Source organism: uncultured Faecalibaculum sp., from assembly GCF_910588395.1.
Classification (GTDB): Bacteria; Bacillota_I; Bacilli_A; order Erysipelotrichales; family Erysipelotrichaceae; genus Faecalibaculum.
On the sequence record NZ_CAJUPA010000014.1, the window covers coordinates 1 to 56,724 of the forward strand.

A 56,724-nucleotide genomic window follows, 5' to 3' on the forward strand; every position below is an offset into this window, starting at 1 on the left:
GAAACGGGAAGAGATATCGTGTATGGTTTTCAGAGACTGGTGGAGATATGAATCCGGAAAAGAAAGCGACAGCCTTTGGTGTGAATCTGCCAGGGGCTGTTTTTCATTGTCAGTCTTCAACCATATGCGTCAAACCGCAAATGTGGTAGAATAACATTGCACGAAAATTGCGATATTTATCTTATGCCAATATAAATCAGCGAAAGGGGGAAACAGAACATATGGAAAATACCATCAAAATCCGCGGTGCCAGAGAGAACAATCTGAAAAACATCAACCTGGATATTCCCAGGGACAAACTCGTAATCATGACCGGGGTCTCCGGATCCGGAAAAACCAGCCTGGCCTTTGACACAATCTATGCCGAAGGACAGCGGCGGTACATGGAATCACTCTCAGCCTATGCCCGGCAGTTTCTGGGCAATTCTGAAAAACCCGATGTGGATCAGATAGACGGTCTGTCCCCGGCCATTGCCATTGATCAGAAAACCACATCCAACAATCCCCGTTCCACTGTGGGGACGGTTACGGAGATATACGATTATCTGCGCCTTCTGTATGCCCGGATCGGTATTCCCTACTGTCCGGAACATGGAGAACCCATTCAGGGAATGACCGTATCTGAAATGGTGGATCAGATGATGGCACTGCCCGACGGAACCCGGACCACCATCATGGCTCCCATTGTCCGGGGGAAAAAGGGAACGTTCAAGGAAACCTTCGACAAACTCATCAAAGACGGTTTCATCCGGGCCAGGGTGGATGGTGAAATTGTCTACCTGGAAGAACTGGAACCGCTCAACCGCAATCAGAAGCACAACATTGATGTGGTGGTGGACCGAATCATCAAAAGCGACAACAGATCCCGGTTTTATGACTCCATTGAAACGGCTGTGAATCTGGCAGAGGGCATGGTGGATGTCCTGGCCGGTGAGGAGGAGTTTCTCCTGTCGGCAAACTACGCCTGCAAAATCTGCGGCTTTACTGTCCCGAAACTGGAACCCAAACTCTTTTCCTTCAACGCCCCACTGGGCGCCTGTCCCCACTGCAAGGGACTGGGCATTACGCAGAGTGTGGACATGGAGCTGCTGATTCCGGATCCTTCGCTGACACTGCGGCAGGGCGGTATCCGCTATCTGAAAAACATTGTGGATACGGAGAACCTGGAGTGGCAGAAAATGCACGCACTGATCCGCAAATATGACATTCCCATGGATACTCCGGTCCGGGATATTCCGAAAGAAAAGCTGGACCGGATTCTTTACGGATCGCTGGAACCTGTCAGTTATACCCTGTATTCCAGATCCGGTTCGGTGACGGAAAAAAACGACATGATCGAAGGGGTCATTCCCCTGATTGAGCGCCGGTTCATGGAAACCAATTCCTCCTGGAACCGGGAATGGTATGGATCGTTCATTTCGGACCAGACCTGTGAAGTCTGTCATGGAGCCAGGCTGAATGAAAAGGTGCTTGCAGTCCGCATCGGCGGCAAGAACATCTATGAATGGACGCAGATGCCGGTGGATGAAGCAATCCGCTTCATGCAGGAACTGCAGCTCACCGAGACAGAAAAGAAAGTTTCGGAACTGATCACCAGGGAAATCCGCAGCCGTCTGGAGTTCCTGCACAATGTAGGTCTGACCTATCTGACACTGGACCGGCTGGCTGCCACGCTTTCCGGCGGTGAGGCCCAGCGCATCCGCCTGGCAACCCAGATCGGTTCCCGGCTGACGGGGGTCATGTATGTGCTGGACGAGCCTTCCATCGGCCTGCACCAGCGGGACAATGACAAACTGATCGGCACCATGAAGGAAATGCGGGATCTGGGAAACACGCTGATTGTGGTGGAGCATGATGAAGATACCATGCGGGCTTCCGATTTCATTGTGGACGTGGGTCCGGGAGCCGGAGTGCACGGCGGAGAAATCATCAAAGCCGGAACCCCTGAGGAAATCATGGCCTGTCCCGAATCTCTGACCGGTCAGTATCTTTCCGGAAAACGCAGCATTGCAGTGCCGGCCAGACGGCGGAAAGGCAACGGCTCCACATTGAAAGTGGTGAAGGCTACGCAGAACAACCTGAAAGGGGTCAATGCGACGATCCGTCTGGGTACCCTGACGGTGGTGACCGGTGTGTCCGGTTCGGGAAAATCGTCCCTGGTGACGGAGGTCCTGACAAAGGGCGTGGAACATTCCCTGGGGCGGCTGCGGGTGAAACCCGGTGCCTGCAGGGAAATAAAGGGACTGGAAAACATCGACAAGCTGGTGGTGATTGGGCAGGAACCCATTGGCAGAACTCCCCGGTCCAACCCTGCCACCTACACCGGTGTCTTCGATGATATCCGGGATCTTTTTGCCCAGACGAAGGAAGCCAAGCTGCTGGGATACGACAAAGGAAGGTTCTCCTTCAATGTGAAAGGCGGCCGGTGCGAGTCCTGTCAGGGAGATGGGATCAAGCGCATCTCCATGCACTTTCTGCCGGATGTGTATGTCCCCTGTGATGCCTGCCACGGGAAGCGATACAACGAAGAAACGCTGCAGGTGAAGTACAAGGACAAAACCATTGCGGATGTCCTGGACATGACGGTGGAAGAAGCCGTGGATTTCTTCGACGGCATTGCCCGGATCCGGCACAAGCTCCAGACTCTCAAGGATGTTGGACTGTCCTATATCAAGCTGGGGCAGAGCGCCACAACGCTGTCCGGCGGCGAGGCCCAGCGTGTGAAACTGGCCAGCGAGCTGCAGAAAAAGCCCACAGGAAAAACCCTCTTTGTGCTGGACGAACCCACCACAGGACTGCACTCCGCGGACGTGGAAAAACTCATTGAAGTTTTACAGCGCCTTGTGGATAATGGGGATACGGTGCTCGTCATTGAGCACAATCTGGATGTGATCAAGAATGCGGACCAGATCATCGACATCGGTCCGGAAGGCGGTGACGCCGGCGGGTACATTGTGGCTGCCGGAACGCCGGAACAGGTGGCGCAGGTCCCGGAAAGCTGGACCGGGCAGTACCTGAAACCGCTGCTGGAAAGGAAGTGACGGCATGCCCAGAGCCACTATCAGAGATCTGCTGGACAAATTCGGCTGGGATCTGGTGACCGGCAGTCCCCAGGCTCTGGAAAGACCTGTCACCCTGCCGGATACCAACCGTCCGGGGCTGGAACTTGCCGGATACTTTCCGGACACAGCCAGGCGCCGTCTGGTGATTCTGGGAGCCAAGGAAATGGGCTACATTCATGAGGAAATGGATGAAGTGGCCCAGCGCCGGGCTTTCGAGTTTCTGACCGGTCCCATGACACCGGGCATTGTCATCACCAATGGCAGCCGGTGTCCCCAGATCCTGGAAGAAATTGCCCGCCGCAAGGACTTTCCCGTAGCCAGCACCCTGGAAAAGACCACCTATGTGGTCAACAACATCACCAATTTTCTGGACGAAAAACTGGCCCCCAGTTTCATCATTCATGGAGAACTGGTCCAGATTTTCGGTGTGGGTGTCCTGATCTGCGGCAAGTCCGGTATGGGAAAATCCGAAATCGTGCTGGAGCTGATCAAGCGGGGTCATCAGCTGGTGGCGGATGACCGGGTGGACTGCTACCGCATCCACAACACGCTTATTGGACGCAGCACGCCCATGATCGAAGGATTCATGGAACTGCGGGGCGTGGGAATCATTGACATTCAGAAAATGTACGGCGTGACATCCATTGCCCGTCAGACAGAGATACAGTTCCAGATCACCCTGGGCCGCTTTGACAGTCACAACAGCTACGACCGTGTGGGAATCGAAGAGAAGAAATACACGGAAATTCTTGGCATTCAGCTGATGGATGTGGAAATTCCTGTCAGTGAAGGACGGCCCATGGCCACCATCATTGAAACCACGGTCACCAATTTCCTGCTGCTGAAGGAAGGCATCAATTCAGCGAAGGAGTTCGAAGAGCGGGTCCTGCGGGAAATTGCCAGAAACCGGTGTGCCACCAGTCCAGACGAATGAGTGTGTCCTGCCGGCTGCCGGTCCAGCCTGCCGGAATGATTCGCCGGCAGGCTTTTTGAGAATGACCATCTACGCATTCCGGCGGACAGACCGGTTTGCAGGTCCTATACTGAAACAGAATGGAGGCTGCAAAAATGAAAGATATATATGATGTAGCGATTATCGGCGCTGGCCCGGCGGGGATGACAGCCGCCCTGTATGCCAGCCGTTCGGGGCTGAAAACCTGCATGATTGAAGGGGGCGCACCCGGTGGCAAAATGCTGAAGACCTATCTGGTATCCAACTATCCTGGTGTGGCTGAAATCCCTGGACCGGATCTGGGCATGACCATGTATGAGCAGTCCCTGGCTTTCGGGGCGGCATACATTCCCGGGATGGTCAGCGAGGTTCTGCCAGACCGGACGGTGAAACTCACGGACGGGCAGGAAATCAGGGCCCGGGCTGTGATTGTAGCCACCGGCACGAAGGAACGGCTGCTGGGAATTCCCGGTGAACAGGAGCTGGTCGGCCGCGGTGTATCCTATTGTGCTGTATGTGACGGTGCCTTTTTCAGGAACAAAACCGTAGCCGTGATCGGCGGCGGCAACGCTGCGCTGGAGGAAAGCGGTTTTCTGTCTCAGTTTGTGGACAAGATGTACATCATCATCCGCCGGGATCAGTTCCGGGCGGAGGAAAAACTGCAGAAGGAAGTCATGGCCAATCCCAAAGTGGAGGTCATCAGAGATTCCGTTCCGGTGGAAATTACAGGTGAAGATACAGTGACAGGGCTGCGGATCCGGAATGTAAAAACCGGTGAGGAAACACTGCTGGATGTTGCAGGTGTGTTCCCTTACATTGGCCAGGATCCGGTGTCTTCCATGGTGCAGAATCTCGGTGTATGTGACGAACATGGGGCCATCATCACCAATCAGGAAATGATGACAAAGGTTCCCGGCGTATTTGCGGCGGGAGATGTCCGGGTCACGGAACTTAGGCAGATTGTCACTGCCACCGCAGATGGCGCCAAGGCTGCGGAATCGGCGTTCCTCTGGGTGCGGGAGAACCTGGAACCCACCGATACACTGGTGGAAGAACTGGAAAACTGATCAGTCCGGCGTTCACTGTTTCAATGCTCCGGCTATTCAAAAACCCTGGGATTCACAGTCCCAGGGTTTTTACGTTTTTATAGAAATAGGAACGGGAGCAGTCCAGCCGGTTCAGGGCTTCCTGCAGGGTGATCTCCTGCTTTCTCCAGGCCTGTACCGTTTCGGGAAAATCTGTCGGGAGAGGCTTTCCCGGGTTTCCGAAATGAATGCCCCGGGCTTTGGCCGCGGCGATGCCTTCTGCCTGGCGCTGCCGGATGGAGCGGCGTTCGTTTTCCGCCACATAGCTCATGATCTGCAGGACGAGATCCACGATGAATTCATGGGTCAGATCCGGATGTTCGTGACGGGTGTCCAGCAGCGGCATGTCCAGCACCACCATCTGGACGCCTCTGGATCCCGTCAGCTTTTTCCATTCCCGGACCACTTCCGTGTAGCTGCGCCCCAGGCGGTCCAGCGAATGGACGACAATGGTATCACCTTTTTTGCAGCGCTTTGTCAGCTGCTGCCAGGCGGGACGGGAGAAGTCCTTTCCTGACTGATGATCAACGTAGATGTGGCTTTCTGCCACCGGAAACTCCCGGAGAGTATCCAGCTGGCGGGCAGGATTCTGATCTCTGCTCGAAACGCGTGCATATCCATAAATCGTCATGTTCCTCATGATAATTGAACGTTCCTGCAGAGATGGCTGGCATACTTTGGACGGCTGCCGGGGGAAGCTGTGGCGGATGGAAAAGGAAGGCAGGGGTTTCTGCCTTCCTGACGGGGTGAAAATCAGCCGTTTTCCGGGGCGGCAGTGCCGTGGGCACCGGCAAGCCACTGTTCATGATTCTTTGCAGCCTGTTCCCGGGTTTCGGCAGCCTGCCGGAACTGGCTGGCCAGATCCTGGTAGCCTTCCTCTTCCGCCACAGCTGCCCAGTCCCGGTACAACGTGCTCCATTCTCTGCCGGACTGTGCACCGGCTTCGTGGAGACTTGCCAGGGTTCCGTTCACCGGACCTTCGTTCAGCACTTCAAACCACTGCCGGGCCAGGTCTTTCTCAAGCTGCATGTCCGCTTCAAAGTCCGCAGCCTGTCCCCGGTCCTGAAGCTTCACGTGTTTTTTCATCTGGCGGGAAACTGTTGCGTTCTGGCTTTCGCCGGCCAGTGCCACCTGCAGATTTTCTCTGGTGCGGGATGTTTCAAATTCCATATGCCCGGCTCAGACTTTCAGCACTTCTTCCACATTCAGCACGAATACAGCTCCGCCACTGGCAGCCACGGGGGTGTAGGGCTGTTCCAGGCGGGGGCCTGCAGACTCAAGGGATCCTGCGTGATCCCGGACCAGGGAGATCACATCCTGCACATCGTCGTCTTCACAGACAGATATCAGCGTGGTGTTGCCGCCCCGCAAAAAGCCGCCGGTGGCAGCGAGCCGGAGGCTGGAAAAGCCGTGTTTGCAAAGCGCTTCTTCCAGTTCTCCGGCGTCTTCGCTGGAGATCACCGAAATAATCATTTTCATGTTCATCTCTCCTCATTCTGTATTTTCTCATCACAAGTATAATCCACCTTTTGGCAAAATTTGGACAGATACCCTATAGTAATAAACAGAACACGTTCCATCTCTGCAGCCGGCGGTTCCGGATTCTGCAGCCGGAACTGACTGAGAAAAGAGAGATTTACCAATGGCAGCAAAACGAAAAAGAAGACGGCGCCGGCGCATCAGATGGGGACGGTTTCTGGTGCTGGGACTGGCAGCCGCAGTGGTGCTGGGGCTGTGCACCTGCGTCTGGCTCCTGTTTTCCCCGCTGCATCTGAAAGCGGGAGAAGTGACCACAGAATACAAGCACAAATATGATCCCAGATCCAACATCAGCATTGCCTTTCCCGGATCGAAAGACGAGGTCACCATCAGCGGGACGGTGGATACCAGCAAGGTGGGGGACTATCCGCTGACGTATTCCTTCAAGGGACACGAGGCCAGGGCGGTGGTGCATGTAACGGATACCACGCCGCCTGTTCTGGAGGTGCAGGACATCATGGCGGACATGACCCAGGAGGTGAAGCCGGAGGATATGGTCACCCAGGCCAAGGATGCCTCCGAGGTCACTGTGGCTTTTGCAAAGGACACCGAAGACCTGACGCCCCGGGGCAAGCACCGGGTGACAATCGTGGCCACGGATGCATCGGGCAATACCACTGAACGGCAGGCGACGCTGGACCGGGTGGAGGATACCCGCAAGCCGGAGCTGAAGTCGGAAAACGAAGTGCTGAAGGTGAAGCAGGGCACGGCGTTTGAACTGAGCGGGATCTCTGCCACAGATGACATGGATCCGGAACCCGCCATCACCTGGGATGAGAGCACCATTGACATGACCAAAGCCGGAGACTACGAAGTGACAGTCATGGCTGCCGACCGTTCGGGCAACAAAAGCGAGATGAAGCAGAAGGTGACGGTGGAGAAGAATCCGGAATACGGAAAGAAGGTTGTCTTCCTGACCTTTGACGACGGTCCCAGTGAAAACACCGGAAAGATCCTGGATATCCTGAAGAAAAACGGTGCCAAAGCCACGTTCTTTGTGACGGGCAATGGACAGGCGGACAACAAATACATCAAGCAGGCGTACGATGAGGGAAATGCCATTGGTCTGCATACCTACACCCACGACTATTCCTATGTGTACTCCTCCGTGGACAACTACTTCCAGGATCTGCAGAAGATATCGGATATGGTCAAAGACATCACCGGGGAAGCGCCGAAGATCATCCGGTTTCCCGGCGGCAGCTCCAACACCATTTCTGCCAGCTACACCCAGGGCATCATGAGCCAGCTCGTGGATCTGGTTCATGAAAAGGGCTATGAGTACTTTGACTGGAATGTATCCAGCGGGGATGCCAGCGGCAATGACATGCCGGTGGACACGATTGTGCAGGGAGCGACAGCCTGTGAAGAACAGTACTGCACGATTCTGTTCCATGACACCATGGCCAAGAACACCACAGTGCAGGCCCTTCCGCAGATCATCAAATACTACAAGGACAACGGGTATGTATTCCTGCCGCTGACAGAGGATTCCGTGGCGGCACATCACGGCGTGAACAACTGACCTGGCTGCAGACTCTCCGCAATGTTCCGGAGAGTCTTTTTATGATTCCAATCTTCCAAAATGACCTGTCGGTCCGGTGACAAATCATGTTACCATGGACCATATCGGATGAAAGGAAATGGATATGAAGATTTTGGTCATTGGCAAGGGCGGCCGGGAACACGCCCTGGCTTCCGCCCTGGCGGCTTCACCCCGCTGCACGCAGCTGTTCTGCGCGCCGGGCAACCCGGGCATGGGATGTATCGGCACGAATGTGAACATCAGTGACTCTGACACAGAGGCCATGGTGCAGTTTGCCCGGCAGGAAGGCATCGATCTGGCGGTGATTGGTCCGGAGTCCGCTCTGGCGGCGGGTATGGCAGATGCCCTGGAAGAAGCGGGAATCCGGGTATTCGGTCCTTCCAGAGCCGCGGCGCAGGTGGAATCCTCCAAGGATTTCGCCAAGGAAATCATGAAGAAATACGGCATTCCCACAGCAGCCTGGCACACCTTTGATGACGCAGAAGCTGCCCGGGCCTGGGTACAGGCGCAGGGTGCTCCCATTGTCATCAAGGAAGACGGCCTGAAGGCCGGCAAGGGTGTCACGGTGGCCATGGATCTGGATACAGCTCTGGAGGCTGTGGATGCGGCGTTTGCCCAGGAAGGCGGCCGGGTGGTCATCGAAGAATACCTGGAGGGATTCGAGTACAGTCTCATCGCCCTGGTACACGATGGTCTGGTGATTCCGCTGGAAACGGCGCAGGATCACAAACGTGTGGGCGATGGCGACACAGGCCCGAATACCGGCGGCATGGGTTCCTATTCTCCGGTTCGGAAAATCACGCCGGAGATCCTGGAGGAAACCATGAAAACTGTCATGGAGCCCATGGCGGCTGCGCTGGTCAGCGAAGGGGTTCCCTTCACCGGATTCCTGTACGGCGGGCTCATGCTGACGGAAGACGGCATCAAAGTCATTGAATTCAATGCCCGGTTCGGGGATCCGGAAGCCGAGGTCATCCTTCCCCGGCTGGAGAGCGATTTTGTGGAGGCGATCCTGTCGGTCATGGATGGCAGACCCGTCAGCCTGCAGTGGTCGCCGAAGACCTGCCACGGCGTGGTGCTGGCCAGCACGGGGTACCCTGCAGGCAGCACCAAAGGCGCACCCATTGAAATTGCTGATACAGACGCGCAGATCTTCCACATGGGAACCCGCAACGAAGATGGGCAGCTGCTGACAGACGGCGGACGGGTGCTCATGGCGGTGACCATGGAGGACACCCTGGAAGAAGCCTTTGCGCATACATACCGGGAACTGGACAGCATCCGCTGCCCGGAACTGTTTTACCGCACGGATATCGGAAGAAAGGACATGGACTGATGGCTCTGACAGATCTGGAAATTGCACAGGCTTGTGTGCTGGACCCCATTGACAAAGTGGCTGCCAAAGCGGGCATTCCCGCCGATGCGCTGGAACCCTATGGAAAGACCAAGGCGAAACTCTCCCAAGAGTACCTGGATTCTCTGACAGGTCCGGATGGAAAGCTGATCCTGGTGACCGCCATCAATCCCACCAAAGCCGGCGAAGGCAAGTCCACCACCACTGTGGGCCTGGGAGATGCCCTGAACCGTCTGGGCAAGCGGACGATGATGGCTCTGCGGGAACCGAGTCTGGGACCGGTGTTCGGCCTCAAGGGGGGCGCTGCCGGCGGCGGCTATGCCCAGGTGGTGCCCATGGAAGACATCAATCTGCATTTCACCGGCGACATGCACGCCATCACCACGGCCAACAACCTGCTTTCCGCGGTGATTGACAACCACATCCACCAGGGCAATGAGCTGGGCATTGATCCGGAGAGAATCACGTTCCGGCGCTGTCTGGACATGAATGACCGGGAACTGCGGCAGATCAGCATTGGTCTGGGTCCGAAAGCCAACGGAATCAAGCGGGAAGACGGATTCAACATCACCGTGGCCAGCGAAGTCATGGCAGCACTGTGTCTGGCCCGGGATCTGCAGGATCTGAAAAAGCGGTTCGGCGACATGCTGGTGGGATACAATTTCGACGGCGATCCGGTCTATGCCCGGGATCTGAAAGTGGAAGGGGCCATGGCCATGGTCATGAAAGACGCAGTAAAGCCCAATCTCGTGCAGACACTGGAGCACAACCCGGTGCTGATCCACGGCGGGCCCTTCGCGAACATCGCCCATGGGTGCAACTCGGTGATTGCCACCCGCACGGCGCTGAAGCTGGCGGACTATGTGGTGACGGAAGCCGGGTTCGGTGCGGATCTGGGCGCGGAGAAGTTCCTGGACATCAAGTGCCGGCTGGCGGATCTTCATCCCTCGGCGGTGGTGATCGTGGCCACGATCCGGGCGCTGAAGCAGCACGGGGGTGTGGCGTTTGAGGATCTGGGCACGGAAAATGTGCCGGCTCTGCAAGCGGGAATCGCCAACCTGGAAAAGCACATCGAGACGGTCAAGGCCTTTGGGCTGCCCTATGTGATTGCCATCAATGAGTTTTCCAGCGACACCCCCCGGGAAATCGAAGCGCTCCAGACCTGGTGCGAAGAGAACGGTCATCCGATGTCTCTTTCCCAGGTATGGGCCAAAGGCGGCGAAGGAGCACTGGACCTGGCGGAAAAAGTCGTGGCGCTGACGGAACAGCCCAACGATTTCGCGGTTCTGTATGATGAAACGCTGCCCATTGAAGAGAAAACCGCCATCATTGCCCGGAAGGTATACGGCGCGGACGGGGTGCAGTTCACGGAAGAAGCCAGAGAGCAGCTGGCGGAGTTCCGGAAGCATGGCTGGGACAAACTGCCTGTCTGCATGGCCAAGACCCAGATGTCTCTCTCGGATGACCCCGCGAAAATGGGACGTCCCGAACACTTTGACATCACCGTCCGGGAACTGCGTCCGTCTCTGGGAGCCGGATTTGTGGTGGCTCTTACCGGCAAGGTGCTGACGATGCCCGGACTGCCCAAGCATCCGTCCGCCCTGGATATGGATATTGACGAAGAAGGAAAAATCACCGGTCTGTTCTGATTCTCTGCAGGTCAGTGACAGGATACACAAAAACCGCGGGCATTGAATGATTTTTGATGCCGCGGTTTTTTGTGTCTGAAAATGACCGGGGAAGCAGTCAGTTTTTCTCTGTGCCGGCTTCGATGATCCGGGGGACGCCAGCCACTTTTTTTCGCTGTTCCGGACTCAGCCGCGTGGTGATCAGAGCCGACAGTTCTGAAAAATCCGCGTAACAGAACGTGCCGCTGCTTCCAAACTTGGAGCCGTCTGCCAGCAGGATCCGCTGCCGGGCGCGGCGGAGAACTTCGTGCTTGATGAGCACCTCGTCAAAGGAAAAAGTCGTGGGGCCATCGGTGTGTGCAAATCCATCGGAGCCGAAAAATGCGGCGTCCAGGGAAAACGGACGGAGACTTTCCACGGCGGTGGTCCCGGTGAGGCTCTGTCCCTTGGAATCGAGTCTGCCGCCGGTGAGAATCAGGGTGTGCTTTGTCTGGGAAAGCGCCTGGGCAGCAGAGAGGGAATTGGTGATGATCGTCAGGTCTTTCTTTGCAGCCAGCAGCGGCACCAGCGCCAGTACCGTGGAGCCGGGATCCAGCCAGATGACACTGCCGTCTTTGACGAACTGCAGCGCCCGGCCGGCAATCTGCTGCTTGTCCAGGGCGTGGTCGGTGATTTTCATGTTCACCGGCAGCCAGATGTGTTCCGAGATGATCCGGGCATGACCATGGGTTTTTTCGACCAGACCCCGTTCCTGAAGAACCTGCAGGTCCTTGCGGATGGTTTCGTCGCTGACCTGGAGCTGTGCGGCAAGAGCCGAGATTTTCATGGTGCCGGCTTCACTGAGCAGCTGCCAGAGCTGATCCTGCCGCCGTATGGCTTTGGTTTTCACTGGACTGACCTCCTGTCTGCGGCTTAACTGACATCAGTATAGCGTGCCGGGAAACAGAAGTTGACAAAACGGGTCTGAAAATGGGAATAACCGCAGAAAATTCAGGGAAAACCAGATTATATTTCGGCAGTTCCCAATAATCCAATTTCTGCATGGAGAATCCAACGGCTGCCGGCTATGATGAGATTGTCAAACGAAGAGAGCCGGCCGGGCCGGAAAGAAGGAGGAACCTGATATGAAACTGCAGGCTGCACTGGATACGCTGACACTGGATGAGTGTCTGGATCTGCTCAGGGAAACCCATGGAGCCGTGGATGTGGCAGAAGTGGGAACACCCTTTGTGATCGAAGAAGGGATGGCGCCGGTGAAGGCCATCAAGGCGGCGTTCCCGCAAATCGAAGTGCTGGCAGATGCCAAGATCATGGACGCGGGAGAATTTGAAGCTGACAAATGTTTCGAAGCAGGCGCCGACATTGTCACCGTGCTGGGGGTTTCCTATGACGAAACCATCGAAGGCGTGGTCCGCTCCGCCAGAAAGCACGGCGGACAGGTCATGGTGGACATGATTGCGGTACAGGATCTGGCCGGCCGGGCAAAGGAAATCGATGCCATGGGCGTGGATTACATCTGTGTGCACACGGCTTTCGACATTCAGGGCACCGGGCAGAAAGATCCCCTGGAGGATCTGAAAATCGTCAACAGTGTCATCAGAAACGCGAAGTCGGCGGTGGCCGGCGGCGTCAAGCTGGACACCATTGATGCGATTGCCGCGGAGAATCCCGGCATCATCGTGGTGGGCGGTGCCATCTGCAATGCGAAGGACCGGGCGGCCATGGCAGAGGAAATGAAAGAAAGGATGAACAGAGCATGACCTACGAAAACTACGCGGAAACCGTACTGGATGAACTGGGGCACACACTGCTGTCTGTCAGCGATGAAACCGCTTCGGACTTTGTGAATCTGATTGACGGAGCCAAAGAGATTTTCTGTGCGGGAGCCGGCCGGTCCGGGTTCCAGATCAGAGGATTTGCCATGCGGCTGATGCACATGGGCCGGCAGAGTTACGTGGTGGGGGAAACCTGCACACCGAACATCACCAGTGACGGGGTTCTGGTGATCTGCTCCGGATCCGGTTCCACCAAATCCCTGGTGAACCATGCGCAGAAAGCCCGGGAAGTGGGTGCCCGGATTGCCCTGATCACCATCAATCCGGAGAGCCCCATTGCCGAAATGGCCGACGTGGTGGTGGAAATTTCCGCTCCGAGTCCCAAATCCGCAAAAGAAGGACAGATCCGGTCCATTCAGCCCATGGGGTCTCTCTTTGAGCAGAGCGAAGGGCTGTTTCTGGACTGCGCGATCATGATGCTCATGGAAAAACATCACATGGATTCCGATACCATGTTCGGCCGGCATGCGAACATGGAGTGAGTTCTGCAGTCAGAAGGAGGAGAAACGACATGAAACAGGAAGTCATCAAATACATCGAAAAGCCCTGGGGCTATGAAAAACTGTTCACCTGCAATGACAGCTATGCGCTGAAGGAGATCGGATTCAAAAAAGGCGCCCGCTGCTCCCTGCAGAAACACGTGCAGAAACTGGAACATGCCTACATCCTGTACGGCGAGATCCAGGTGGAGGAAGACAACGAAAACGGAGAAATCGAAGTGCATGTATACCGTCCGGGGGAATGCTATGAGCAGAAACCCGGGGCACGCCACCGGGTGACGGCGCTGGAGGACAGTGCGATCATTGAAGTGAGCACACCGCACCTGGATGATGTGATCCGTCTGGAGGACGACTACGGCCGGCAGGACAGATAAGTCCGCAGGCTGTCAGGAAACGGGAAACCGCCGTCAGCTGTATCGGCGGTTTTTGCTGTCTCTTCCCGGCGTCGGGCGGTTTTGCAGACACCACCTGTCATTCCCGGTAAAATAAATTCATACCTGCTGCCGGATTGCCGGCTGCAACCTGTACGAAATGGAATAACTGAAATGGAATAAAAGGAAGGGAGCTGCCATGAAGAAATACAAAATCCCCTGGAAACTGATCCTGGCGCTGACAGCCGCAGTGCTGTTCATTCTGAATTTTTCCGGTGTGCTGCAGGGGCTGAGTCTGCTCTGGAATGCGGCGCTGCCTCTGATTCTGGGGGGCTGCCTTGCCTTCGTGCTGAATCTGATCATGTATCCCATTGAGAGCTGGTTCAGAAACAAAAGCCCGAAGCTGGAGAAAAAAGCCCGGCCGCTGGCCATCACGCTGTCGCTGCTGATTTTCATTGGCATCATTTCGCTGCTGTGCGTGCTGGTGCTGCCGCAGCTGGTGGAAAGCATTCAGCTGCTGATCCGTACGATTCCCGGCTATGTCCGGGATCTGCAGGAGTTTCTCTCCAAGCTGTTCAAGGACCATCCCCAGATTGCGGATTACATCAACAGTCTGAACATCGACTGGAATTCCATGTTCCAGAAAATCACCGGGTTCCTCTCCAGCGGTGTGCAGGGGGCTCTGAACTCCGCTGTCACCGTGGTGACAAGCATTACCAGCGCAACGGTCAACAGCATCATCATGCTGATTTTCGCCATTTACATCCTGGCGGACAAGGAACGGTTCGTCCGGCTGTACCACCGCCTGTGTGCCCTGTACCTGCCAAAGGAAAAAGAAGCCCGGCTGACTCACATTCTGGTGACCTTCGACAGCTCGTTCCGCTCGTTTGTCATTGGCCAGTGCACCGACGCCCTGATCCTGGGTACCCTGTGCACCCTGGGCATGTGGCTGTTTCAGCTGCCCTATGCACCGATGATCGGCACTCTGGTGGGCGTGACCAACATCATTCCCATGATTGGCGCCTTCATCGGCGGCGGAATCGGCTGCTTCCTGGTGTTCACAGTGTCTCCCATGAAGGCGCTGGTGTTCCTGATTTTCCTGTGTGTGATCCAGCAGTTTGAATCCAATGTGATCTATCCCCGGATCGTGGGCAACTCCGTGGGACTCCCGGGCATTTTTGTCACGGTGGTGATCGTGATCGGCGGAGCCCTGGCGGGTGTGGCCGGCATGGTCATGGGCATTCCCGTGGCGGCAGCCATCTACAAACTGCTGTCGGAATACATTGCGCAGAAAGAAATCCGTGCGGGTCTGCGACCGGATCCGGAACAGCAGCCGGAGAAGGCCGGTCCGGCTTCCTGAGGCACTGTGTGACGATTGACTCCCTGTTGTATAATGAAGCAGCGACAGGGGGTTTTTTATGTTCGATGAACTGCATGAAGAATGCGGGGTGTTCGGCTGCTATCAGATTCCGGATGCCGCCAGCATGACATACTATGGTCTGCATTCCCTGCAGCACCGGGGCCAGGAAGCCAGCGGCATCGCCGTGCAGGACGAAGGCCGGATCACCGTGCTCAAAGGCCGGGGGCTGACCGTGGATGTGTTCCGGAAACCGGAACTGACCGCCCTGAAGGGGTCCACAGCCATCGGACATGTGCGCTACAGCACTGCCGGCGGCGCAGAAGCCGCCAACATTCAGCCCATTGTGTCTCACAGCCGGCTGGGGGATGTGGCGGTGGCGCACAACGGGCAGATCGTGAATGAGAAGGAACTGCGCCGCGAGCTGGAGGAAAAAGGAGCGATTTTCCAGGGTACCAGTGATTCCGAGGTGATCCTGCATCTGATCCGGATGGAAACCGGAACGCTGGAGGAGCGGGTGAAGAAAGCCGCTGCCAGACTGGAAGGTGCCTTTGCGGTGCTGGTGGAAGGAGAGGGAAAGCTCTTCGCCTTCCGGGACACCCATGGACTCAGGCCGCTGTCCGCTGCCCGGTTTCAGGAAGGCTGGCTGGTTTCCAGCGAGACCTGCGCCTTTGAAGTCATGGGGATTTATGACAGCGAAACGGTGCCCGCCGGGGGCTTCTGCACCTTTGATGACGGGATCCTCCGGCGTTCGCAGTACCGCGAGCCGGGCACACCCCATATCTGCGCCATGGAATACATCTACTTTGCCAGACCTGACAGCGTCATTGAAGATGTGAACGTCCACAAGTTCCGGAAACAGACCGGCTGGCTGCTGGCACAGGACGATGATGTACAGGGAGATGTGGTCGTCGGGGTACCGGACTCCAGTCTGTCTGCCGCCATCGGGTATTCGGAAGCCAGCGGCATTCCTTTTGAAACCGGTCTGGTGAAGAACCGCTATGTGGGACGGACCTTCATCCAGCCCACCCAGGAAATGCGGGACCGGGGCGTGCGCATGAAGCTGTCCCCGGTGCGGGAAGCCGTGGAAGGCAAGTCCGTGATCATGATCGACGACAGCATTGTCCGGGGCACCACCAGCCGGCGCATCGTTCGTCTGCTGCGGGAAGCCGGCGCCCGGGAAATCCATGTGCGGATCGCCAGTCCGGTACTGAAGCTGCCCTGTTTCTACGGTGTGGACATCAGCACGAAGGAAGAGCTGATCGGACACCGGATGGATGTGGACGCCATACGGCAGTACATCGAAGCGGACTCCCTGAAATTCATGACCCCGCAGCAGCTGCGGTATGCCGCAGGCACTGCCGGTCTTTGCACCGCCTGCTTTGACGGAGACTATTGTACGGACCTGTTCAGCTATCAGGAGGTTCTGAGCAACTGAGAAGGGTGTGTCTGCGTATCGCGGTATGATGAACACGTAAAAGGAATGGAGGTAATTCCCATGATCAAGCAAGTGGAAAGCGTGGAAAGCTTTAAAACTATTACAGAAGAGCCCGCCGTGCTGATGGACTTCTTCGCCACCTGGTGCGGTCCCTGCAAAATGCTGCACCCGGTTCTGGAGGCAGTATCCGAGAAGGCTGAAGGTGTCACTGTAGCCCAGTGCGACATTGACAAGTTCCCGGAAATCGCTGCGGCGTTCAAGGTGCAGAGCGTGCCCACCCTGTTCTTCTTCAAGAACGGCACACCTGTTGCTGCCACCGCAGGCTATCAGCCGGAACCTCAGCTGATGCAGTTCATTCAGCAGGCACAGGCCAAGTAACCCTGGAAGAGTGAATCCTGAAACCGCCGCCGGATATTGACCGGGGCGGTTTTTTCTGTGGCAGACGGAAAAAGAAAGAGATGTCACAAATGTTCCATAAACGTGCAAAACAGACAGTAAATCATAAGCTGATCCGTTCGAAATGAATGAAGCTGATGATTCTGATTAAAATTACAGATTACGTTACGACAGGAAGAAGCAGGTCGATCAAAGACAAAAGTCAAATAAAATCCCTGACAGCGCATTTTTATTCCATGCGAACCAAAATGTACAGGCGAAAAACGAATCCTTCGATTATACTGATAATTGAAAGGCGCAAGTCAGAAAAATGTTTTAAAGCAGTTTGGTGAATATGAGTTCTGGAGGTGGACGCATGGAATATGGATATATGCTGCGGAAAAACGGTGAAACGGTGGAGCCGTTCTGTGAAGGGGAAATCTACAGTGATTTGTATGGAGATACCGGATACCCTTCGCTCAAGGAACTGCTGGACGTGGTGGAGACCGGGGACAAAGTCACTCTGCCTTCCATTTATGCCCTGGGTCACAATCTGTCACAAGTCTGTCTGAACTGGCAGACGCTGAAGGAAAAAGACGTGGATGTGGAACTTCTGGATTTCCCCTTTGCGGTGGAACATCCCCGGGATTTCTGCAGCATCCTGTCCTATCTCAATGATTCCGCGGCACTGTCCCGGAAAGAGCGGAAAGTCTCCGGTCTCAACGGGGTGAAAGCCCGGGGAATCCGGCTGGGGCGCCGCCCTCTGGGAATGCCCCCGGCATTCGAGAATCTGTATGCAGAGTACAAGAAAGGAAACATTTCCTGCCGGGAGGCAGCCCGGCAGCTGGATATCTCCCACACAACCTTTTTGCGCTGGGGCCGGGATCTGGATGCCCGGTTGTGGGACGAAGAAGCAGGGGAATGAGCCAGAGCCGGTTTTTGCAGGTCAGGGACCGGCTTTTTCTGATTCAGACCGGTTATGCAGACTGACCGTGCTACACTTGGAGCATGGAAACAGAAACAATCAAGGAAATCGTGGCAGCCCAGCGGGCGTGGTTTGATACAGACGCCACCCTGGACACAGCCTTCCGGAAAAAGCAGCTGGCCCGGCTGGAAGCCGCCATCTACGCCTGGCAGGACAGAATCCAGCAGGCGCTGCAGGCAGATCTGGGCAAGGATGCCACCGAGAGCTGGATGACGGAAATCAGCCTGGTGCTTTCGGAGATCCGGTATCAGCGCCGGCATCTGGATGAATTTGCCCGGCAGACCTGCACCCTGACGCCCCTGGCCAATTTCTATGCCCGCAGCCGTATCGTGAAAATGCCCTATGGCACAGTGCTGGTGATGAGCCCCTGGAACTATCCCTTCCTGCTGTCCATGGCTCCGCTGGCGGAAGCCATTGCCGCAGGCAACACCGTCGTGCTCAAACCCGGCAGCGCCAGCGCCCATACCTCCCAGGTCATGGCGGATATGCTGGCATCCATTTTCCCCCGGGAATATGTGGCGGTGATTCAGGGCGGTCATGCGGAAAACAGCGCCCTGCTTCAGCAGCGCTTTGACTACATATTCTTTACCGGCAGCCGTCACGTGGGACAGGTGGTGCTGGAAGCGGCGGCAAAATTCGTCACCCCGGTGACACTGGAACTGGGCGGCAAAAGTCCGGCCATCGTGGATGAAACCGCCGACCTGGCACTGAGCGCCAGGCGGATTATCTGGGGCAAGGCTCTGAATGCCGGACAGACCTGTGTGGCACCGGACTATGTCCTGGTACAGGAATCCGTGAAGGATGACCTGGTGAAGCTGCTGCGGCATGAAGCCGGGATCCAGGTGAATGCCCAGGCCAGGATCATTACGGAGAAAGCCTTCAGCCGGCTGTCCGGGCTGATCGATGCGGAAGAAAAGCTGGGCCGTCCGGTCTATACCCGCGGACGGGAATATCCGCATATGGCCATGACCATCCTGGATGATGTGCAGTGGAGCGATCCGGTGATGCAGGAAGAAATCTTCGGTCCCATTCTGCCGGTGCTCACATACCGGGACTGGGAGACAGACGTGGTGCAGAAAATGAAGGAACTGCCCCATCCTCTAGCCTGCTATCTGTTTTCCCGGTACCATGACCACATTCAGTGGATGAAAACCAGCATGCGCTTTGGCGGCGGCTGCGTGAACGATACGGTGATCCAGCTGGCCAGCGACCGGATGCCCTTTGGCGGGGTCGGAGATTCCGGCATGGGGCAGTATCATGGCAAATTCGGGTTCGATACCTTCACCCATCCCAAAAGTGTGGTGGAAAAAGGGCTCTGGGTCGATGTGCCCCTGCGCTACCGGCCTTTTTCGAAAAAAGCCGACTGGCTGATCCGGAAGCTGCTGAAGTAATCAGGCAGCGGCAGGAAAGGAGAATCTGACAATGATTGAAATCATTCCGTGCATCAATGATACGATGCTGATGGAAACCGCCACCCTGGCGGATGCCATCTGGCATGAGTATTTCTGCAGCCTGCTGACACCGGATCAGATCGACTATATGGTGGCCCGGTTTCAGAGCCCGGAAGCGATGATCCGCCAGGTGGAACAGGAGCACTACGGCTACTGGCAGGTGCGGCAGGATGGTCAGCTGATCGGCTACATCGGTCTGCAGTTTCAGAAAGACCGGCTGTTTCTCTCCAAGCTCTATCTGCGAAAGGAAAGCCGCGGACAGGGCATTGCCAGCAGCATGCTGCAGATGGTGTATGATACCGGGCGGGATTATGGCTATGACAGAGTGTGGCTCACCTGCAACAAGCACAACCGACACAGTCTGGATGTCTATGCTGCCAAGGGGTTTGTGCAGATCGGCGAAGATGTGACGGACATTGGACAGGGATATGTCATGGATGATTATTTCCTGGAGCGGGTCATCTGAAGCTGCCCGTTGACAGAAACAGAGACAGCAAAGCTGCCGGTTCCCAAAAGGAAGGCAGCTTTTTCGTTGTGTGCAATTGTCCACTGCTCAGCCCTTCTGCCATACAAAAGCCGCAGCACCTCTGATTGGGTCCTGCGGCCTGATTGAGCCTGATCAGTTTTTCAGGCTGCTCTGCATTTCATTCCAGTACTGTTCAAACAGCTGTTCAGAGCTGAGAGCCCGGTCAGCCTCGTTTTCCCGGCTGGATTTTTTCAGCCATGACAAGAGCTCACGGACTCTGCTCATGGTCATTTCGGCACCTTTCCTGATCCCGGAAACCTCGCCCTGCTGGAATTCTTGCCGCAGAGCTGCCTCCGCCTGTTCCTTGCTCAGAAATGTATATGCCAGTTCCATGGTGCATTCCTCTTTTGACCCGCTGATCTTCAAAAGTTCTTCATCATCGATTTCCATGCCGCTCAGATGTGCCAGACCCTGGATTGTCCAAAGCGAATGATGGATTTCTTCTCTGTTCACAGTATACCGCCCTCCCTCCCGACAACTCCCGAAATTCAATATACAAATTCCTGTACAAACCTGCTGTTTCAGTGGTTTAATAGTTTCAACGGAAACGAGGTAACAGATTATGCCGCTTCAGAAACTTCTTTACAGCAAAAACGGCTTGTCCACCAGAAAACTGGCCAAGCTGCTGCTGGCCTATGAAGAAGGAGACAGAATACCCACAGTCACCGAACTGAACGAAGAAATTCAGCTCGCCCGGGGAACCGTCCAGAACGCCCTGAAGCTCCTCCAGAAAAGCGGCGCCGTCACCCTGGAATCCCACGGACAATCCGGCACCATCCTTGTCCGTCGCGACGTCAAAAAGCTGCTGGAAATCGCCGGCATCCAGACCATCCTCGGCGTCATGCCCCTGCCCTACTCCAAACGCTACGAAGGACTCGCCACAGGACTGGTCGCCAACGTCGAAAACCAGTACGACATCCCTGTCTCCCTTGCCTTCATGCGCGGCTCCCGCAACCGCGTCTCCATGGTCCTCTCCGACCGCTACGACTTCGCCGTCATCTCCCTCTACGCCGCCCAGCGCATGATCGCCAGCGGAATCGGAATCCGCATCGTCAAGCGCTTCGGCCTGCACTCCTATCTCTCCAACCACGTCGCCGTCTTCCACGACCCCGACTGCCGGGACATTCAGGACGGCATGACCGTCGGCGTGGACCTTTCCTCCGTGGACCAGAAAGAAATGACCGAATGGCTCTGCCGCGGCAAACACGTCACCTACCAGAACGTCGGCTATACCCAGGTCATGCAGAAAGTGCTCTCCGGAGAAGTTGACGCCGCCATCTGGAACATGGACGAAATCCAGGAAAAGCTCTACGACGCCAGCTACAAAGTGCTGGAATTTGAAGAAGAGAAAGACACCGAAGCCGTGATCGTCGTCCGCAAGGAACGCCGGGAACTGGCATCTCTGATCAACAGTCTGATCGACACGGACCTGGTTCTGCGCAACCAGAAACTGGTCATGGAGGGGCTTCTCGTACCAGGATATTAAGACACAAACCGCAGTGTGGCCTGAACAGGCTGGCTGCGGTTTTTCATATCCTGAGAAATGAAACGGATGCAAATCAAAGTCTGCATCTTTTTTTCGTATCCTGAAACCAGGAACATTCACCTGGTTATTACAGCTGAATCTGGAAGCATAAAACAACAGGACATTCCCGGAATGCAAGGGTGGCTTTCAGTGACTGTTATGGTCGGGAGCAGCATGTTCCTGGCCTTTTCTATTGGCAGGCATGCGAATAGGATGAGGTCGAAAGACGGAAAGAACAGGGCGTTTTTGGACATAATTGTGATCCATACACAGAAAATGTTCTTCCTTCTTTCCTTTTCGATATCCAGTTTTATCCAAATCGATCCCTTATATGAAAAGGTGAATCTCTATCTAACACGAAAATCGGATGAAAAGGTAAAAGAAGGCAGTGTCTTTCTGGAAAGCAAGGGAAATCATGAATGAATTTGCAGTCGCCATCGATGTATCCAATGGATCCAGTCATTTCAGATGCTTCAAATCTTCCAGCGAACCTTTGGGCCCGTCCTTGAAGTTCAGACACGATCAGGATGGTCTGGCTTTTCTTGAGGAGAGGGTCATGAAACTGCAGGAGAAACTGGCAGCAGAGCCTGTCTTTGTTTATGAAGCCACTGGTGTCTACACCCGGCCTGTTGAACGGTATCTGCTCAGCCACGGCTATCGCATCTGTCAGATCAGCCCCCTGGAATCCGCTGCCCAGAGACGGACTGACATCCACGGAAAGAAAACTGACAAGACAGATCCTGCTTATATTGCCCAGGCTTATTTCTCCAAAACGAAGAAAGCCCCTAAGGAGAAGGAAGATCCCTACTGGCATGCTCTGCGGCTCATGAACCGTGAATACGAGGAAACGATGAATCACCTGAGGACCTACAAGGTATCCTTCCAGTCCACGCTCGCGATCGTGTTCCCCGGATACCAGACGCTGGGAAAGGACCCCTATACACCCATCTCGCTGATAGCCCTGAGACGTTTTCCACATCCCGAGATGATCCTTCACAAGAAGCGGGAGACAGTCATCCGCAGAGTCATGAAAGATACGAGAATGTCTGAAAATCGTGTGGCCAGGTGGGTGGACAAGATGATCAGGCTGGCGCAGACCACTTATCCAGGATGTGAGAAAGATGATCTGGAAGTGGAGCTCCTGATCAGAAAGATTGATGATATCCTGGCCTGTGACAGGCGTTGCAAGGAGATCCTGCAGCAGCTTATCGCCAGGGCTGCCGACAGCGAGTATTTCGAGTGTCTGTGTTCCATCAAGGGAGTGGGAGCCAATCTGGCCGCCAGAATACTGGCGGAAGTCGGAGACATCAGTCGTTTCCGGAATGTAAAGGCTCTGATCGCCTATGCGGGACTTGATCCCCGAAAGAACCAGTCAGAAGAAAAGAAGGGAGAGCATCTGGGGATCTCAAAAAAGGGGAACAGACGACTGCGAACTATTCTGTATCTGGCTGTGACGTGCAATCTGAAGCAGGGGGATCCTTATGATCCGATCAGTGAATACTACAAAAAGAAAAGGCAGCAGAACCACCCACTGGCTCATACTGCCGCTGTAATAGCTGCCTCAGGCAAGCTGTTACGGACCGCCTACGGTATGTGCAATACCAAAACCATGTACCTTAGACACTCTCCATTATAAGGAGTTTTGTCAAAGAGGGGAACAGAAAACCCAAAAACAATTAAAGGCAGACTGATGGATCTGCCTTTTCGTCGTGTCTTGCCTCCAGTACCCAGTCAGAGATTAATTGTGCCGTTTAACCTTGATTTTTCTTATCCAATTTCTGCCGGTGAAGCCGGGGCATCAGGGCACCGGACTTCAGAAAACAGGGACGGTCCAGGGGCTGAAACCGGGAGGTTGGGACATGATTTTGCTTCATCAAAGGAACCTGCAGCCAATATTTCAGGGAAACTGCCGGAAACAGAGGAGTCAAACGAGAAAAAGCCGCCGGTTTCAGGCGGTGAATACGTGTATTCCGGACAGAATCGACGTCCTGCGAATGGTTTCGGGTGACCGCAGACAGGAATATGTCTGGAAACAGATTGTAACTAGTCTTTATAAGTATACTTTGGAAAACATAACCAAGGTCCGAAACTCTCTCAAGTAAATGCATTTTAACACGGTAAAGATTTGTATGGATACAAATTGTGTAACGTTGCCACGCATTTTCTTACAATCCGCCAAAGTATACTTTCGCGGACTCTTTCAGCTGAAAAAGGAGGGAAGGTTTTGGAATACAGTTACATGCGCGTTGCGGAAGCTGACAAATACCCGGCAGAACTGAAGAACACCGTATTCGCAGACACCAGAGGTGATCCCGAATCGCCGGAATTCCAGCGCCTTCTGACTGTGATACAGCCAAATGACAGTGTCCACATCCCGACACTGACCGATCTGGGATCCAGTCTGGCTCAGGTCTGCGAAAAGTGGCAGCAGCTGCTGGACCTGGGAGCCCGGATCTGGCTGCTGGACTGTCCGGCAGCGGGAAAAGATCCGGCGGTATTCGGAGAACTGCTTCAGTACATCAGTTATTCCCAGAAGCGGTTCAAGAATCCGAAACACCGCACAGTGATCCGGACCAAACCGGGATCTTGCGGACCGGGCCGGAGGCGCATTGAACTGCCCGAGCGGTTTGCGGAAGTTTATGAAGACTACCGGGAAGGGCGTCTGAACAGCCGGGAAGCCGGAGAGTCGCTGCATGTGTCTCACACCACATTCCTGCGCTGGAGCCGGCAGCTGGACGAAGCCTGAGGATCCCGGAAAGAATGGTTGAAAGTTTTGTATGAAAGAAAAGGAACTGAAAAAGCTGTCCCGTCTGCAGCTCGTGGATCTTCTGATCGAAACCACAGAAGAAAACGAGCGGCTGAAAGGACTGGTCCAGGAACTCAGTCAGGAAATCGAGAACCGGACCATCGTCTGCAACCAAGCCGGCAACATTGCCCAGGCCGCCCTGCAGCTCAACGGCGTGTTTGAAGCCGCGCAGCAGGCAGCCCAGGACTACCTGCAGGCAGTCAGACAGCAGACGGAAATGGCGGCGCCATGAGCCGCCGGCAACAGACACCTGTGTCCGCCAGTCAGTTTGACTCGGCAGACTGGAAGAAAGAAAAGAAACGGATTTTGTATCAGAGAAAGTTCCGGGACACGCTGAAAAGCACCGTTGCGGTGCTGGTGGTGGTCGCCGCCCTGGCGATCCTTGCCGCCACCCTGTGGCTCCCGGTCCTGCGCATCTACGGAAACTCCATGACACCCACACTGCACGAAGGCAACATTGTGGCCACGGTGAAAACCACCGAGTTTGAACCCGGCGACGTGGTGGCCTTCTACTACAACAACAAGCTGCTGGTCAAGCGGGTCATAGCCGGACCGGGAGACTGGGTGGACATGGCGGATGACGGCACTGTGTACGTCAACGGCAGAGAGCTAGAGGAGCCGTATCTGGAGGAAAAGGCGCTGGGGGAAACCAACATCGAGTATCCCTATCAGGTACCGGAAGACCGGTGGTTTGTGATGGGAGATCACCGCAGCGTATCCCTGGACTCCAGGACAAAGGCAATCGGCGCGATCGCCGAGGAACAGATCGTCGGAAAACTCGTCTGGCGGCTGTGGCCCTTCGATGCCGCAGGGACTTTGTAGAAAGGAAATTTGATGATGAAAGGACACCGCCATATCCGCAGGAAACTGGTGGGAGCGCTGGCGGCGCTGGTTGTCTTCTGCACAACCTACGCCCTGATCCTTCCCGCTGTGACTTTGTCCACCGAAGCACACTGCGGCAAGGAAGAGCACACCCATACGAGTGACTGCTACAGAAGCGATGAATATCTGTGCGGGCAGGAAGAGTCCGCCGTGAGTGAAGGTCATGTCCATGACGAAACCTGTTATCAGGACGTGCAGACTGTGATCTGCGGCCTGGAAGAAAACGAATTCCACACCCACGATGAAACCTGCTACCAGACAGAACAGGTTCTGATCTGCGACAAGGAAGAATCGGAAGGAGCAGAGGGACATACTCATACAGCCGACTGCAAAAAGAGCGATGAGCCGATTTGCGGCAAGGAGGAGCACACCCATTCCAGACAGTGCGAATCCGACCCGGACGCAGTGGAAACCGAGGAGGACTGGAAGAAGTCTCTGCCCCGGGATCTGAAAGAAGATGTGCGGGAGCGCATTCTGCAGGTGGCCGAAAGTCAGCTGGGATACAGGGAATCCGAAAAGAACTTCCGGGTCAATGAAGACAAAACGGAGGATGGATTCACCCGCTATGGCGAATGGGCCGGTGACCGGTATGGTGACTGGAACAATGCCTTTACCGGCTGGGTGCTGAAGTACGGGGAAGTGGATATCGCATTTGAAAATGATCTGGGTAAATGGATCAATGACCTGCAGGATGAGCTGACGCAGGAACCGGAAACCGGCATGGCTGGATTCTTCCGGGATGACAACGCGGTTCTACGGTCCGGGATTGTGAAGGGCATCAAAGACACGGAGATCCTTGTCATTGAAGGTGATAAGGACAAAGAGGTCAGGGAAACGAAAGTTCCCAGAGATCAGTTCGTAGCTTATCTGGACACAGCCAGAAAAGTGGAAATCGTCGATCCATCTGAACCGGGTTCAGAAGGAAATGACACAGAAGAGTCGGCAATGGAAAAATCCGTCAGGATCGACGGACAGAAACAGGTTGAAATCGGCGATGAAGTTACACTGACAGCCCAGACTGCTGGGTTTGAAAACGAAGATTCGCTCACGTATCAGTGGCAGTACAAATCCGGTGATGGGGACTGGACGGATCTGCCGGATGGTACAGACAAGACACATCTGGTGATCGTGGATGAGGAAAACATCGACTGGATCTACCGCGTGGGTGTACAGGAACAGCCCGAAGCTGTGGGCGGTATCCCCGTGAATGCGTATCCCAGGCTGGTTGTGCCTGGAGTCCGGTTTGATGAGACTGCAGATATCAATGGAGGAGAGTCTGGAACCATTTATTCCGATGAATTTGATTTCAATCAGGATAGCCTTCAGGTACTTGCGGATTCCAGAGCCAGTTCGGTGATTCAAATTACCAAAGGATGGACGCAATCTCACTCTGCCTATACATCTGTGGATATCAATATATATCGCAGAAACAGTGATGCAGGTGCTGATGAAAGCGAAGTGGGAGAACTGGTTGATAAGGTTACGTTATCGGCGGATAACAACTGGACAACTACATGGAATCTTCCGGATGGTGAGACAGATCCGAATCAGTTCATCGTGCGCGAAGCGCCGATTTCAGGATGGACTGGTTTGTATACACGGTTTGATCCCAATCATCTTCTGATAGCAGCCAGTCAGTTAAACAAGAATGACAGCTATTTAATCATGGATGCGTCCATGGAACATTTCCTGACTCTGGAGGATGGAAGGCTGGTCACAAAATCTATCACTGTCTCCAACAGTACGGAAAGATACGATCCGGCCAATTATCCCGAATCTGCTTTCTGGACATCAGATAGCTCTGGAAGGCTAAGTAATGGAGGTTTCTATCTGAATACCAGTTCCAGTGGGCTTAATTGTTATGAGAATTCCAATTATGGGACAAAATTCTCGTATGAAGCTACTAAGAACAACAATAATGGTGAGGATGTTAGTCGGGGATTATATAAAGATAGTCGAAAGGTATCCTTCTCAAATGGAACTTTTTCCACCTCTAAAACTACTAATAATGGAGACAGAGTCTGGCTTTTCAAAGTTCACTCTTCAGGAAGCGGTTCAGATGCACAGAAGGTTCTTATCACAAACACGCCGAACTACAGTGTAAATCCTGATGCCGGTACAGGAAATGACAGTCTGGCTTACGGATTTCCCATTGCGAAACAGATTGATTATCTGGGAGATGGTGTAGAAAACAAGGATACTGATGCTGCAGAGAATCTGGAAAACAAATATAGACTGTATCTGTCAGCCGGTCCCATTGCAGGAGATGCTGCGGAAACACCGGTGAATATTCTTTATGTTGTAGATACTTCTGGAAGTATGAAAAATAACAACCGAATGAGCAACGCTAATAAGGCTATAGAAAATTCCTGGTCGGCAATTCGTTCTCTTAATGAAGCGAAAAACCAAATGTCTGTTGTTGAGTTCGGCTCACAATCAAGTGTTTCAACAGATTGGACCAGTGCTGCATGGGGCGACGCGGATTACTTGAAGTACTACGATAACTGGAATGGTGGAACAAACTACCAAGCTGGATTAAAGGAAGCAGAAACTCAAATAGAAAAAATTCGAAAGAAAAATAACTACCCAATTTTTATGGTCTTTCTTTCTGATGGTGCTGCTACATATGGCGGAGCTTGTGAACCGCCAACTTATTATTCTAACTTTCCAAACTGTGATTATGGCAATGGACAAGATAGCTATAGGGCAGAACTCGTTCAATATACTCTTCAGGAGATCATAAACTTCCGTCAGAAATATCCTGATGTGAATATCTCCGTTATTGGCCTGGATCATTCTGACAGGAACGGATATTTCCCCCTGCTTGCAACGGGCAATCAGATTTACAACGGAACTACAGGTACTCTGGTGGATCAGATGACTGCGGTCATTGCCGGTCCTTCCATTACAAAAGGCAAGATTGTGGATAAACTTTCGGATTATGTACAGTTCTCTGAAGTCCCCAATGTAAAACTGGTGGCGAAGGATAAACAGTCAAATCACGAATACACTTTGTGGTCCGATGGTCAGATTCAGGATTTTATTCTGACAAAACTTGGTGGAGGAACAGAGAACCAGAAGGCTGTATTTGGAAGCATAACAAATCCGGTTACCTGGAATGTGCAGGATAAAACAATTCAGGTAGAGTTCAATCCCGACTGGAATATGAATACCCGATATGAATATGTACTTTCATTTGATGTGGATGTGACAGATCCGGCTTACGAAAAGTTTGTGGAAACTGGATATCCCGACACAGGAGATGAAGAGACGGATGTTGCAGACAATACAACATCCTCAGCGAAAAATGGCTTCTATTCGAATGTATCAGGCCCGGATACCTCAGCATTCCAGTTCTCTTTCAACAACAAAGAATACAAGCGCGAGTATTTCAAGCCGGTGGTTCAGGTACATCAGCGAATCGATTTGAATAAGGTAGATGCTGCAAATCAGAAGACTGGTTTATCAGGCGCCGTATTCACTCTCTACAAAGAAGGCGGTTCGACTATAGCGGGTTCAGATTATTCAGGAACTGTTATTCGTGATGATCTGACCACAGGTGCGAATGGTCAGCTGACACTGCCGACACTGGAGCAGGGAACTTACTATCTTCAGGAAACAAAAGCTCCGTCTGGTTATGTTTCGACAGGAACTGTATGGAAGCTTACTCTGACAAACAAACTGGATATTGAAGGTGAAGGTCTCTCGTTTAAAGGAACTTCGGGAACCAGTTCAAACGGAACAATTGAGAAAGATCCGCTGACACAATCTTTTGTGCTCCAGATCACGAATACGGCAGGAAAACCGCTGCCTAATACCGGTGGATCCGGTACCAAACTTCTTACATCTGCAGGCGGGGTAATGATTGCTGGCAGTCTGCTTATGTACGGATACAGGAAGAGGCTTAGGGGCAAAGAAAGGAGGTTGAAGTAAAAGCCTCCGCCCCTGACCTTTAGGGGACTGTATTCGATATAAAAATGTTCCGGGAATTTGATACCGGAAAGGAAAGAAAGGAAATTATGAAACACACATTCAAGAAACTGTTTTCTGTTCTTGCGGCGTTCATGATGGTGGTTGGTCTTGGACTGACGACTGTGAAGGCTGAAGAGACTGGGACTATTACAGTAGAGAACGCCCAGCAAAATACTACCTATACCTTATATAAGGTATTAGATATTGAATCATCTGGAGCTGCAGTGTCTTACTATACACAAGAAAAGACTGTAGCTGATGCTTTCGCAAATGCAAAAGTAGGTGAGAAATCACTGTTTGTTGTTAATGGTCCCGATGGACAGTCACGGTATAACGTTTCGATAGCAGATGGTGTAACTGATCCAGAGGCTCTTGCTTGGATTAAAACAAACATTGCTACCGGATCCGTAGGAACGAATGTAGCAGAAAAGATTACAGAAGATGGTCAAACCACTGTTGTATTCAATAAAATTGCTTCCGGATATTACTATGTAACAACAAGCAATGGCTCTGTTGTAACCATTACCAATGCAGATAACACAGTTCGAATTGAAGATAAAAACGAACACGAACCCACAGTTCCGGATGATGGTTTAAAACAACTGGTTGGTGAAAATGGTAAGGTTACTTCTTCTGCTCAGATTGGAGATACGAAGAACTATAAGATTGCTTTCACAGCAACGAACTACACTGGCTCGGGTGATGATCTGACTCAGATTACAAAATATGTAGTGACTGACACTCCGACTGGTATTGCCTACAACAACGATTTTGCGGTTAAAGTTGGCAACACCACACTTACAAAGGTTCAAGGTACAGCTACTGAAAAAGGTACTTACTCCATGTCCACAGATGCTGAAACAGGTGCCGTAACATTCACGATTCCCTGGGGAAAGGCTGCAGTAGCAGCTACCGGAGATACCGAAGGAAAACCTGCAGAGAGTTTCTATGCCTCTCCTTCTGATGTAAAGATTACCTATTCGGCTACAGTTACTACTGAAGATGTAGCTGTAAAAAACCATGCTTCTCTTGTTGTAAACAGCGGCGAGCCGATTAAAGGAAACGATGTAACCATCGATACAGCGAGAATTCAGATTAAAAAGTATATTACTGGAACAGAAGAGTTCCTTGCTGATGCTGAGTTTAAGCTGATGAAGGGTAATGATGAAGTTAAACTGCTGCAGGATGAGGACGGTACATATTATGTAGCTCCTGCAGTTAAAAATGGAGAAGAAACTCCGGAATATGCAACCCTGAAATCCAATGCTACAGCGGCTCTCGTTGTTCGTGGTTTGGACCCCAAAGCATCTTATACCATTCAGGAAACAAAGGCTCCGGCAGGTTATAAACTTGATCCTGAAGTGAAAAATGTGGAATTTACTGCAGGCGATGCAAACACTGTTCGGTTTACTCTGTCAGTTTACAACGAAGCTGGTTCTTCGCTGCCTTCTACAGGTGGTATGGGTACAACCGTTCTCTACACAATAGGTGGCGCATTGGTAGTGGGTGCTGCAATCATCCTGATTACCAAGAAAAGAATGGCTGCTTAATTACCGCATATTGATTCAGTAACTTGCTATTGGAACATTGTTCCAATGGCAGGGAGAGTTCTGCATGAAAAACTATATTAAAAAGAATTGGTCAACGATTCTTCTGGTATTGGTCTTTGCGGCAGGACTGTCCCTGCTGTTGTATCCGACAGTAGCTGACTGGTGGAATAACCTTAATTCTTCATATGCTGTGAGTGACTATCAGAATAATGTGGCTAAATTGTCTGATGAAGAATATGCAAGAATATTTGAAGAATCTGAAATCTATAACAACGATCTCCTGAAGGAACCTAACCGATTCAATCCAACCGATTCTATGCATGAGCGTTATCAATCGTTGTTGGCGGTTGGTGAAGAGAATTCGAGAATGATGGGTATATTAAAAATTCCATCTATTCGGGTAAATCTTCCTATTTATCACGGGACGGAAGAGTCTGTTCTGAAGTCTGCGGTTGGTCATATTGAAGGTTCATCACTACCTATTGGTGGTGAATCCACTCATACGATTATTTCGGGTCACCGCGGTTTGCCTTCAGCAAAGCTACTGACAGATTTGGATAAGTTGGAAGAAGGGGACTATTTCACAATCACAGTTCTGGATGATACCTGTACCTACATGGTTGACCAGATCAAGATTGTAGAGCCGGAAGACTTTACATATTTGCAGATTGAGCCTGGGGAGGATCTGGCAACACTGGTTACCTGTACTCCATATGGCATCAATACCCATCGTCTGCTGGTCCGTGGTCATCGTGTGGATAATCTGCCGGATGATTTCATCAATACACGGAATGAGGCGATGCTGATTGACAACAAGCTCGTGGCGCTGTTTATTGCTGTTCCTGTTCTGATAGCGCTGTTTGTCTGGGTCATGGTTAGAGGACGGAAGAAGAAAGTTTAGAAAGTTGAGGGAAGCTTATGAAGGGAATGTTGAAAAGGCTGTGGATCCTTCTGCTGATACCGCTGTTTGCAACTATGCCGGTGATGGCACAGGATATTGATTTGAGTGAGCGGGGATCACTGACGATTTCATTCAATGGTCAGTATCCGCTGGAAGGTTCATCCTATGCAATCTGGCAGGTGGCAACGATTGGTGTGTCTGAGACGAGTCCATATGAATATCAGAATGCGCCTGGGTTTGAAGGAATCCGGTTCCATTTTACGGAGCAGGATCTGAACTATTGGGATGCGGATGAGTCCCGTCCTCTGATTGAGTTTGTGGGGGACTTTATTGATCAGAATCAGCTGCGTCCTTATGCAACGAGGACGATTGGAGAGTCCAATACAGTTACCTTTGCGGATCTGCCGCTGGGAATTTATTATGTGCGACAGACAGAACTGGGAGAAGCCGGGTATGTCATGACTTCGTATTTGGCAACAATTCCAGATGAGTCCGGCAGTTATGATGTGACTTCTTTCGGGAAGACAGACCCGTACAGGAATGAAGAACCGAATAAGCCTGGCAAGAAGGATCCTCCTGCGGGAAAAGAACCTTCAAAGCCTTCCAAGGCAAAGACGGCGGCTGAGATGCAGCAGGATCAGTTCCTGTTGCTGGCAGGGGTTTCTCTGAGTGCTTTGGCATTGATTATGCTGTGGAAGCGGAAGAAGGAAGCGGCATAGCGGATCTGATTCAGATAAAATTTGTATTGAATAAAACAAACAAGGGCGCCAGTCTCCTTTTCAGGAGAATCTGATGCCCTTGTTTTGCATATAGGACTACAAAAATAGGGTACAAATGGGATTGGATTTCCGAAATTTGTACCCTATTTCCATTCGCTCGTATAGGTTTGCCATCAATCAATTCTCTTCCAGCAGTGCTCTTTCAGAAACTTCCGGATTGATTCTGTGTCTCTTCCTTCGTAGTACTGAATCAGAAGGTTTTTGAAAATATCCACTTTCTCCTCGGGAATTGTTAATAATCCACTGCCGCTGGATATCAATAGATGATTGGCAAAGATGACTGCAGCCCGTTTATTGCCGTCAATGAAGATCTGAGTTTTCATGCAGTACAAAAGCAAATCAATCGATCTGTCTATGACTGTTTTTTCTGATTCAACGATTGCCTGTATGGATTCAAGGACTATGGTTTTGATTGGCAGGGAAGGAATATAAGACGATCCTTTGATAGAGACTGGAACACTCCGTATTTCGCCTCCATTCAAGTAAAAGCCTTCATTTATCATGGAAGCCAGTACTGACAATAAGGACAGGGTGGTCGGTACCTGAAGCACATCTGGATCAAGTATGAATTCCCATGCATGTTTCAAATTCAGGATTTTCTGGATGTCAGAGGCTTTCATTCCGCTGACAATTCGATTTTCCAGAATATCTTCAGTTTGCGGAAATGTGGTTGCAACTCCTTCCAGAATGGCCTGGTCATAGATACTTTCTTTGATATGTGCCCTGGCAAAGTCCAGATTCCTGATCACCACCGGCAAAAGCTCATTTTCCTGATATCCCAGGCTGGCAAGTCTGCTTCGGATTGTCCGGATTTCTTTCTTCAGGCGGCGAGATTCTCTGTTGTCTCTGACCAGCATCTGATACAAATCATCCGAATAAGGGCCAACGTAGGTAGAGGTGTTGCGGGAACCGACACGGGACCTGACATATAAGTATTTACGGCCATGTGAAGTCTTGGTTTCGGGACTACCGGGATATGGAATCAGATGCAATCTGGCTTCCAGATCAGCTTTTTGCTGAATCAGGTTCATAATTTCTGTTACTTCGTTGTTTTGTGGCAAATTCAAATCTCCTTTCTATGGCTGTGACTGACTTAAAAATAGTCAGGTTTGATCCGTATATAGGAATTATCGCAAAAATAGGGTACAAATTGAACTGAAAATCTCTAATTTGTACCCTATTTCTTTTTATCAGGGTACACCGTTACCAATTTGAAACTCGGTGGTTTTTGAAGTTTCCGGCAGATAAAGCAGAAAACCAAGCAGATAGCCATATCATTCAGGGACGATATCCGGGGTTGCAACGAAGAAAACAGGCGTCAGACCCCTTTCAGATAGGGGCTGACGCCTGTACTGTTCAACGATTGGGTAGATAGCAGATTCTGTGCATACATGCAGACAGCTCACAGCAATCTGGGCTGCATATTCCTGTACTGCGCCAGTTCAGCCTTCAGTCTCTTGTTCTCATCAATTCTTTCTGTGAGAACGTGTTTCTGTCTGGCAATGATTTCATCGTTTGTGGCTATGGCTTCATCCAATTCTGCAAGTTTTTTGCGGGCGTGATCGAGTTCATGCCATGCAGTTGAGACTTCCTGCTTCTGCTCGCTGTTTAAACGGTACCAGCAGGCTGCAACAAAGTCGTCTTCAAACATAGGATCCGATGTTGTCATTTTTGTTTCTCCTTTTATAACGGAACAGAAGGAAATAACTGAATGTCTCTGCCGCCATAGAGAATCAGGTCCGGTTCATGGATAAATGCCTGTTTCTGCACTGTACCAGTTCAGCCTCCAGTTTTGCATTCTCATCATTCAGCAGGGAGACTCTGTTTTCCAGTTCTGTAATCTCATCAGTCTGTTCTTCAAGTCTGCTCTGTCTGTTTGTGATCCTGTCTTTTGTATCCTGAAACTCCTGTCTCAGACGCAGGACCTCTTTCTTCTGTTCTTCACCGATATACCACTCGAGGGAATCATAGTAGGCATTTACGGCGTCAATTGTGGACATGGCCATTCTCACACCCCCCCTTTTCCATAAACTCAAGCACCTGCTCTTTACTGTCACTTCTATTTATCTGAATTGTGTCATTTTTGAAGCGAAAATACAAACAGGATATCAATCATTTTTCTTCATTCACAGGCGAATGTTCCCACAAAAAAATAGGGTACAAATCTGGAAAACTCCTTTAAATTTGTACCCTATTTTTTTCCAGCCTTCGCTACTGGCTATCACCATCCACACAATCTGCCTGTTTAATCTGCAGCAGATAAAGCGGATAATCAGGCAGATCGCTCTATCGTCCGCGGACGATAGGTGCTTTTATCAATATTCCGCTGAAAGCCTTCTCTCATCTCCTGCCCTGTCCTCCATCATCAGTATCCGCTGACCCTTCCTTACCCCAGTGGTGCGGGATGGAACAGAAGTCATTCAAAATAATGTATATTCCTTGACTGGCGCAGGGGAACGGGTATGATGGGAGTGTAAATATAAAATATTTTGTACATTCAGACCGCAGAGGTCTTCTCTCTTTCCGGAAAATATACAAAATATTATATATTCAATGCTTCAAGGAGGTATCCATGGACCGATTTCAGCTTCTCCTGTCTTCGGGAGTCATCACAGAGCAGACCTGCGAAAAAGCCGTCAGGATCCAGAACAGTCTGGCAGACCGGTTTGCGCAGGAAGAAGCCCTGGACATGTTTGTCACACACTATGCCATGGCTCTGGAACGCCAGAACCGTCAGGAAATCATCAGTGGTCCGGACCAGGCTGTATTCAGCGAAATCGTCCGGAGCGCGCATTACCCCCAGGCCTGCAGTCTGCTGCAGGAACTCGATGACCTGACGCAGTCTGAGTTTCCGGAACCGGAACAGCAGTTCATGATCATGCATCTGGTCACTCTCATTGACCGGAACAGCTGAAACCAGCAGGGAGGATTTATGTTCAATTACATCATTGCCGCACTGATCGGCGCCATGTCCGCCATTCTGGCGAACAGAAACATCGCGGTGTACAACGACGGGTTCCGTCCGGTGTACACAGAATACCTGAATGGCCGCATGGACCGGAAAGCCCTGGCTGCCACATCCTTTGCGGTGAGCATCGGCCTGATCATCGGGTTCGCCTTCACCAACTCCATTGCCATGGGCATCGTGATCATTCACACCTATCTGCTTATGGGTGACATTATCGGCACCTGGTTCCCGGACAACAAAAAAGGTCTGATCCTGTCTGCCGTAGTCGGCGCACTGTGGGGTGTGCTGGTGGTGGCTTTCATGTCTTCCATCCAGGCGTTCTTCTCGGCGCTGCCGGTGAACTTCCTGACGCAGCTGGCGGGTGTGGCGGATTATGTCGTGACCACCTTCGCGGTGTTCCCGGCTCTGGTGGTCGGCTATCAGTGCGGTGTGAAGAAAGGTCTGATCACCGCGGCGATCACGCTGGCGACTTATCTGCTGATTTCCCGCTTTGGTGTGTTCCAGGTGGGTGACTTCACCCTGGCGCTGAACGGCGAAGGCATGGCTATGCTGGCGGGTACCATCACCATGATTGTGTTCGCGGTCAAAAACAAAACCGATGCTGCGGAAACCGGGCTCACCAACATCTTCAGCACGAATATCGATGCGATCAAAAAGCACTGGATCCTGTTCTGCATCACCGGCGGTCTGCTGGCCTGCGCAGCCAGTCAGTGTTTCCTGACAACGGATGTCATCTCCGGTCCGCTGGCCATGCAGGGCTCCTTCGGCCAGGCAGCGCTGGTGGCACTGGTCCGGGCCATCGGCTATGTGCCGCTGGTGTATACAACGGCGATCGTGACCGGTGTCTTCTCCCCGGCTGGTTCCTACTTCAGCGTGGCGGCTGGTCTCTTCGTGGCGGCCATGGGGCTGTCGGCTCCCATGGGCGCACTCACAGCCTTCATCTCCGGTGCCCTGGTAATGGGACTGGAAGTTCTGCTGCTGGGTGTGATCGGCGGTCTGCTGGACAAGTTCCCGGCGCTGCGGGAACTGGGTGACTACATCCGGGATGCCATGTCCAAGATTCTGGAACTGGCCCTGCTGGTGGGCGGCTTCACCTCTTCCTTCGCCATCATGAACGAAGTGGGCATGGGTGCGCTGGGCCCCATGACGGTGATGATCGTCTGGATGCTGAACAAAACGGCGAAAAAACCGGTGCTCATGCCCCTGGCGGTGGGTCCGGTGGTGGCCATTGCCCTGGGCATCATTGCCAATGTGATCATGGTCCTGGGACTGGGCGTGGCTGCCTGATCTGAGGGCAGGACAGTGCTCCTGCGGGACTATATTCGAAATTCATATCCGTAAAACAGAAACAGGAAAAGACCGGCAGAAACAGATGGACCGGTACAGGCATACATACAGAAAGACGAACAAGGAGGTATGAAACATGCTGAGAATCGTGGTGGGGGGCGCCCTGAACAAAAACGAAAACGCGGCGCTGATCGAACAGTACGGACAGAACCAGGTGGAGGTGAAGGTCATGGGTGACCTTCAGGCGGCCATGGCGCTGAAAAACGGCGAAGCAGACTACTATTTCGGTTCCTGCCAGACAGGCGCCGGCGGCGCGCTGTCCATGGCCATTGCCCTCAATGGCATGAGCAAGTGCATTCCGGTGGCCATGGTGGGCAAAGTGCTGGATGACGCCGAGATCGCTGCGGCGATCGCCCAGGGCAAGACTGCCTTCGGCTTCGTCCCGGAAGCCGCTGCCACGGTGATTCCGGTGATCATGGGCGAGCTGCTGAAATGAGCCGTATTAGAACCTGCGCGAAGAAGACACTGCTGGCGCTGAAAAATCCCGCCGGTTCCGTGCAGGAGGTGTTTGAGAACGCCCTGGATGCCATTGAAGAAGACAACGGCTGTCAGTACATGGGCGTCAAGAATGTCCGGCAGATCCCGATGGACTTTGTCCGGGATCTGGAATCGAAGGGATTTGTCCTGCACACCCTGGATGCCCACAGCCACAATGGCCGCGCCGTGGACTACGCCCTGCGCAATCCCATCACCGGGCAGCCCATGACCGGTTCTTCCAGCGGCACGGCAATCAATGTGTTTCTGGGAATCAACGATCTGGGCATTGGCACAGATGGCGGCGGTTCGGTGCTGGCACCGGCTCTGGCGGTGAACTGCTTTGGCTTCATTTCTCCGCTGATGGCGGAAGAAACCATGAAGCAGTACACAAAGCAGTCCACGGACGGCATCGCCTTCTACCCGTCTCTGGGGTTTGTCACGGCGGAGTATCCCACCATGACCAAGGCCATTGACGCAGCTCTGGACCTGCAGCCTGCTGCGGAAGGGGCAAAGACAGCCTGTCTGCAGGCTTCCCCGGCCTTTGCGGCCCGCGCCGCTGTGAAACCCGGTGCCATTGTGGAGGTCCCGGCAGCAGGCAGCGACCGGAATACCCTGATTGAATTCCTTGACCGGCAGCTGCCAGCCTGCGATGTCTTCGCGGACTGGGAAGAAAAGATCGACTTTCACGGACTGGGGGATACGGTGTTCGGGCACTTTGACCCGGAAACCGCAGATATTCAGAGCCGCAGCGGCAAGGGACTCATCCGGGTGGCGAACATGGTGAAGGCCACGGCGCTGACCATTCCCGCCACAGAGCTCTCCAGCGGCTTCACGCTGTACTGCGAATCGAAGCCGGAGAAAATCCGGAAACTGCTGGCAGTGGCGACGCAGCTGCTGCCAAAGGAAGATGCCCTGGTGCAGCGGTATTTCCGGGATCCGGTTCCGTATTTCGAGAAAGGCTTTGTATGGAATCACTGATTCATGACGGGACCATGATGCATGAACACATGCATCTGGATCTGTCCCGGATCAAGCAGGATCCGGATACATGTCTGGACTGTCATGACCAGACGCTGCAGGAACTGCGGCAGCTCCGGGAAGCGGGGATCACCCGGATCCTGGACGTGACCAACCTGGGCATGGGACGGGATCTGGACCTGCTGCGGTGTCTGGAAGAGGAATCCGGCGTGACCATTGTCCGGTCCACGGGCTTCTACAAAGACCCCTTCATTCCCGATGAATGGCAGGATGCCACGGCAGAGGAAATGGCCGCGGCCATGGTTCGGGACATTCAGGAGGGAAACGCCACGGTGATCGGGGAAGTGGGCACTTCCCGGAATGAATGGACGGAAAACGAGCAGAAGCTCTTTGATGCCGCCCTGCTGGCCCATCAGGCCACCGGGGCTCCCATCTACACCCACACCACCCTGGGGACCCTGGCTCTGGAACAGGCGAAATTCCTGACAGAACACGGTGCCGATCCGAAGAAAGTCGTCATCGGTCATGTGGATCTTGCCGGGGATCTGGACACGATCCGGCAGGTGCTGGATACCGGGGTGACGGTGGGCTTTGACACCGTGGGCAAGACGAACTATCTCCCGGATGAAACCCGGGTGCAGATGCTCCGGCAGCTGGAAAAGGAAGGGCGCACGGACCAGATCGTGCTGTCCATGGACATCACCCGCCGGTCTCAGCTTGCCGACGCAGCCGGGCCCGGGTACCGGTACCTCATGGACGGGTTTGTGCCCATGCTGCTGGCTGCAGGGATGCAGGAAGAGACCATCCGGCAGATGCTGGAAACGAATCCCGACCGGATTCTGGGAAGGAGACAATCATGAAAACCTGGCCACTGGAGAGCATGACCCTGGCGGAAGCCAAAGAAGCGCAGTTCGGCATGACGGATGCCATCTGCCGGGCGTTCCAGGGACACGAGAGCCTGACCCGGGGAGACCTGGGTGTGGTGCCGGGGCTGAACAAGCCCGTGACCACCGTGAAAGCCGAACAGGCCATTGCGGATTTCTTCGGCACGGAAGCCGCAATCCTCGTGCGGGGATCGGGCACCGGCGCCATCCGCTACGCACTGTTTGCCGCGCTGAATCCCGGTGACACGCTGCTGGTGCACAAGGCGCCGGTGTACAGCACCACGGATACCAGCATCCGGATGCTGGGACTGAAGACTGTGGAGGCGGATTTCAACGACCTGGCGGACATCCGCCGGGTGATGGAGGCCCATCCGGAAATCCGGGGCGCCCTGGTGCAGTACACCAGACAGGTGCCTGCGGACCGCTATGACATGGAAGAGGTCATCCGGACCATCAAAGACTGCCGGGACATCCCCGTGATCACCGATGACAACTACGCGGTGATGAAAGTCCGGAAAAACGGCACCCAGTGCGGTGCGGACCTGGCCTGTTTCTCCACCTTCAAGCTCCAGGGCCCGGAGGGAATCGGCTGCATTGTGGGGAAGAAAGACTTCATAGACAAGCTGGTGGCGGAGCATTACTCCGGGGGCTGCCAGACCCAGGGATGGGAAGCGCTGGAAGTGCTCCGGGGCCTGGTGAATGCACCGGTGGCCCTGGCGGTGCAGGCGGAAGTGAACGAACAGCTGGTGCAGGATGTGCGGCAGCTGGCAGGCGTGAAGGACGCCTTCCTGGCCAATGCCCAGTCCAAGGTGCTGATTGTGGAACTGGAAGAGCCCCGGGCACAGGCAGTGATCCGGGAAGCGGAAAAACTGGGGGCGCTGCCCAATCCGGTGGGCGCCGAATCCAAGTATGAACTGGCGCCGATGTTTTACCGGGTATCCGGCACCTTCCGGCAGGAAGATCCGACCCGGCTGGACCGGATGATCCGGATCAATCCCAACCGCAGCGGTCCGAAGACCATTCTCCGGATCCTGGAAAGCGCGCTGCAGGCTGACCCGGACTGAAGCCGGAACCGCCGGAGGCAGAACAGGCCCCGGCAGCGCGAAGCGCCATTGGCAAAGGGAAGCAGACAAGATCAGAGAAACAGTGGGGAAAACGATATGTTCCTGAAACAGACAGTGAAAAGAAATCCGATGCTGGTGGAAACGGGATTTGATTTGATGAGAAACAGCCGGATTCTTCCGGATACCTATGTGGTGGACACGGATGCCTATCTGGCGAATGCCGCGAAGATCCTGGCGGAGGGAAAACGGCAGGGGGTGGATCTGTACTTCATGCTGAAGCAGACCGGGCGCAATCCCTGGCTGGCCCGGGAGCTGGTGAAGCTGGGGTACGCCGGGGCTGTGGCGGTGGATTTCCGGGAGGCCCGGATTCTGATGGACCACGGGATTCCCATCTGCAATGTGGGGCACCTGGTGCAGTGTCCCCGGGGGTTTCTGAAGGAGATCGTGGCGTATGAGCCGGCGTACATGACGGTGTTTTCCCTGGAGAAGATCCGGGAGATCGACCGGGAGGCGGCGGCGCAGGGGAAAACCATGAAGCTGCTGCTGAAGGTAGTCCAGGACCAGGACATGCTGTACAGCGGGCAGACGGCGGGGTTCAGTCTGGATGAACTGCCGGCGCTGCTGGATGCCCTGGACAAACTGGAGCATGTGCAGGCAGCGGGCGTGACGTCCTTTCCGGCGTTCCTGTTTGACGAAGCCCGGGGACAGATTGAGCCGACGCACAACCTGGAGACGCTGGCGAAAGCCCGGCAGATCCTGGCGGACAGGGGCATCGAAGAAATCAACGTGAATGCCCCTTCTGCGACTTGTGTGCGCACGTTGCAGGCAATGAAGGGCTATCCATTCATTTCCAGTGCGGAACCCGGGCATGGACTGTCCGGATCCACGCCGCTGCATGTCGTCAGCGACGAGCCGGAGATCCCGGCAGTGGTGTATATGAGCGAGGTCTCCCACAACTTCCGGGGTCACAGCTACTGCTATGGCGGCGGTCACTACCGCCGATCCCATGTGCATGAAGCCCTGGTGGGGCCGTGTCTGCAGGAAGCGGTGTACTGCCGGGTGCAGCCGCCGCAGCCGGAGTGCATTGACTACTATTTCGAGCTGGAGAAGGAAATGCCGGTGTCCGATCCGGTGTGCATGGCATTCCGGCATCAGATCTTTGTCACCCGGAGTCACGTGGTGCTGGTGAAAGGCATTGGGCGGGGTGAGCCGGAGATCATTGGCGAGTACGACAGCCAGGGGAGGAAACTGGCATGACCGGGCGGTTTGTGGTGATTGTGCTGGATGGATTCGGGATGCAGGCCATGGCGGATGCAGCCCGGGTGCGGCCGGGGGATGAAGCCAGCAGCACCCTGGGCAGCATTCTGCAGGATTTCCCGGATCTGAAGCTGCCGAATCTGGAATCCCTGGGGCTGATGAATGCCTTCGGGCGGGAGAGCGCGCAGATGAAATTCGCGCCCGGTGCACTGTACGGCCGGAGCGAGCTGATGCACTTCGGAGCGGATACGTTCCAGGGGCACCAGGAGATCATGGGAACAAAACCCCGGAAGCCGGAGATCCACAACTTCCAGCAGAAGATCGATGAAATCGAACAGGCACTGCAGGAAGCCGGTCATTCAGTGGTGCGCCGGGGCACACCCGGGCTGCAGTATCTGGTGGTGGATGGCGCCTGCACGGTGGCGGACAACATCGATTCGGATCTGGGCATGGCCTACAACTGCACAGCGCGGCTGGATGCAATGCCCTTTGAGAAGCTGATGGAGATCGGTCATGTGGTCCGGGCCCATGCCCAGGTGGGTAGGGTGATTGCCTTTGGCGGTACGGGGAATACCATTGACGACATTCTGGCGGCGGAAGAGATCCGGGAGGACCGGTACATCGGGCTGCTGGCATCGAAGACCGGATCCTATGACCAGGGATACGAGTGCCGGCACTTGGGATACGGTGTGGATCCGGCGGTGCAGGTTCCTTCGATTCTCGCTGGGGCAGGGATCCCGGTGTCGCTGTTTGGCAAAGTGGCGGACATTGTTCACAACGAAGCGGGGAAGTCGGTGTCCATGGTGGACACAGCCGAAGTGCTGGAGCTGACCAGACAGGAGCTGGAGACGATGGAGACAGGGTTCATCTGCACGAATGTGCAGGAAACGGATCTTGCGGGTCATGCGCAGAACGCTGCCCGCTACAAAGAGGTGCTGGAAACAGCGGACAGAAAGCTGGGAGAGATCCTGGCAGCGCTGAAGCCCGGGGACGTTCTGGTGGTGATGGCCGACCATGGCAATGACCCGGATATCGGTCACAACCGGCATACCCGGGAAAACGTCCCGCTGCTGATTGCCGGCGGCAGCCGGCCGGGCTGCATCGGGCTGCGGAAGACGCTGTCGGATGTGGGAGCCACGGTATGCGACTGGTTCGGTGCACCGGCGCCGGAGAACGGCACGTCCTTTCTGCGGTACATCCGATGGTCAGACTGAAGAGCATCCGGGGCGGTGAGTCCCGGAGAAATCTCCCTGCTGCTGCGGCACCAGGGAGATTTTTGCGGTTTTACGACAGGAGTCCGCAAGGCGGGAGAACAGAAGGAGGGCAGCATGACTGCTGAGGACAGACAGGGAAGAGTTGGATACGCGGGGAGTCAGGGAGAACTGGCGGCCCGCACGGCGGTGCTGGCGGGGCGGCTGCTGCTGGAAAACGGCGGGGAGACCACCCGCACGGAGGATACCATGCGCCGGATCTGTCAGGCGGCGGGGGCTCAGGTCACGGATTCCTATGCCACTCCGGGCATGCTGATGGTGTCCTTCACCTGGCAGGGGCAGATGATCCACAACATGAAGCGCACGACCCCTGGCGGTACGGATCTGGAAAAAATCCAGGCGGTGAACGGGGTGTCCCGGCAAATCTGCCAGGGGACCATGACGATGCTGGAAGGCTATCGACGGCTGCAGCGCATAGCCCTGTCCGGTCCGGTGCCGCTGATGCGGCGGATGATGGGAGCAGCTCTGGCGGGCTGCGGGTTTGGGCTGGTGTTTTGTCAGAATGTGCCGGAGGCTCTGGCTGCGGGCGCGCTGGCACTGGCGGCTTCCGGTGCCGCAGCCTGTCTCTCCCGCTTTTCCGAATCCTTCCGGGTGTTTGCGGTGAGCGGGCTGATCACGCTGGCAGCCAGACTGTGTCTGCCGGCGGGTCTGCGCCCGGATCCGGTGATTCTGTCCGCGCAGATGATCCTGGTGCCCGGGATGATGTTCACCACGGCCCTGCGGGACTTTGCAGCGGGGGACACCCTGTCGGGACTGAGCCGCCTGGCCTGCGCGCTGCTGACGGCAGTGGTGACGGCCCTGGGCAACATAGCGGCGCTGGCGCTCACGGGAGGCATCGGATGAGGTGGCTGTATACGCTGACCGGAGCCTTTCTGGGTTCTCTGGGATTTGGATGTCTGTACGGGCTGACGAGCCGCAAACTGTGGCTGGCAGCCCTGACGGGGCTGGGCGGGCAGCTGGCCTGTTCGCTGGTGCAGGCGGTCTGGCCCAATGACTGTCTGTCCATGCTGGCGGGTTCGCTGTGTGCCACGCTGTTCTCCGAAGGGCTGGCCAGGAAACTGAAAACCCCCGCCGCGGCATTTCTGGTCTGCGCCCTGATTCCCCTGGTGCCGGGCCGCGGCATCTATGAAACGCTCCGGCTGTGGATCCTGGCCAGTCCGGAAGCCGGGATGTGGGCCAGAACCACGTTCCTCCAGGGGTGCGGCATTGCGGCCGGGTGTCTGGTGGCGGCGGCGCTGGTGAAAACCTGGAAGCCCCGGGGTGCCGGTACCGCCTCCTGAGCCCGGGGGCCGCTATCGGCAGGGGCAACACTTACACTAATTGAGATAAAAGATACAAATCAGAGGGAAATGCGCATGGATTATGCGCTATAATGAATGAGCTGAAAGGAGACAGACAATGAAAGCATTCAAGCGGATTCTGCTGACTGCGGGACTTGTCCTGTCTGCCATCCAGAGTGCCGGCGTCATGCCGGTATCCGCCGAACAGACCGCTGCCCAGGCTCCGATCCTGGCCCAGTCTCAGGAAACGGAGTCGGCGATCAGCAGGCTCAGTGAAGGCACTGTCTTCGCTGTACCCGCTGCGCAGGAAACCCAGGCACCGGTGCCGGTGCGGCAGGAAGCCCCTGCCATCAGGCGGCTGCCGGACTTTTCCAATGACGCCATGTGGAAACATTCCCCTTCCCCCTACAACATTCCGTCCCTCTGGGGTCAGTGCACCTGGTTTGCCTGGGGGCGGTTCATGGAAATCTATGGCTATGACCCGGGGTTCCGGGGCAACGGCTATGAATGCGTGGATCAGCTTCTGGCTGCGCATCCGGACAAATTCACCAGAGGCGACACCCCCACAGGCGGAGCTCTGTTCTCCAGCTACAATCACGTGGGGTTCATCCTGGAGGTGGACGGCGATAGCTGGACGATTCAGGAAGGCAACCTGGATCAGGTTTCGAATCCCGACTGGGAGACAGCCATTCAGGACTGGCGGACAGTGACAATGACCAGAGACGAATTCATGGCCCAGACAGGCGCGGTGTGGTTCGCCAATCCGGTGAGTCCCGTCACATTCAGCAAAGAATAAAGAATCAGGAAACAAGGCAGCGCCGGGATCCAGCAGGGAACCGGGGCTTTTTTTGTGGCCTTTAGAGATAACGGCATGAATTTGAGCCGGATATAAAATGGAAATCTTTTACCAAAAAAGAACTGGTCACATTAATGTGACATTTTCACGACCTCGAGAAAAGGGGATAAATGATACCTTCCTTTTCTCATAAGAAAGCGCTTGCGGATAGCTGGTACGATACGGGTGTCAAAAAAAGAAAGGACGAGATACTTATGAAAATTGCTGCTGTGGCGGCATGTACCAGCGGGATAGCACACACGTACATTGCCAAGGAAAAACTGATTCGGGCTGCCGAGTCCATGGGACACACGATTCATGTTGAAACCCAGGGAACCATAGGAACCGAGGATGAACTGACGACTGAACAGATTCGGGAAGCCGATATCATTCTTCTGGCTATTGATATTGCCATTACAGGAACCGACCGGTTCGAAGGAAAGAAAATTGTGAAAGTTCCCACCAATATTGCCGTGAAAGCTCCCAAGCAGCTCATGACGAAAATTGAATCTGAGCTGAAGAAAGGATGAGAACATGCTGAAGAAACTGGAACTGAAAAAACATGCACTGACAGCCATTTCATACATGCTGCCACTGGTTGTGGCTTCCGGCCTACTGATTGCCATCGGAAATCTGACAGGTGGCGGAGTCATTGAAGATTATTCAGCTCCCTATACCTGGAGTGATGCTCTGACAAGCCTTGGCGTTATGGGAATGGGGCTGCTGCCTCCGTTCATCGCCGGTTATGTTTCCTTCTCCATTGCCGACCGTCCCGGTTTGGCCCCTGGCTTCCTCATGGGCTGTATTGCCAAAGAAATCGGAGCCGGCTTTCTGGGCGGAATGCTGGGCGGATATCTTGTTGGCTACTTTATCCTGTGGCTGAAACACATCATCAGAGTGCCAAAGTGGGCAGAAGGTCTGGTACCGATGATGATCATTCCGCTGATATCTTCTCTGGTCTGCGGCTTGCTGATGTTCTTTGTGATTGGTGTGCCAATTGTATGGCTGACAAACTGGCTGACTGAATTCCTCATGGGAATGCAGGGAGCCTCACGATTTGTGTTCGGAGCGATTATGGGGGCCATGGCTTCTTCTGATTTTGGCGGTCCGATCAACAAAGTTGCTTCTCTGTTTGCAGATGGGCTTCTGCTGGAAGGCATTCAGCAACCGGAAGCAATCAAAGTATGCGCAAGCATGGTTCCTCCGTTTGGCGTGAGCTTCTGCTGGCTGCTTTCCAAGATTTTCCACAAGCCGAAATTTTCCCAGGCTGAAGAAGACAATATTGCTGTGGCATTTCCCATGGGTTTGTGCATGATCACCGAAGGGGTTATCCCCATTGCCATGAACGATATCATCCGTGTGGTTGTGTCCTGCTGTACAGGTGCAGCAGTTGCCGGAGGGCTCCTGATGACATGGAACGTGGGTTCGCCGGTTCCCTCTGGTGGCGTCTTTATCATCCCGGCAATGACCAACCCGCTGCTTTTCACTGCCGCTTTGCTCATTGGTTCTGCTATTACCGGCGTCGTTCTGTTTATCCTGAAAAAGAAGCCATCCGAAGCTGAAACTGAGGAAGTGGAAGAGGAAATGGATTTGTCGGATATCCACATTGACTGATCTGGTAACCGTATGCTTGTATCCATGAAAAATATGCTGCGGCGTGCGCAGAAAGAAAACTTTGCCGTGATGGCAATCAACTGCTTCAACCTGGAAACCATGAGAACTGTAATCCAGGCTGCTGAGTCTATGAGCTCTCCCATCATCATCAACATCCTCCAGGATCATCTGCTGCGGCATGGTGATCCGGAGATATACTCCTGGCTTGCTGCTCATCTGGCCAAAGCTTCCACAGTGGATGTAGCTCTGAATATGGATCATGGCAGAGATGCGGATCTTCTCAAAGCTGCACTGGATGCCGGATTCACCAGTGTCATGGCTGATTTTTCCGATATGAGTCTGGAGGACAACATACGGGCTACCCGTGAAATTGTAGAGTATGCCCATGAGAGGGGAGCCACAGTGGAGGCGGAACTGGGTGGCATCGGGGAGGCCTGTGGGCATCAGACGGATAATGCAATGAAAACAGATCCGGCGATTGCAGAACGGTTTGCCAGAGAAACCGGCATTGACTGTCTGACGGTTTCCTACGGATCCAGCCATGGGACATATCCGGAAGGATTTATTCCACCATTTGATATTGAAAGACTGAAGGAAATTCACACAGCTGTGGATATTCCCCTTGTACTTCACGGAGGCTCTGGCAGTGGACGAAAAAATATCGAAGAGTCTGTTGCAAACGGCATTTGTAAAATCAATGTCGGCTGTGACTTCATGAACGGATGCCGTGACGGGCTGGCAACAGCACTCGCGGAAGATCCTGCTATCAACTATTTTGAACTGATCCATGGTGCGGAACCGGCAGGTCAGGATGCAGTCCGTCAGTATATCTCCTGGGCTGGATCAGAAGGAAAAGCGGCGTAAAGCCCGGAAAGGAAAAATAACTATGCTGATGACAATGAACGAAATTCTAGCCCCTGCAAAAGAACATGGATTTGCTGTACCGGCATTCAACATTGGAAGTGACCAGCTGCTTAAGGCAGTCATGAGGGAAGTGGAAAAACTGGACTCGCCTGTGATTCTGGAGATGAGTCCGGATGAATTCAATTTTGTCGGGGATACACAAGTGCACGCCATGATTGAAGAGGCTCATAAATCACCGGTTCCGGTTGTTATTCATCTGGATCATGGAGATACTTATGAAACAGTATGCAGAGCCATTCAAGCAGGCATGACTTCTGTCATGATTGATGCTTCCAGGCTTCCTTATGAGGAGAATGTGGCGGTCACCAAAAAAGTGGTGGAAACTGCGCACAACTGCAACGTATCAGTGGAAAGTGAACTGGGAACCATCGGCTCCACCGGTAATTCCATTGAGGGAGGCACGGAAGGAGTTATCTACACCGTTCCGGAAGAAGCGAAGCAGTTCATTGAGGATACAGGAATCGATACATTTGCAGTAGCTATTGGTACAGCTCATGGTATCTATCCTTCAAACATGAAGCCTAAGCTGCGTATTGATATTCTCAATGAAATTACAGATCAGGTAAAAGTCCCTCTGGTACTGCATGGTGGTTCTTCCAATAAGGATGAAGAAATCCGGGAAGCTGTTAAAAACGGTATCTGCAAAATCAATATTTCCAGTGATATAAAGAAGGCATTCTATGATAAAACCCGTAAGGTACTTTCAGACCATCCCGAGTACAGAGAACCGCTGGAAATTTACCCGGAGCCCATGAAAGCCTGTGCTGAGGTGGTGAAAGAGAAATGCAGTCTCTTTGATTCCACCGGAAAGGCTTCTCTCTACCGATAAAAGCAAAGCGAAAGGAGTCAGTTATGAGTCAGACCGTTGTTGATTCAAATGTATTTGAAGTGTTGCGGATCCTTTTGAAAGAACGAACCGTCAGTGCATCCGGTCTGGCTTCATCTCTGAGTATTTCAGAAAAAGCGGTTCGGCTGCGGGTGAATCTGGCCAAGGATTTTCTGCAGGAGCAGGGATTGGGAACCATTGAAAAAAAGCCTAGAATCGGAATGACGCTGGTGGCTGATGTCAATCAGATACGTCAGATGGAAAATCTTCTGTCAGAGACACCCGTAATTTCTCTATGCGGTCACAACAGAGTCAATATGGTGATTTGCAGACTGTTTCTGTTGTCACAGGGACAGGCACTGACGACAAGACAGCTTGCTGATTCACTTTATCTTTCCAGTCCCACTGTCCTCAAAGCTGTCCGTGAAGCAAGGAAATATCTGGAGTCGACAGGTCTTCGCGTGATTAATGAACATGGACGAGGATTTTACCTGGAAGGACCAGAGAATGAATACCGAACGGCTTTTGCGGAGTTTATCCAGAATCGTCTGCCAGAGCAGGAATCAAAAGAGTTCCTTCAGCAGTATTTCTATGGTCTTGATCTGAATGGAATCATGAATGCCATTCAGCGGATTCAGCAGGAATGGAATTGCAAACTTTCCTCTGCCTCCTTTCAAAATGCTCTGATTCTCTGCGGGCTTGCCTGCCGTCGCCAGGGGCTGAAAACAAAACTGTATATTCCTCAGGAGGATGCGAGACTGCTGACACAGTACAGTGAGTATCTGTTCGCTGCTGAAATTCTGAAATCAGTGTCAGCGCTGACCGGAATAGAATTTCCAGAAGAGGAAATAATTTTTCTTGCCATCAGAATCATCTGTTTTGGATTTGTGAAACCCAGTGACAAGCAGCCTGTCTGGCAGTCGATTGAACAGTATGATGCGACCCTGGCAGAATTTGTAGATGAACTGGTAGATACTCTGTCGCAGATTCTGGAAAAAGATCTTTCGATGGACAAACAGTTTCGAGAGAGTCTGGCCTATCATCTGCGTTCAGCGGTATTCCGCCTGCGGCACGGTGATCAGCAGAAAAATACCCTTCTCCCATATATCCGTCAGGAGTACCGTCAACTGTTCAAAGTCAGCTGGTATCTGAGTCTCCTGTTCGAAAAACATTTTGGAATCCAGATTACCGAGGATGAACTGGGCTATGTGGTTCTGCTTATTCAGGCAGCCCTGGAGCGAAAGCGTTCATCCTGCACAGTGGCAGTTATCGCAGATTTTTCCCGCAGTTATGCAAGTCTTGTCTGCCAGCGGCTGCGAAAGTATCTTCCGGAAATCACAACCATTCATGTTGTAAGCCGGTATGATTCGACAGATCCGGATTGTCGGGATGCGGACTTTATTCTTTCCCGTGCTCCGATTCATCAGAAAGATTCCAGAATCATCATGATCGGGAATCTTCTGGAGGATCAGTACATGACTGAGCTGATGGAAAGGATTCGACAAGCACGGCTTGAGCGCCAAACTTCGGCTTGCCGGTTCTCTCCAATTTGCCATCCACTGTTTCATCCGGAGTTGATTTTCACCAAAGTGAAGATAGATACCAAAGAAAGGCTCCTGCAGCACATGTGCCGGGAGATGGAGCAGCTGGGATTTGTCAAAAGCGGGTTTTACGAGTCAGTAATGCAAAGAGAAAATCTTGTTTCAACCTATATAGGTGATAATGTCTCTCTGCCGCATGGAAATCCGGAATATGTGAACCAGTCCATAGTGGCAATTGCAGTGCTGGATCATCCTGTCTCCTGGGATGGAGAATCGGAAAGCGGTGTGGTCGTGCTTCTTGGGATGAAACTGTCCACCAGGGAAGACAAGAAAAGGACACAGGTGTTCTACAAGGAGCTGGTTGCTTTGCTGGAACAGAAGGATGAACTGGATAAACTGAAACAGATGGATTCAGCCTTCGACCTGTATACAAATCTGATCAAGTGAATATGACGGATGATTCACAGATAATGGATATGTGTTAAAGGAAATTTATATGAAAATGAATGATATTCTCGATGACAGAGTCATCGACTTGAATGCCCATGCAACGGACAAAGATGACATATTGACTCAGCTGTCCGGAAAACTGCAGAAGGCTGGTTATATAGACAATGCTGAAGAATTCAAGAAAGACATTTATCTGCGGGAAGCAGAGGGGTGTACTGGAATTGGCAGCTATATTGCAATCCCCCATGGAAAAAGCGATTCTGTCACAAATGTGGGTATTGCCATTGCCAAACTTGATGAAGAAATTGAATGGGAAACCCTGGATGGAAAAGGGGTTAAACTGGTCTTCCTGTTCGCTGTCAGCAATGATACGGCGTATGCCCGCAATCATATGCTTCTGCTGGCCGATATTGCCCGTAAACTCGGGAACGATGAGGCAGTGGAATCCATGCTGATGGCAAAGACAATTGATGATTTGCGAGCAGTTTTCGGCTGAAACGGCTAATTATGCTTGTGAGAGCTGAAAAATAAAAACAGCTGCCTTTAAAACCAGACCTGAATGATCTGGCTTAGAGGCAGCTGTTTTGCAGTTGCAGCCTGTGGAAATGTGAGAATGCCGGCTGCAGGGGCAGGAGACCGTGACAAGCCGGCATATTTGACGGCACCGTATGCCTGTGGGACACTGCAGACATGAAATACACAGTTGTCGATACACTGAACGATGTGCAGGCCCATGTCCGGGTTGCCGGACAGGATCGCCTGCGGGAAATCTTCCGCTTTCCCCGGGATCAGAAAGATGTCTTCGATCTCATGATGCAGGGAAAATCCATGCCGGAGGTGGAAGAATCCTGTCTCGAAGAAGCCCGGGCGCTGTCCCATGACCTGGACATGCTGCAGCTGGCCGGGCCGGAATCCCATCTGCTCAAGCCGCTGGAGTATGAAATCATGAAGATCCCCGGGGGCACCGGATGGCAGGTGGAGGTGCTGAAGCCCTGGCTGCTGCCGCTGTCTGTCTTCCGGCGCTACCACACCCTGACCCCGGCAGAAGAACGGATCCTGACCGGGCAGCTGACAGAAGCGCTGAGAGAAGCAAAAAAAGCCCGGCTGGAACTGGGCCGGGTGACGGACAGACATATTTATCTGACCGGAGAGAATCAGTTTGTGCTGGATGGATTTGACAAAGCGGGGGACCGGGATGACCTCTCGGATCTGGCGGATCTTGTCTGCGATCCGGCGCTGCGGGAAGAACTGCAGGGAAAACCGCTCTTCGGCTGAGGGCAGAATCAGTCTTCCGCTTCTTCCTCCTGCCCGTTTTCCCGGTTCCATTTCTGAATGGTCCGCAGAAAGGCATTGCCGTATTTCCGGAATTTCACATCCCCCACGCCCTGTACCCGAAGCATGTCGCTTTTCGTGCAGGGCTTTTTGGCAGCCATGGCGTGCAGCGTGGCATCGTTGAAGACCGCATAGGCCGGGATTCTGTGCCCGGAAGCCAGTTCCCTTCGGGTCTGCCGCAGGGCTTCGAAGAGATCGTCGCTTTCCGCCAGCACGGTATAGCGCTGCGTGGAGGTGGCGGTTTTCACCACCACCGGGCTGTGGGAGGAAATGGTCCGGACGGCTTTTTTAGTCAGGGACAGCACCGGGTAGTCTCCGGTGATCTGCAGATAGCCGTTTTCACACAGCTGCCCGGTCAGTTCCTCCAGGGATTTCGCTGTGTGTTCCCGGAGCTTGCCGTAAGCCGGGTTGTCTTTCAGGTTCCGGCTGCGGATGAATTCCGTGTCCGCCCCCCGCAGCACTTCGATCACCCGCTTCTGCCCGAACCGGGACCCGGTGCGGATGATTCCCGCAAACAGCGCCATGGCCACGGCTGTCACATCCCGGTCTTCGTAATCCGCCAGACAGTTGGAGCATTTGCCGCAGTCTTCCTTCGGGTCCTCCCCGAAATACCGCAGGATCTGGGAACGCAGACAGCTGGTGGACTGGGCGTAGGCCCGCATCTGAAACAGCCGGTCCATGTCCCGCTTCTGCACCAGCGCGGCTTCTTCAGCCGACAGCTCCGGGTTGGGTTCGCCGTTTTCAATCATGAACGTCTGCAGCCGCAGGTCCTGGGGGCTGTAGAGCAGAATGCACTGCGCCGGATCTCCATCCCGTCCCGCCCGTCCTGCTTCCTGGTAGTAGGCTTCCATGGACCCGGGCATCTGATAATGGACCACATAGCGCACATCCGGCTTGTTGATGCCCATGCCGAAGGCATTGGTGGCCACGATCACCGGGATCCGGTCATAGATGAAGTCATCCTGTGTCTGCCGCCGTTTCTCTTCGCTCATTCCCGCATGATAGGGCCGGGCGGACAAGCCGAGTTTCTGCAGATGCTCCGCCACTTCCTCCACTGTTTTGCGGGTGGCGCAATAGACAATGCCCGACTGATCCTGCCGCTGCCGGATGATGTGAGCCAGGGCGCTTTTCCGGTCGGATTCCCGCCGCACCTGCCAGGTGAGATTGGGCCGGTCAAAGCCGGTGACCACCAGCGCGGGATTCTGCAGCCCCAGCAGGCTGATGATCTGCTTTCTCACCGGTGTGGTGGCCGTGGCGGTGAAGGCAGCCACAGGAGGACGCTTTGGAAGAGAGTCGATGAACTCCCGGATTTTGAGATAGGAAGGCCGGAAATCCTGCCCCCACTGAGAGACACAGTGGGCCTCGTCCACCGCAATCAGGCTGATCTCCAGCTCCCGGCAGATGTCCAGAAACGCCGGCGCCGTCAGCCGCTCCGGAGCGGCGTAGACAATCCTGTACTGTCCCTGCCGCATCCGGGCCAGAGCCGTCCGGTACTGCCCGGCGCTCAGGGACCGGTTGAAATAGGCAGCGGGGATGCCCGCTGCCAGCAGTTCCCGGACCTGGTCCTGCATGAGGGAAATCAGCGGGGAGATCACCAGGGTGATCCCCGGCAGCGTCAGAGCCGGGACCTGGAAACAGACGGATTTTCCGGCACCTGTGGGCATCACCGCCAGCAGATCCTGTCCGGCAAGAATGGTATTCACGGCCTGTTCCTGCCCCGGCCGGAAGGAGTCATAGCCAAAATATGTGTTCAGCGCTTCCAGAGCGCGGGTCGGTTCCTGCATGGAAGCATCATACCACGGGCAGCACCGGGACGAAGGCGGAAAAAAGTCCTGCAGGTTCACAGGTCCTGCAGGACGTATGGCTGATCAATGAGCCGGTTATACCCGGGAAAAAACTATCTCCAGGCCACGGCGATGTCGATCTGGTACGGGTTGGTGAGGGCGAACTCGCCGGTGTCGCAGACGATGCCGGTTCCCAGCGACGTTTCCACCAGGGAGCCTCTGGGGTGAACCCGGAGATCGGCAGCCACCATGATGTAGCGGCCGAGCATCTTGCATCCGTCGGAGCGTACCCAGTACAGATCCTTGTTGCCCATGGCCCGCATGATGTTCACCACACCGGTCATGGGAAGGTTGTAGTAGGTTTCCTTGCCGGAGGGACCCATGATGGTGCCGGTCTGCCGGTCAAGGGGCTGTCCGTGCCAGACACCTTCCACTTCGTCGAAGCTGAAGTATTCCAGGTCGCCGAACTCGGTGTCTTCCAGTTCTTTGGAGCGGTCCTGGAATACCGTGTGGTTGTATTCGGGGTGTTCTGCATCCAGGATGGGGTTGGCGTAAGTGACCTGCCCGTAGGCCTGTTCCAGAATTTCCGGGGTCACCACGCTGGTTTTCCAGTCCAGTGTGGCTTCTTCCCACACCGGGTTGGAGATGCCGTCGAAGTTGGCTTCCTGGATGAGCATCAGGTCCTGTTCTTCATCCACGGCCAGCACGATGCCCACGTGGTTGTGGTCATAGTCGCTGGAGAATACGGCACCGGCTTCGGGTGTATCGGAGCGGACGAACTTGTCCGGGTGCGCTGCCAGCAGCTGATCCACACACTGATTGCCGTTTCCGGTGAAGCCGGGATCGAAGCCGTAGATTTCATAGAAGCGGCCCCAGGCAAACCAGGTGCACTGTCCCCAGAGCGCCGGTGTGTTGTAGGAGCTGGAAGAGCCTTTCCAGGCTTTGGCGTTGTCAAAGTCCGGCAGCAGGTGGATGTCCCCGAGGCCGGGGATGGTCAGCCGTGCGTCTTCCATGGTGTTGATGACCTTCAGCGGCGCATAGGGGCCGGCGGGAAGGGGATAGGTGGTGTTGTCCGGAGATGCCGGTTCATAGGGTGCCACCGGAACTGCAGGCTGCACGGGAGCCGGCTGTTCGGGTGCCGGCGTCTCCGGCTGTTCGGGCCCGGCCGGTTCTTCGGGTTCTTCCGGATTTTCCGGTTCCTCGGGATCCTCGGGCTCCTCAGGATCTTTCGGCTCCTCCGGTTCGTCGGGGTCCTTCGGTTCTTCAGGTTCCTCCGGTTTGTCCGGAGTCTCCGGCTTGTCGGTGTCATCCGGTTCTTCCGGTGTGACCGGTTCCTGCGGCTGGTCCGGAGTTTCGGGTGCCGCCGGGGTGTCTCCCTCTTCCGGGAGAACGGGGTCTGTATTGGTGATGTCGGAATCCGCTGTTCCAGGCTGGTCTGTGCTGGCGGATGAAGAGCCCTCCTGGCCGTCATCCGGTACAATGGTTTCAGCAAAGACAGTCAAACCCGCTGCCTGGGCGGAAATACAAACAGCCGTCAGAGCTGCAAATAATTTCTTCGTGTTCATAATCGGTATCTGAAACTGTTTTCCTTTCCTTTCCTGTTCTTTCTTCGTCTTTCCTCACCATTCTATCATATCCCGCTGCCGCAAGGTTTATCCTTTTTATAACAATTTCCGAAAAAATAGAGAATATGACCATCATGAAACAGGTTCCAAAGATAATTCTGACGATTTTTGTCTTGATTTGCATTTTCCTTGTAATGAACGCGCAATGGATTGCCCTTCTGACATTTGTAATGATTTCCCTGGCAGGACTCGTTCTTTTTTCCCGGATTCTGGCACGGTTTGCCCTGGACCGGAAAGCCCGGCTGAATCTGGCATCGTATTTCGATTACGAGACAGAGCACAGCTGGCCGGATTTTCGGGCAGCCGCCGCACGGCTTGGGCAGAACCGTCAGACCTGGACCATGACCAGCCGGGACGGGCTGCACCTGGAGGCGGGATACCGGCTGGGAGAGCCGGAGAGTCACAACTGGGTCATTCTCTGCCACGGATATGGCGATGACGCGCCAGATGGCATGGCCAAATACGCCCAGTCCTATATAAAGAAAGGCTGGCATAAAGAAAGGCTGGCATATCCTGACACCGGCAGCACGGGCTCATGGAGGAAGTGAAGGTCGCTATATTGGCATGGGCTGGCCGGAGCGGCTGGACATCTGTGACTGGATCGGGGAAATCCGCCGGAAGGACCCAAAGGCTGAAGTGGTCCTGCATGGGGTCTCCATGGGCGGCGCCACGGTGCTCAATGCAGCGGGAGAGCAGCCTGAGGGACTGCAGGCTGTGGTGGCAGACTGCGCCTTTACGGGAATCCGGGAAGAGTTCGCAGCCCAGGCCCGGGCTTTGTTTGGACTGCCATCTTTTCCGGTGCTGGATCTGGCAGTGGTGTGGGCCGGTAAGTGGATCGGGACCAGCCTGAAGCAGACCAGCACCACTGCCCAGACAGCCGGAATCAAAGTCCCGGTGCTGTTTATTCACGGTGCCCGGGATGAGTTTGTTCCTTTTGAAATGCTGGACCGGAATTTTGACGCCTGCAGGAGCCCGAAAACAAAGCTGGTCATTCCGGATGCTGCCCATGCAAATTCGGTATTCAAGGATCCGCAGTACGGTGAAAAAGTGATGGCGTTTCTGGAGAAGGTCAAATCGGGTGAAGAGATCCGGGATATGTATGATGGCAGCTGAGCCGGTGATGAAAGAGGGAGAAGTGTCACCGGCGGAAATTTCCGGCGAAAAGTAATGGACAGAGGGAGCTGGAAGAGATATAGTAAACAGGCAGTCCGGCGGAAGTCGGTCGGCAGAAACAGAAGTTCAAAAAATGCTTGCATCGGGTTCTGAAATCTGATATAGTAAGTGAGCACTTGATGAACAAATGCGCCCATAGCTCAATTGGACAGAGCGTTTGACTACGGATCAAAAGGTTGCGGGTTCGACTCCTACTGGGCGCGCCATTATGTTTTTACCGGGATGTAGCACAGCTTGGTAGTGCACTTGGTTTGGGACCAAGGGGTCGCAGGTTCAAATCCTGTCATCCCGACCATCCTAAAGAAAACTGAATCCCGTTAACTCTGGCTGGATAGCTTAGTTGGCTAGAGCATCCGGTTCATACCCGGAAGGTCGTGAGTTCGAGTCTCACTCCAGCCACCAACTGTTTTTGGACCCTTAGCTCAGTTGGTCAGAGCATCCGGCTCATAACCGGCGGGTCGTAGGTTCGAGTCCTACAGGGTCCACCACTTGTTTACATGGAGAAGTACCCAAGTGGCTGAAGGGTCCGGTCTTGAAAACCGGCAGGTCGTGTAAGCGGCGCATGGGTTCGAATCCCATCTTCTCCGCCATATTTTCAAAAGTTTAACAAACTTATTTACATCGCGGGATGGAGCAGTCTGGTAGCTCGTCGGGCTCATAACCCGAAGGTCGTTG

Annotated in this window: 55 protein-coding genes, 5 tRNA genes and 1 pseudogene; 51 read left to right on the forward strand and 10 right to left on the reverse strand. The window is 53.8% G+C overall.

Annotated elements, in window-relative coordinates:
• Window positions 1-221: 221 nt before the first annotated feature.
• From uvrA to trxB, 3 genes are all read left to right on the forward strand, one after another.
• Window positions 222-3,041: an excinuclease ABC subunit UvrA gene (uvrA, locus tag QZ305_RS05110; RefSeq protein WP_294730593.1), complete on the forward strand. Its 2,820-nt coding sequence runs from the start codon at window positions 222-224 to the stop codon at window positions 3,039-3,041.
• 4 nt (window positions 3,042-3,045) lie between these two features.
• Complete coding sequence (gene hprK / locus QZ305_RS05115) at window positions 3,046-3,996, forward strand: HPr(Ser) kinase/phosphatase (protein WP_294730594.1); 951 nt, start codon at window positions 3,046-3,048, stop codon at window positions 3,994-3,996.
• 134 nt (window positions 3,997-4,130) lie between these two features.
• The gene (gene trxB, locus QZ305_RS05120) at window positions 4,131-5,081 is read left to right on the forward strand and encodes a thioredoxin-disulfide reductase (RefSeq protein ID WP_294730595.1); all 951 of its coding nucleotides are present in this window, start codon (window positions 4,131-4,133) and stop codon (window positions 5,079-5,081) included.
• Window positions 5,082-5,133: 52 nt separating this feature from the next.
• On the opposite strand, the gene QZ305_RS05125 is transcribed toward trxB, so the two are convergent.
• From QZ305_RS05125 to QZ305_RS05135, 3 genes are all read right to left on the reverse strand, one after another.
• Window positions 5,134-5,730 (reverse strand): recombinase family protein, encoded by a 597-nt coding sequence (locus tag QZ305_RS05125; protein WP_294730596.1) that lies wholly within the window; start codon window positions 5,728-5,730, stop codon window positions 5,134-5,136.
• Window positions 5,731-5,852: 122 nt separating this feature from the next.
• Window positions 5,853-6,269, reverse strand: a complete 417-nt coding sequence (locus QZ305_RS05130) for a hypothetical protein (protein WP_294730597.1) — start codon at window positions 6,267-6,269, stop codon at window positions 5,853-5,855.
• 9 nt (window positions 6,270-6,278) lie between these two features.
• Window positions 6,279-6,578 carry a cyclic-di-AMP receptor gene (locus QZ305_RS05135; RefSeq protein WP_294730598.1) on the reverse strand — a complete coding sequence of 100 codons (300 nt, stop codon included), beginning with the start codon at window positions 6,576-6,578 and terminating at the stop codon, window positions 6,279-6,281.
• A gap of 163 nt (window positions 6,579-6,741) precedes the next feature.
• Here QZ305_RS05135 and QZ305_RS05140 point away from each other — a divergent pair, with 163 nt between their 5' ends.
• The 3 genes from QZ305_RS05140 (at window position 6,742) to QZ305_RS05150 (ending at window position 11,187) form a co-directional block, all read left to right on the forward strand.
• Entirely contained in the window at window positions 6,742-8,163 is a 1,422-nt protein-coding gene (locus QZ305_RS05140) for a polysaccharide deacetylase family protein (protein WP_294730599.1), read from the forward strand.
• 124 nt (window positions 8,164-8,287) lie between these two features.
• Window positions 8,288-9,520, forward strand: coding sequence for a phosphoribosylamine--glycine ligase (gene purD, locus QZ305_RS05145; RefSeq protein ID WP_294730601.1), 1,233 nt, complete (start codon window positions 8,288-8,290; stop codon window positions 9,518-9,520).
• Complete coding sequence (locus QZ305_RS05150) at window positions 9,520-11,187, forward strand: formate--tetrahydrofolate ligase (RefSeq protein ID WP_294730602.1); 1,668 nt, start codon at window positions 9,520-9,522, stop codon at window positions 11,185-11,187. The genes purD and QZ305_RS05150 overlap by 1 nt, the downstream gene beginning before the upstream one ends.
• A gap of 97 nt (window positions 11,188-11,284) precedes the next feature.
• On the opposite strand, the gene QZ305_RS05155 is transcribed toward QZ305_RS05150, so the two are convergent.
• Complete coding sequence (locus tag QZ305_RS05155) at window positions 11,285-12,055, reverse strand: DeoR/GlpR family DNA-binding transcription regulator (protein ID WP_294730603.1); 771 nt, start codon at window positions 12,053-12,055, stop codon at window positions 11,285-11,287.
• A gap of 235 nt (window positions 12,056-12,290) precedes the next feature.
• On the opposite strand from QZ305_RS05155, the gene hxlA reads away from it, so the two are divergent.
• From hxlA to QZ305_RS05200, 9 genes are all read left to right on the forward strand, one after another.
• A complete protein-coding gene (gene hxlA, locus QZ305_RS05160; RefSeq protein WP_294730604.1) occupies window positions 12,291-12,926 on the forward strand; it encodes a 3-hexulose-6-phosphate synthase in 636 nt (211 codons plus the stop codon).
• Window positions 12,923-13,483: a 6-phospho-3-hexuloisomerase gene (gene hxlB, locus QZ305_RS05165; protein WP_294730606.1), complete on the forward strand. Its 561-nt coding sequence runs from the start codon at window positions 12,923-12,925 to the stop codon at window positions 13,481-13,483. The genes hxlA and hxlB overlap by 4 nt, the downstream gene beginning before the upstream one ends.
• 29 nt (window positions 13,484-13,512) lie before the next feature.
• Window positions 13,513-13,875, forward strand: a complete 363-nt coding sequence (locus QZ305_RS05170; protein ID WP_294730608.1) for a hypothetical protein — start codon at window positions 13,513-13,515, stop codon at window positions 13,873-13,875.
• A gap of 196 nt (window positions 13,876-14,071) precedes the next feature.
• The gene (locus QZ305_RS05175; protein WP_294730610.1) at window positions 14,072-15,232 is read left to right on the forward strand and encodes an AI-2E family transporter; all 1,161 of its coding nucleotides are present in this window, start codon (window positions 14,072-14,074) and stop codon (window positions 15,230-15,232) included.
• 58 nt (window positions 15,233-15,290) lie between these two features.
• Window positions 15,291-16,667: an amidophosphoribosyltransferase gene (purF, locus tag QZ305_RS05180; protein ID WP_294730611.1), complete on the forward strand. Its 1,377-nt coding sequence runs from the start codon at window positions 15,291-15,293 to the stop codon at window positions 16,665-16,667.
• A gap of 60 nt (window positions 16,668-16,727) precedes the next feature.
• Window positions 16,728-17,045 (forward strand): thioredoxin, encoded by a 318-nt coding sequence (gene trxA, locus QZ305_RS05185; RefSeq protein WP_294730613.1) that lies wholly within the window; start codon window positions 16,728-16,730, stop codon window positions 17,043-17,045.
• Window positions 17,046-17,418: 373 nt separating this feature from the next.
• Window positions 17,419-17,967, forward strand: a complete 549-nt coding sequence (locus QZ305_RS05190; RefSeq protein WP_294730614.1) for a hypothetical protein — start codon at window positions 17,419-17,421, stop codon at window positions 17,965-17,967.
• An 83-nt stretch (window positions 17,968-18,050) separates the two neighbouring features.
• Window positions 18,051-19,418 (forward strand): aldehyde dehydrogenase family protein, encoded by a 1,368-nt coding sequence (locus tag QZ305_RS05195; RefSeq protein WP_294730616.1) that lies wholly within the window; start codon window positions 18,051-18,053, stop codon window positions 19,416-19,418.
• Window positions 19,419-19,449: 31 nt separating this feature from the next.
• Window positions 19,450-19,944, forward strand: a complete 495-nt coding sequence (locus QZ305_RS05200; protein WP_294730618.1) for a GNAT family N-acetyltransferase — start codon at window positions 19,450-19,452, stop codon at window positions 19,942-19,944.
• Between the two features lie 153 nt (window positions 19,945-20,097).
• Here QZ305_RS05200 and QZ305_RS05205 read toward each other — a convergent pair whose 3' ends face one another.
• A complete protein-coding gene (locus QZ305_RS05205; protein WP_294730620.1) occupies window positions 20,098-20,457 on the reverse strand; it encodes a hypothetical protein in 360 nt (119 codons plus the stop codon).
• A gap of 109 nt (window positions 20,458-20,566) precedes the next feature.
• Between QZ305_RS05205 and yhfZ the strand changes: the two genes are divergently transcribed.
• From yhfZ to QZ305_RS05255, 10 genes are all read left to right on the forward strand, one after another.
• Window positions 20,567-21,490 carry a GntR family transcriptional regulator YhfZ gene (gene yhfZ, locus QZ305_RS05210; RefSeq protein ID WP_294730621.1) on the forward strand — a complete coding sequence of 308 codons (924 nt, stop codon included), beginning with the start codon at window positions 20,567-20,569 and terminating at the stop codon, window positions 21,488-21,490.
• A gap of 57 nt (window positions 21,491-21,547) precedes the next feature.
• A complete protein-coding gene (locus tag QZ305_RS05215) occupies window positions 21,548-21,952 on the forward strand; it encodes a hypothetical protein (protein ID WP_294730622.1) in 405 nt (134 codons plus the stop codon).
• Entirely contained in the window at window positions 21,945-23,165 is a 1,221-nt protein-coding gene (locus tag QZ305_RS05220) for an IS110 family transposase (protein ID WP_294730624.1), read from the forward strand. The genes QZ305_RS05215 and QZ305_RS05220 overlap by 8 nt, the downstream gene beginning before the upstream one ends.
• A gap of 588 nt (window positions 23,166-23,753) precedes the next feature.
• Window positions 23,754-24,275, forward strand: coding sequence for a hypothetical protein (locus tag QZ305_RS05225; RefSeq protein ID WP_294730627.1), 522 nt, complete (start codon window positions 23,754-23,756; stop codon window positions 24,273-24,275).
• A gap of 31 nt (window positions 24,276-24,306) precedes the next feature.
• Window positions 24,307-24,567 (forward strand): hypothetical protein, encoded by a 261-nt coding sequence (locus QZ305_RS05230; RefSeq protein WP_294730629.1) that lies wholly within the window; start codon window positions 24,307-24,309, stop codon window positions 24,565-24,567.
• The gene (gene lepB, locus QZ305_RS05235) at window positions 24,564-25,157 is read left to right on the forward strand and encodes a signal peptidase I (protein WP_294730630.1); all 594 of its coding nucleotides are present in this window, start codon (window positions 24,564-24,566) and stop codon (window positions 25,155-25,157) included. The genes QZ305_RS05230 and lepB overlap by 4 nt, the downstream gene beginning before the upstream one ends.
• A 12-nt stretch (window positions 25,158-25,169) precedes the next feature.
• Entirely contained in the window at window positions 25,170-29,150 is a 3,981-nt protein-coding gene (locus QZ305_RS05240) for a SpaA isopeptide-forming pilin-related protein (protein WP_294730632.1), read from the forward strand.
• A gap of 86 nt (window positions 29,151-29,236) precedes the next feature.
• Window positions 29,237-30,739: a SpaH/EbpB family LPXTG-anchored major pilin gene (locus tag QZ305_RS05245; RefSeq protein WP_294730633.1), complete on the forward strand. Its 1,503-nt coding sequence runs from the start codon at window positions 29,237-29,239 to the stop codon at window positions 30,737-30,739.
• Between the two features lie 64 nt (window positions 30,740-30,803).
• The gene (locus QZ305_RS05250; protein WP_294730634.1) at window positions 30,804-31,640 is read left to right on the forward strand and encodes a class C sortase; all 837 of its coding nucleotides are present in this window, start codon (window positions 30,804-30,806) and stop codon (window positions 31,638-31,640) included.
• A 26-nt stretch (window positions 31,641-31,666) separates the two neighbouring features.
• Window positions 31,667-32,359, forward strand: coding sequence for an LPXTG cell wall anchor domain-containing protein (locus QZ305_RS05255; protein WP_294730635.1), 693 nt, complete (start codon window positions 31,667-31,669; stop codon window positions 32,357-32,359).
• A gap of 173 nt (window positions 32,360-32,532) precedes the next feature.
• Here QZ305_RS05255 and QZ305_RS05260 read toward each other — a convergent pair whose 3' ends face one another.
• The 3 genes from QZ305_RS05260 to QZ305_RS05270 form a co-directional block, all read right to left on the reverse strand.
• Window positions 32,533-33,480: a Fic family protein gene (locus QZ305_RS05260; RefSeq protein ID WP_294730636.1), complete on the reverse strand. Its 948-nt coding sequence runs from the start codon at window positions 33,478-33,480 to the stop codon at window positions 32,533-32,535.
• Window positions 33,481-33,821: 341 nt separating this feature from the next.
• Complete coding sequence (locus QZ305_RS05265) at window positions 33,822-34,088, reverse strand: hypothetical protein (protein WP_294730637.1); 267 nt, start codon at window positions 34,086-34,088, stop codon at window positions 33,822-33,824.
• 64 nt (window positions 34,089-34,152) lie between these two features.
• Window positions 34,153-34,425, reverse strand: a complete 273-nt coding sequence (locus QZ305_RS05270; protein WP_294730638.1) for a hypothetical protein — start codon at window positions 34,423-34,425, stop codon at window positions 34,153-34,155.
• A 566-nt stretch (window positions 34,426-34,991) separates the two neighbouring features.
• Here QZ305_RS05270 and QZ305_RS05275 point away from each other — a divergent pair.
• The 19 genes and pseudogenes from QZ305_RS05275 to QZ305_RS05360 all read left to right on the forward strand — a co-directional run bounded on the left by QZ305_RS05275 (window position 34,992) and on the right by QZ305_RS05360 (window position 51,410).
• Complete coding sequence (locus QZ305_RS05275) at window positions 34,992-35,333, forward strand: PRD domain-containing protein (RefSeq protein ID WP_294730640.1); 342 nt, start codon at window positions 34,992-34,994, stop codon at window positions 35,331-35,333.
• 18 nt (window positions 35,334-35,351) lie between these two features.
• Window positions 35,352-36,674 (forward strand): YhfT family protein, encoded by a 1,323-nt coding sequence (locus QZ305_RS05280; protein WP_294730641.1) that lies wholly within the window; start codon window positions 35,352-35,354, stop codon window positions 36,672-36,674.
• A 136-nt stretch (window positions 36,675-36,810) separates the two neighbouring features.
• Window positions 36,811-37,170: a DUF2620 family protein gene (locus tag QZ305_RS05285; protein WP_294730643.1), complete on the forward strand. Its 360-nt coding sequence runs from the start codon at window positions 36,811-36,813 to the stop codon at window positions 37,168-37,170.
• Entirely contained in the window at window positions 37,167-38,189 is a 1,023-nt protein-coding gene (locus tag QZ305_RS05290; protein ID WP_294730644.1) for an amidase family protein, read from the forward strand. The genes QZ305_RS05285 and QZ305_RS05290 overlap by 4 nt, the downstream gene beginning before the upstream one ends.
• Window positions 38,177-39,049: a phosphotriesterase gene (locus QZ305_RS05295; protein ID WP_294730645.1), complete on the forward strand. Its 873-nt coding sequence runs from the start codon at window positions 38,177-38,179 to the stop codon at window positions 39,047-39,049. Before QZ305_RS05290 ends, QZ305_RS05295 begins: the two co-directional genes overlap by 13 nt.
• Window positions 39,046-40,137 (forward strand): aminotransferase class V-fold PLP-dependent enzyme, encoded by a 1,092-nt coding sequence (locus QZ305_RS05300; RefSeq protein ID WP_294730646.1) that lies wholly within the window; start codon window positions 39,046-39,048, stop codon window positions 40,135-40,137. The genes QZ305_RS05295 and QZ305_RS05300 overlap by 4 nt, the downstream gene beginning before the upstream one ends.
• Window positions 40,138-40,233: 96 nt before the next feature.
• Window positions 40,234-41,394 carry an alanine racemase gene (locus QZ305_RS05305; protein ID WP_294730647.1) on the forward strand — a complete coding sequence of 387 codons (1,161 nt, stop codon included), beginning with the start codon at window positions 40,234-40,236 and terminating at the stop codon, window positions 41,392-41,394.
• Complete coding sequence (locus QZ305_RS05310; RefSeq protein WP_294730648.1) at window positions 41,391-42,608, forward strand: phosphopentomutase; 1,218 nt, start codon at window positions 41,391-41,393, stop codon at window positions 42,606-42,608. The genes QZ305_RS05305 and QZ305_RS05310 overlap by 4 nt, the downstream gene beginning before the upstream one ends.
• A gap of 114 nt (window positions 42,609-42,722) precedes the next feature.
• Window positions 42,723-43,508, forward strand: coding sequence for a threonine/serine exporter family protein (locus QZ305_RS05315; protein WP_294730649.1), 786 nt, complete (start codon window positions 42,723-42,725; stop codon window positions 43,506-43,508).
• On the forward strand, window positions 43,505-43,945 hold the full coding sequence (locus QZ305_RS05320) for a threonine/serine exporter family protein (protein ID WP_294730651.1): 441 nt from the start codon (window positions 43,505-43,507) through the stop codon (window positions 43,943-43,945). The genes QZ305_RS05315 and QZ305_RS05320 overlap by 4 nt, the downstream gene beginning before the upstream one ends.
• Window positions 43,946-44,063: 118 nt before the next feature.
• On the forward strand, window positions 44,064-44,741 hold the full coding sequence (locus QZ305_RS05325; protein ID WP_294730652.1) for a CHAP domain-containing protein: 678 nt from the start codon (window positions 44,064-44,066) through the stop codon (window positions 44,739-44,741).
• Between the two features lie 254 nt (window positions 44,742-44,995).
• Window positions 44,996-45,310 (forward strand): PTS fructose transporter subunit IIB, encoded by a 315-nt coding sequence (locus QZ305_RS05330; RefSeq protein ID WP_294730653.1) that lies wholly within the window; start codon window positions 44,996-44,998, stop codon window positions 45,308-45,310.
• A 4-nt stretch (window positions 45,311-45,314) separates the two neighbouring features.
• Window positions 45,315-46,394, forward strand: coding sequence for a PTS fructose transporter subunit IIC (locus QZ305_RS05335; protein WP_294730654.1), 1,080 nt, complete (start codon window positions 45,315-45,317; stop codon window positions 46,392-46,394).
• Window positions 46,395-46,418: 24 nt separating this feature from the next.
• Entirely contained in the window at window positions 46,419-47,258 is an 840-nt protein-coding gene (locus QZ305_RS05340; RefSeq protein ID WP_294730655.1) for a class II fructose-bisphosphate aldolase, read from the forward strand.
• Window positions 47,259-47,280: 22 nt separating this feature from the next.
• Window positions 47,281-48,147 carry a ketose-bisphosphate aldolase gene (locus QZ305_RS05345; protein ID WP_297565633.1) on the forward strand — a complete coding sequence of 289 codons (867 nt, stop codon included), beginning with the start codon at window positions 47,281-47,283 and terminating at the stop codon, window positions 48,145-48,147.
• Window positions 48,148-48,401: 254 nt separating this feature from the next.
• Window positions 48,402-48,998, forward strand: a pseudogene (locus QZ305_RS11780) (helix-turn-helix domain-containing protein); the annotation flags it as partial.
• 33 nt (window positions 48,999-49,031) lie between these two features.
• On the forward strand, window positions 49,032-50,132 hold the full coding sequence (locus QZ305_RS05350; RefSeq protein WP_294730658.1) for a transcription antiterminator: 1,101 nt from the start codon (window positions 49,032-49,034) through the stop codon (window positions 50,130-50,132).
• 49 nt (window positions 50,133-50,181) lie between these two features.
• Entirely contained in the window at window positions 50,182-50,631 is a 450-nt protein-coding gene (locus QZ305_RS05355) for a fructose PTS transporter subunit IIA (protein ID WP_294730659.1), read from the forward strand.
• A 194-nt stretch (window positions 50,632-50,825) separates the two neighbouring features.
• The gene (locus QZ305_RS05360) at window positions 50,826-51,410 is read left to right on the forward strand and encodes a hypothetical protein (protein ID WP_294730661.1); all 585 of its coding nucleotides are present in this window, start codon (window positions 50,826-50,828) and stop codon (window positions 51,408-51,410) included.
• Window positions 51,411-51,418: 8 nt separating this feature from the next.
• Here the strand turns inward: QZ305_RS05360 and recQ are convergent, their stop codons facing one another.
• Together recQ and QZ305_RS05370 are read right to left on the reverse strand one after the other, a co-directional pair.
• The gene (gene recQ, locus QZ305_RS05365; RefSeq protein WP_294730663.1) at window positions 51,419-53,251 is read right to left on the reverse strand and encodes a DNA helicase RecQ; all 1,833 of its coding nucleotides are present in this window, start codon (window positions 53,249-53,251) and stop codon (window positions 51,419-51,421) included.
• A 113-nt stretch (window positions 53,252-53,364) separates the two neighbouring features.
• Window positions 53,365-54,816 carry a CHAP domain-containing protein gene (locus tag QZ305_RS05370; RefSeq protein WP_294730665.1) on the reverse strand — a complete coding sequence of 484 codons (1,452 nt, stop codon included), beginning with the start codon at window positions 54,814-54,816 and terminating at the stop codon, window positions 53,365-53,367.
• Between the two features lie 194 nt (window positions 54,817-55,010).
• On the opposite strand from QZ305_RS05370, the gene QZ305_RS05375 reads away from it, so the two are divergent.
• From QZ305_RS05375 to QZ305_RS05405, 7 genes are all read left to right on the forward strand, one after another.
• Window positions 55,011-55,424 carry a hypothetical protein gene (locus QZ305_RS05375; RefSeq protein WP_294730666.1) on the forward strand — a complete coding sequence of 138 codons (414 nt, stop codon included), beginning with the start codon at window positions 55,011-55,013 and terminating at the stop codon, window positions 55,422-55,424.
• A complete protein-coding gene (locus tag QZ305_RS05380) occupies window positions 55,390-55,989 on the forward strand; it encodes an alpha/beta hydrolase (RefSeq protein WP_294730667.1) in 600 nt (199 codons plus the stop codon). Before QZ305_RS05375 ends, QZ305_RS05380 begins: the two co-directional genes overlap by 35 nt.
• A 189-nt stretch (window positions 55,990-56,178) precedes the next feature.
• A tRNA-Arg gene (locus QZ305_RS05385) sits at window positions 56,179-56,255 on the forward strand.
• A gap of 12 nt (window positions 56,256-56,267) precedes the next feature.
• Window positions 56,268-56,344 (forward strand) — tRNA-Pro (locus QZ305_RS05390).
• Between the two features lie 30 nt (window positions 56,345-56,374).
• Window positions 56,375-56,451: transfer RNA gene (locus QZ305_RS05395), tRNA-Met, on the forward strand.
• Window positions 56,452-56,460: 9 nt separating this feature from the next.
• A tRNA-Ile gene (locus QZ305_RS05400) sits at window positions 56,461-56,537 on the forward strand.
• An 11-nt stretch (window positions 56,538-56,548) separates the two neighbouring features.
• Window positions 56,549-56,639, forward strand: a tRNA-Ser gene (locus tag QZ305_RS05405).
• Window positions 56,640-56,724: the final 85 nt, after the last annotated feature.

What these genes read in the sequence shown, in the direction of transcription:
- QZ305_RS05310 (WP_294730648.1), top strand. Translation starts at nt 41,391, where the DNA reads ATGACCGGGCGGTTTGTGGTGATTGTGCTGGATGGATTCGGGATGCAG.
- QZ305_RS05245 (WP_294730633.1), top strand. Translation starts at nt 29,237, where the DNA reads ATGAAACACACATTCAAGAAACTGTTTTCTGTTCTTGCGGCGTTCATG.
- QZ305_RS05170 (WP_294730608.1), top strand. Translation starts at nt 13,513, where the DNA reads ATGAAACAGGAAGTCATCAAATACATCGAAAAGCCCTGGGGCTATGAA.
- QZ305_RS05335 (WP_294730654.1), top strand. Translation starts at nt 45,315, where the DNA reads ATGCTGAAGAAACTGGAACTGAAAAAACATGCACTGACAGCCATTTCA.
- QZ305_RS05230 (WP_294730629.1), top strand. Translation starts at nt 24,307, where the DNA reads ATGAAAGAAAAGGAACTGAAAAAGCTGTCCCGTCTGCAGCTCGTGGAT.
- recQ (WP_294730663.1), bottom strand. Translation starts at nt 53,251, where the DNA reads ATGCAGGAACCGACCCGCGCTCTGGAAGCGCTGAACACATATTTTGGC.
- QZ305_RS05130 (WP_294730597.1), bottom strand. Translation starts at nt 6,269, where the DNA reads ATGGAATTTGAAACATCCCGCACCAGAGAAAATCTGCAGGTGGCACTG.
- QZ305_RS05270 (WP_294730638.1), bottom strand. Translation starts at nt 34,425, where the DNA reads ATGGCCATGTCCACAATTGACGCCGTAAATGCCTACTATGATTCCCTC.
- QZ305_RS05320 (WP_294730651.1), top strand. Translation starts at nt 43,505, where the DNA reads ATGAGGTGGCTGTATACGCTGACCGGAGCCTTTCTGGGTTCTCTGGGA.
- QZ305_RS05355 (WP_294730659.1), top strand. Translation starts at nt 50,182, where the DNA reads ATGAAAATGAATGATATTCTCGATGACAGAGTCATCGACTTGAATGCC.
- QZ305_RS05215 (WP_294730622.1), top strand. Translation starts at nt 21,548, where the DNA reads ATGAAACGGATGCAAATCAAAGTCTGCATCTTTTTTTCGTATCCTGAA.
- QZ305_RS05125 (WP_294730596.1), bottom strand. Translation starts at nt 5,730, where the DNA reads ATGACGATTTATGGATATGCACGCGTTTCGAGCAGAGATCAGAATCCT.
- purD (WP_294730601.1), top strand. Translation starts at nt 8,288, where the DNA reads ATGAAGATTTTGGTCATTGGCAAGGGCGGCCGGGAACACGCCCTGGCT.
- QZ305_RS05240 (WP_294730632.1), top strand. Translation starts at nt 25,170, where the DNA reads ATGATGAAAGGACACCGCCATATCCGCAGGAAACTGGTGGGAGCGCTG.
- QZ305_RS05255 (WP_294730635.1), top strand. Translation starts at nt 31,667, where the DNA reads ATGTTGAAAAGGCTGTGGATCCTTCTGCTGATACCGCTGTTTGCAACT.
- QZ305_RS05195 (WP_294730616.1), top strand. Translation starts at nt 18,051, where the DNA reads ATGGAAACAGAAACAATCAAGGAAATCGTGGCAGCCCAGCGGGCGTGG.
- QZ305_RS05250 (WP_294730634.1), top strand. Translation starts at nt 30,804, where the DNA reads ATGAAAAACTATATTAAAAAGAATTGGTCAACGATTCTTCTGGTATTG.
- QZ305_RS05175 (WP_294730610.1), top strand. Translation starts at nt 14,072, where the DNA reads ATGAAGAAATACAAAATCCCCTGGAAACTGATCCTGGCGCTGACAGCC.
- QZ305_RS05140 (WP_294730599.1), top strand. Translation starts at nt 6,742, where the DNA reads ATGGCAGCAAAACGAAAAAGAAGACGGCGCCGGCGCATCAGATGGGGA.
- QZ305_RS05275 (WP_294730640.1), top strand. Translation starts at nt 34,992, where the DNA reads ATGGACCGATTTCAGCTTCTCCTGTCTTCGGGAGTCATCACAGAGCAG.
- QZ305_RS05280 (WP_294730641.1), top strand. Translation starts at nt 35,352, where the DNA reads ATGTTCAATTACATCATTGCCGCACTGATCGGCGCCATGTCCGCCATT.
- purF (WP_294730611.1), top strand. Translation starts at nt 15,291, where the DNA reads ATGTTCGATGAACTGCATGAAGAATGCGGGGTGTTCGGCTGCTATCAG.
- QZ305_RS05265 (WP_294730637.1), bottom strand. Translation starts at nt 34,088, where the DNA reads ATGACAACATCGGATCCTATGTTTGAAGACGACTTTGTTGCAGCCTGC.
- uvrA (WP_294730593.1), top strand. Translation starts at nt 222, where the DNA reads ATGGAAAATACCATCAAAATCCGCGGTGCCAGAGAGAACAATCTGAAA.
- QZ305_RS05305 (WP_294730647.1), top strand. Translation starts at nt 40,234, where the DNA reads ATGTTCCTGAAACAGACAGTGAAAAGAAATCCGATGCTGGTGGAAACG.
- QZ305_RS05190 (WP_294730614.1), top strand. Translation starts at nt 17,419, where the DNA reads ATGGAATATGGATATATGCTGCGGAAAAACGGTGAAACGGTGGAGCCG.
- QZ305_RS05340 (WP_294730655.1), top strand. Translation starts at nt 46,419, where the DNA reads ATGAAAAATATGCTGCGGCGTGCGCAGAAAGAAAACTTTGCCGTGATG.
- QZ305_RS05285 (WP_294730643.1), top strand. Translation starts at nt 36,811, where the DNA reads ATGCTGAGAATCGTGGTGGGGGGCGCCCTGAACAAAAACGAAAACGCG.
- lepB (WP_294730630.1), top strand. Translation starts at nt 24,564, where the DNA reads ATGAGCCGCCGGCAACAGACACCTGTGTCCGCCAGTCAGTTTGACTCG.
- QZ305_RS05330 (WP_294730653.1), top strand. Translation starts at nt 44,996, where the DNA reads ATGAAAATTGCTGCTGTGGCGGCATGTACCAGCGGGATAGCACACACG.
- hxlA (WP_294730604.1), top strand. Translation starts at nt 12,291, where the DNA reads ATGAAACTGCAGGCTGCACTGGATACGCTGACACTGGATGAGTGTCTG.
- QZ305_RS05375 (WP_294730666.1), top strand. Translation starts at nt 55,011, where the DNA reads ATGAACGCGCAATGGATTGCCCTTCTGACATTTGTAATGATTTCCCTG.
- QZ305_RS05360 (WP_294730661.1), top strand. Translation starts at nt 50,826, where the DNA reads ATGAAATACACAGTTGTCGATACACTGAACGATGTGCAGGCCCATGTC.
- QZ305_RS05290 (WP_294730644.1), top strand. Translation starts at nt 37,167, where the DNA reads ATGAGCCGTATTAGAACCTGCGCGAAGAAGACACTGCTGGCGCTGAAA.
- trxB (WP_294730595.1), top strand. Translation starts at nt 4,131, where the DNA reads ATGAAAGATATATATGATGTAGCGATTATCGGCGCTGGCCCGGCGGGG.
- QZ305_RS05295 (WP_294730645.1), top strand. Translation starts at nt 38,177, where the DNA reads ATGGAATCACTGATTCATGACGGGACCATGATGCATGAACACATGCAT.
- QZ305_RS05370 (WP_294730665.1), bottom strand. Translation starts at nt 54,816, where the DNA reads ATGAACACGAAGAAATTATTTGCAGCTCTGACGGCTGTTTGTATTTCC.
- QZ305_RS05150 (WP_294730602.1), top strand. Translation starts at nt 9,520, where the DNA reads ATGGCTCTGACAGATCTGGAAATTGCACAGGCTTGTGTGCTGGACCCC.
- QZ305_RS05220 (WP_294730624.1), top strand. Translation starts at nt 21,945, where the DNA reads ATGAATGAATTTGCAGTCGCCATCGATGTATCCAATGGATCCAGTCAT.
- QZ305_RS05200 (WP_294730618.1), top strand. Translation starts at nt 19,450, where the DNA reads ATGATTGAAATCATTCCGTGCATCAATGATACGATGCTGATGGAAACC.
- yhfZ (WP_294730621.1), top strand. Translation starts at nt 20,567, where the DNA reads ATGCCGCTTCAGAAACTTCTTTACAGCAAAAACGGCTTGTCCACCAGA.
- QZ305_RS05135 (WP_294730598.1), bottom strand. Translation starts at nt 6,578, where the DNA reads ATGAAAATGATTATTTCGGTGATCTCCAGCGAAGACGCCGGAGAACTG.
- QZ305_RS05345 (WP_297565633.1), top strand. Translation starts at nt 47,281, where the DNA reads ATGCTGATGACAATGAACGAAATTCTAGCCCCTGCAAAAGAACATGGA.
- QZ305_RS05325 (WP_294730652.1), top strand. Translation starts at nt 44,064, where the DNA reads ATGAAAGCATTCAAGCGGATTCTGCTGACTGCGGGACTTGTCCTGTCT.
- QZ305_RS05315 (WP_294730649.1), top strand. Translation starts at nt 42,723, where the DNA reads ATGACTGCTGAGGACAGACAGGGAAGAGTTGGATACGCGGGGAGTCAG.
- hxlB (WP_294730606.1), top strand. Translation starts at nt 12,923, where the DNA reads ATGACCTACGAAAACTACGCGGAAACCGTACTGGATGAACTGGGGCAC.
- QZ305_RS05300 (WP_294730646.1), top strand. Translation starts at nt 39,046, where the DNA reads ATGAAAACCTGGCCACTGGAGAGCATGACCCTGGCGGAAGCCAAAGAA.
- hprK (WP_294730594.1), top strand. Translation starts at nt 3,046, where the DNA reads ATGCCCAGAGCCACTATCAGAGATCTGCTGGACAAATTCGGCTGGGAT.
- trxA (WP_294730613.1), top strand. Translation starts at nt 16,728, where the DNA reads ATGATCAAGCAAGTGGAAAGCGTGGAAAGCTTTAAAACTATTACAGAA.